This window comes from Acidobacteriota bacterium (assembly GCA_028874215.1).
Lineage (GTDB): Bacteria > Acidobacteriota > UBA6911 > RPQK01 > JAJDTT01 > JAJDTT01.
In genome coordinates this window covers 129,509-186,194 of sequence record JAPPLF010000100.1, presented here as the reverse complement: position 1 = coordinate 186,194, position 56,686 = coordinate 129,509, and the positions used below count along the sequence as shown (strand labels likewise).

The 56,686-nt window shown below is 63.4% G+C and carries 47 protein-coding genes; 19 read left to right on the top strand and 28 right to left on the bottom strand.

The window, feature by feature from the left end; genetic code table 11:
* Positions 1-31: 31 nt before the first annotated feature.
* The 3 genes from OXT71_20770 to OXT71_20760 are packed head-to-tail and all read right to left on the bottom strand — an operon-like array spanning position 32 to position 2,374.
* The gene (locus tag OXT71_20770; protein ID MDE2928825.1) at positions 32-1,051 is read right to left on the bottom strand and encodes a hypothetical protein; all 1,020 of its coding nucleotides are present in this window, start codon (positions 1,049-1,051) and stop codon (positions 32-34) included.
* The gene (locus OXT71_20765; protein ID MDE2928824.1) at positions 1,048-1,962 is read right to left on the bottom strand and encodes an ABC transporter ATP-binding protein; all 915 of its coding nucleotides are present in this window, start codon (positions 1,960-1,962) and stop codon (positions 1,048-1,050) included. Before OXT71_20765 ends, OXT71_20770 begins: the two co-directional genes overlap by 4 nt.
* A gap of 1 nt (position 1,963) precedes the next feature.
* Entirely contained in the window at positions 1,964-2,374 is a 411-nt protein-coding gene (locus OXT71_20760) for a GntR family transcriptional regulator (protein ID MDE2928823.1), read from the bottom strand.
* Between the two features lie 135 nt (positions 2,375-2,509).
* Between OXT71_20760 and OXT71_20755 the strand changes: the two genes are divergently transcribed.
* Together OXT71_20755 and OXT71_20750 are read left to right on the top strand one after the other, a co-directional pair.
* Positions 2,510-3,667, top strand: coding sequence for an ATP-binding protein (locus OXT71_20755; protein MDE2928822.1), 1,158 nt, complete (start codon positions 2,510-2,512; stop codon positions 3,665-3,667).
* 113 nt (positions 3,668-3,780) lie between these two features.
* Positions 3,781-4,176: a hypothetical protein gene (locus tag OXT71_20750; GenBank protein ID MDE2928821.1), complete on the top strand. Its 396-nt coding sequence runs from the start codon at positions 3,781-3,783 to the stop codon at positions 4,174-4,176.
* Between the two features lie 10 nt (positions 4,177-4,186).
* Here the strand turns inward: OXT71_20750 and OXT71_20745 are convergent, their stop codons facing one another.
* Together OXT71_20745 and OXT71_20740 are read right to left on the bottom strand one after the other, a co-directional pair.
* Positions 4,187-5,386: an amidohydrolase family protein gene (locus tag OXT71_20745; protein MDE2928820.1), complete on the bottom strand. Its 1,200-nt coding sequence runs from the start codon at positions 5,384-5,386 to the stop codon at positions 4,187-4,189.
* A gap of 1,175 nt (positions 5,387-6,561) precedes the next feature.
* Positions 6,562-8,073: a hypothetical protein gene (locus OXT71_20740; GenBank protein ID MDE2928819.1), complete on the bottom strand. Its 1,512-nt coding sequence runs from the start codon at positions 8,071-8,073 to the stop codon at positions 6,562-6,564.
* 101 nt (positions 8,074-8,174) lie between these two features.
* Between OXT71_20740 and OXT71_20735 the strand changes: the two genes are divergently transcribed.
* Positions 8,175-9,260, top strand: a complete 1,086-nt coding sequence (locus OXT71_20735; protein ID MDE2928818.1) for a lactonase family protein — start codon at positions 8,175-8,177, stop codon at positions 9,258-9,260.
* Between the two features lie 27 nt (positions 9,261-9,287).
* Here OXT71_20735 and OXT71_20730 read toward each other — a convergent pair whose 3' ends face one another.
* The 6 genes from OXT71_20730 to OXT71_20705 form a co-directional block, all read right to left on the bottom strand.
* Positions 9,288-10,127 carry a sugar phosphate isomerase/epimerase gene (locus OXT71_20730; GenBank protein ID MDE2928817.1) on the bottom strand — a complete coding sequence of 280 codons (840 nt, stop codon included), beginning with the start codon at positions 10,125-10,127 and terminating at the stop codon, positions 9,288-9,290.
* 9 nt (positions 10,128-10,136) lie between these two features.
* Complete coding sequence (locus OXT71_20725; GenBank protein ID MDE2928816.1) at positions 10,137-11,111, bottom strand: cysteine synthase family protein; 975 nt, start codon at positions 11,109-11,111, stop codon at positions 10,137-10,139.
* An 18-nt stretch (positions 11,112-11,129) separates the two neighbouring features.
* Positions 11,130-12,173 carry a TIM barrel protein gene (locus OXT71_20720; protein MDE2928815.1) on the bottom strand — a complete coding sequence of 348 codons (1,044 nt, stop codon included), beginning with the start codon at positions 12,171-12,173 and terminating at the stop codon, positions 11,130-11,132.
* 13 nt (positions 12,174-12,186) lie between these two features.
* A complete protein-coding gene (locus tag OXT71_20715) occupies positions 12,187-12,327 on the bottom strand; it encodes a DUF5989 family protein (GenBank protein MDE2928814.1) in 141 nt (46 codons plus the stop codon).
* An 88-nt stretch (positions 12,328-12,415) separates the two neighbouring features.
* On the bottom strand, positions 12,416-12,835 hold the full coding sequence (locus tag OXT71_20710) for an SxtJ family membrane protein (GenBank protein ID MDE2928813.1): 420 nt from the start codon (positions 12,833-12,835) through the stop codon (positions 12,416-12,418).
* Positions 12,836-12,878: 43 nt separating this feature from the next.
* Positions 12,879-16,025, bottom strand: coding sequence for a TonB-dependent receptor (locus tag OXT71_20705; GenBank protein MDE2928812.1), 3,147 nt, complete (start codon positions 16,023-16,025; stop codon positions 12,879-12,881).
* Between the two features lie 118 nt (positions 16,026-16,143).
* On the opposite strand from OXT71_20705, the gene OXT71_20700 reads away from it, so the two are divergent.
* Both OXT71_20700 and OXT71_20695 read left to right on the top strand, forming a co-directional pair.
* Positions 16,144-16,641: a VOC family protein gene (locus tag OXT71_20700; protein MDE2928811.1), complete on the top strand. Its 498-nt coding sequence runs from the start codon at positions 16,144-16,146 to the stop codon at positions 16,639-16,641.
* Positions 16,642-16,739: 98 nt separating this feature from the next.
* Positions 16,740-17,735, top strand: a complete 996-nt coding sequence (locus tag OXT71_20695) for a DUF1080 domain-containing protein (protein ID MDE2928810.1) — start codon at positions 16,740-16,742, stop codon at positions 17,733-17,735.
* 42 nt (positions 17,736-17,777) lie between these two features.
* Here OXT71_20695 and OXT71_20690 read toward each other — a convergent pair whose 3' ends face one another.
* Entirely contained in the window at positions 17,778-18,890 is a 1,113-nt protein-coding gene (locus OXT71_20690) for a mannonate dehydratase (protein MDE2928809.1), read from the bottom strand.
* Between the two features lie 505 nt (positions 18,891-19,395).
* Here OXT71_20690 and OXT71_20685 point away from each other — a divergent pair.
* Together OXT71_20685 and OXT71_20680 are read left to right on the top strand one after the other, a co-directional pair.
* The gene (locus OXT71_20685; protein ID MDE2928808.1) at positions 19,396-20,340 is read left to right on the top strand and encodes a hypothetical protein; all 945 of its coding nucleotides are present in this window, start codon (positions 19,396-19,398) and stop codon (positions 20,338-20,340) included.
* An 8-nt stretch (positions 20,341-20,348) separates the two neighbouring features.
* A complete protein-coding gene (locus OXT71_20680) occupies positions 20,349-20,816 on the top strand; it encodes a PIN domain-containing protein (GenBank protein MDE2928807.1) in 468 nt (155 codons plus the stop codon).
* Positions 20,817-20,879: 63 nt separating this feature from the next.
* Here OXT71_20680 and OXT71_20675 read toward each other — a convergent pair whose 3' ends face one another.
* Positions 20,880-22,715, bottom strand: coding sequence for a carbamoyltransferase (locus tag OXT71_20675; protein ID MDE2928806.1), 1,836 nt, complete (start codon positions 22,713-22,715; stop codon positions 20,880-20,882).
* A 156-nt stretch (positions 22,716-22,871) separates the two neighbouring features.
* Between OXT71_20675 and OXT71_20670 the strand changes: the two genes are divergently transcribed.
* On the top strand, positions 22,872-23,858 hold the full coding sequence (locus OXT71_20670; protein MDE2928805.1) for an LLM class flavin-dependent oxidoreductase: 987 nt from the start codon (positions 22,872-22,874) through the stop codon (positions 23,856-23,858).
* 21 nt (positions 23,859-23,879) lie between these two features.
* Here the strand turns inward: OXT71_20670 and OXT71_20665 are convergent, their stop codons facing one another.
* Positions 23,880-25,376 carry a sialate O-acetylesterase gene (locus tag OXT71_20665; protein MDE2928804.1) on the bottom strand — a complete coding sequence of 499 codons (1,497 nt, stop codon included), beginning with the start codon at positions 25,374-25,376 and terminating at the stop codon, positions 23,880-23,882.
* A 370-nt stretch (positions 25,377-25,746) separates the two neighbouring features.
* Here OXT71_20665 and OXT71_20660 point away from each other — a divergent pair, with 370 nt between their 5' ends.
* The 5 genes from OXT71_20660 (at position 25,747) to OXT71_20640 (ending at position 30,647) form a co-directional block, all read left to right on the top strand.
* Positions 25,747-26,994 carry a Fic family protein gene (locus OXT71_20660; protein MDE2928803.1) on the top strand — a complete coding sequence of 416 codons (1,248 nt, stop codon included), beginning with the start codon at positions 25,747-25,749 and terminating at the stop codon, positions 26,992-26,994.
* 167 nt (positions 26,995-27,161) lie between these two features.
* Entirely contained in the window at positions 27,162-28,406 is a 1,245-nt protein-coding gene (locus tag OXT71_20655; protein ID MDE2928802.1) for an Nramp family divalent metal transporter, read from the top strand.
* A 49-nt stretch (positions 28,407-28,455) separates the two neighbouring features.
* The gene (locus OXT71_20650) at positions 28,456-28,833 is read left to right on the top strand and encodes a hypothetical protein (GenBank protein ID MDE2928801.1); all 378 of its coding nucleotides are present in this window, start codon (positions 28,456-28,458) and stop codon (positions 28,831-28,833) included.
* Between the two features lie 204 nt (positions 28,834-29,037).
* Positions 29,038-30,297, top strand: coding sequence for a metallophosphoesterase (locus tag OXT71_20645; GenBank protein MDE2928800.1), 1,260 nt, complete (start codon positions 29,038-29,040; stop codon positions 30,295-30,297).
* A 131-nt stretch (positions 30,298-30,428) separates the two neighbouring features.
* On the top strand, positions 30,429-30,647 hold the full coding sequence (locus OXT71_20640; protein MDE2928799.1) for a type II toxin-antitoxin system PrlF family antitoxin: 219 nt from the start codon (positions 30,429-30,431) through the stop codon (positions 30,645-30,647).
* 68 nt (positions 30,648-30,715) lie between these two features.
* Here OXT71_20640 and OXT71_20635 read toward each other — a convergent pair whose 3' ends face one another.
* From OXT71_20635 to OXT71_20595, 9 genes are all read right to left on the bottom strand, one after another.
* The gene (locus OXT71_20635; GenBank protein MDE2928798.1) at positions 30,716-31,729 is read right to left on the bottom strand and encodes a malate dehydrogenase; all 1,014 of its coding nucleotides are present in this window, start codon (positions 31,727-31,729) and stop codon (positions 30,716-30,718) included.
* A gap of 160 nt (positions 31,730-31,889) precedes the next feature.
* Positions 31,890-33,731 carry a sulfatase-like hydrolase/transferase gene (locus OXT71_20630; protein ID MDE2928797.1) on the bottom strand — a complete coding sequence of 614 codons (1,842 nt, stop codon included), beginning with the start codon at positions 33,729-33,731 and terminating at the stop codon, positions 31,890-31,892.
* Positions 33,732-33,815: 84 nt separating this feature from the next.
* Entirely contained in the window at positions 33,816-35,441 is a 1,626-nt protein-coding gene (locus OXT71_20625; protein ID MDE2928796.1) for a GWxTD domain-containing protein, read from the bottom strand.
* A 145-nt stretch (positions 35,442-35,586) separates the two neighbouring features.
* Positions 35,587-37,431, bottom strand: coding sequence for a tetratricopeptide repeat protein (locus OXT71_20620; protein ID MDE2928795.1), 1,845 nt, complete (start codon positions 37,429-37,431; stop codon positions 35,587-35,589).
* Positions 37,428-38,555, bottom strand: coding sequence for a sialidase family protein (locus tag OXT71_20615; protein ID MDE2928794.1), 1,128 nt, complete (start codon positions 38,553-38,555; stop codon positions 37,428-37,430). The genes OXT71_20620 and OXT71_20615 overlap by 4 nt, the downstream gene beginning before the upstream one ends.
* The gene (locus tag OXT71_20610; GenBank protein MDE2928793.1) at positions 38,552-39,529 is read right to left on the bottom strand and encodes a threonine/serine dehydratase; all 978 of its coding nucleotides are present in this window, start codon (positions 39,527-39,529) and stop codon (positions 38,552-38,554) included. Before OXT71_20610 ends, OXT71_20615 begins: the two co-directional genes overlap by 4 nt.
* A 19-nt stretch (positions 39,530-39,548) precedes the next feature.
* Complete coding sequence (locus tag OXT71_20605; protein MDE2928792.1) at positions 39,549-41,300, bottom strand: hypothetical protein; 1,752 nt, start codon at positions 41,298-41,300, stop codon at positions 39,549-39,551.
* Positions 41,297-42,811, bottom strand: coding sequence for a hypothetical protein (locus tag OXT71_20600; protein MDE2928791.1), 1,515 nt, complete (start codon positions 42,809-42,811; stop codon positions 41,297-41,299). Before OXT71_20600 ends, OXT71_20605 begins: the two co-directional genes overlap by 4 nt.
* Positions 42,811-44,013, bottom strand: a complete 1,203-nt coding sequence (locus OXT71_20595) for a DHHA1 domain-containing protein (GenBank protein ID MDE2928790.1) — start codon at positions 44,011-44,013, stop codon at positions 42,811-42,813. The genes OXT71_20600 and OXT71_20595 overlap by 1 nt, the downstream gene beginning before the upstream one ends.
* Positions 44,014-44,171: 158 nt before the next feature.
* Between OXT71_20595 and OXT71_20590 the strand changes: the two genes are divergently transcribed.
* The 4 genes from OXT71_20590 (at position 44,172) to OXT71_20575 (ending at position 47,290) form a co-directional block, all read left to right on the top strand.
* Positions 44,172-44,771 (top strand): hypothetical protein, encoded by a 600-nt coding sequence (locus OXT71_20590; protein ID MDE2928789.1) that lies wholly within the window; start codon positions 44,172-44,174, stop codon positions 44,769-44,771.
* A gap of 155 nt (positions 44,772-44,926) precedes the next feature.
* Positions 44,927-45,343: a L,D-transpeptidase gene (locus OXT71_20585; protein ID MDE2928788.1), complete on the top strand. Its 417-nt coding sequence runs from the start codon at positions 44,927-44,929 to the stop codon at positions 45,341-45,343.
* Entirely contained in the window at positions 45,343-45,864 is a 522-nt protein-coding gene (locus OXT71_20580) for a hypothetical protein (protein MDE2928787.1), read from the top strand. Before OXT71_20585 ends, OXT71_20580 begins: the two co-directional genes overlap by 1 nt.
* A gap of 31 nt (positions 45,865-45,895) precedes the next feature.
* Complete coding sequence (locus OXT71_20575) at positions 45,896-47,290, top strand: DUF3179 domain-containing protein (GenBank protein MDE2928786.1); 1,395 nt, start codon at positions 45,896-45,898, stop codon at positions 47,288-47,290.
* Here the strand turns inward: OXT71_20575 and OXT71_20570 are convergent.
* Positions 47,283-47,999: a hypothetical protein gene (locus tag OXT71_20570; GenBank protein MDE2928785.1), complete on the bottom strand. Its 717-nt coding sequence runs from the start codon at positions 47,997-47,999 to the stop codon at positions 47,283-47,285. The two genes, OXT71_20575 and OXT71_20570, sit on opposite strands and share 8 nt — an antisense overlap.
* 100 nt (positions 48,000-48,099) lie before the next feature.
* Here OXT71_20570 and OXT71_20565 point away from each other — a divergent pair, with 100 nt between their 5' ends.
* A complete protein-coding gene (locus tag OXT71_20565; GenBank protein ID MDE2928784.1) occupies positions 48,100-48,873 on the top strand; it encodes a glucose 1-dehydrogenase in 774 nt (257 codons plus the stop codon).
* A gap of 22 nt (positions 48,874-48,895) precedes the next feature.
* Positions 48,896-50,674: a hypothetical protein gene (locus OXT71_20560; GenBank protein ID MDE2928783.1), complete on the top strand. Its 1,779-nt coding sequence runs from the start codon at positions 48,896-48,898 to the stop codon at positions 50,672-50,674.
* Positions 50,675-50,784: 110 nt separating this feature from the next.
* Here the strand turns inward: OXT71_20560 and OXT71_20555 are convergent, their stop codons facing one another.
* The 4 genes from OXT71_20555 to OXT71_20540 form a co-directional block, all read right to left on the bottom strand.
* Positions 50,785-53,067: an MMPL family transporter gene (locus OXT71_20555; GenBank protein ID MDE2928782.1), complete on the bottom strand. Its 2,283-nt coding sequence runs from the start codon at positions 53,065-53,067 to the stop codon at positions 50,785-50,787.
* Positions 53,064-54,440 carry an NAD(P)/FAD-dependent oxidoreductase gene (locus OXT71_20550; protein ID MDE2928781.1) on the bottom strand — a complete coding sequence of 459 codons (1,377 nt, stop codon included), beginning with the start codon at positions 54,438-54,440 and terminating at the stop codon, positions 53,064-53,066. The genes OXT71_20555 and OXT71_20550 overlap by 4 nt, the downstream gene beginning before the upstream one ends.
* 507 nt (positions 54,441-54,947) lie before the next feature.
* A complete protein-coding gene (locus OXT71_20545) occupies positions 54,948-55,478 on the bottom strand; it encodes a TerB family tellurite resistance protein (protein MDE2928780.1) in 531 nt (176 codons plus the stop codon).
* Positions 55,475-56,473 (bottom strand): Gfo/Idh/MocA family oxidoreductase, encoded by a 999-nt coding sequence (locus OXT71_20540; protein ID MDE2928779.1) that lies wholly within the window; start codon positions 56,471-56,473, stop codon positions 55,475-55,477. Before OXT71_20540 ends, OXT71_20545 begins: the two co-directional genes overlap by 4 nt.
* Positions 56,474-56,686: the final 213 nt, after the last annotated feature.

Sequence of the window (56,686 nt, the reverse complement as noted above, 5' to 3'; positions counted from 1 at the left end):
TCTCCAGCCTCCTACTATAATATACGAACAATTACATGTTATGGGGTACTAGTTGCCGGTCTTCGTACTCGTTGACATCGCGCTCCCAATGCCCACGATGCCCAGGACCTACGGGACCAAATGACACCTTGGAGCCGACCTGCAACGGCACAACCATCAGATCGTCAGGATGATTCTCGGTCACGATGGTCCCGTGGAGAACCATTCGTCTATCTCGCGAAGACATAGAGGCGTTGGAAAAAAACTTCAGACTCTGTTCGTCGATCCTGGCCACCAACTTTTCGGGGTCAACGACAGTCCGTTCTGGTCGTCGTAACGCAGCCACGAAATCCCAAGTCCACATTTCAACAGTCAGGATGCATGGAAGCAGACCTGCCAGCGCGAGGATGGCATTGAGCTTCCTCCGCCGAGTCAGATATTGGAGGCAGACCACGATTGCCGCCATTGTCAAAAGGATTAGAAAAAACCCAATCCACTTCGAACTCCTCAGGGTCATCGTGGTTAAAGGATCGATGTCCAATCGAATCCCAGGGAAAAATATTTCCGCTTTCACCAGCAGGAAAACAATCATGGAAACCGAAGAAAAGAGACCCAACGCCACCATCTGGGAAAGGCTGCGTGTCAAAACGGCTAGCATCATGAGGATTGCAACAACGAAGAGCGTGTAGATCAGTGTCTCGGGGATTGAACGGAGGGTGTCGTGCGCGGTAACTCCATTGAAGAGGAGAAACATAACCTCGACCAGAAGTGCCGGAATTATCAATGTCACCGCCAAAACGATCGACTTGGCGGCCAGCAACTGCCGACCGGAAACAGGCCGACTCAGCCAGAATGAGGTGCTTCCCACGGGAGAGTCTTCCTGAACCAGATTGGAAACGATCAACGCCAACAATGCGACCTTCAGCACTCCAATGACAGCGATCCAACCCAGACCCAGGCCCCACCCGAGACGGACGAAGAGGCACACAGATATCAACAATCCCAACCAACCGGCCAGGTAGAGACGAAGGTGACGAAAGTCCTTGCGAAAGATGTGTAGTATCAGCTTCATCCCTCCTCCTCGTAGAGCCGCCAAGATCGAGCCAATGCGAGAAAGATTTCCTTCAGAGACATGGGGCTCACGTCGAGGTCCTTGACTCCCGGAAGGACCTCCCGAATGGTTTCCGCGCCGGTTCCGTTTTGGAAACGGCTATCCACGAAACGGAGCACCTGTCCGGCCCGCTCTGCCATCAGCCATGTTTCCGGAAGGGTCTCCGGTATCTCTTGGCCTCGTTCCAAAGTCGCCTCGCACCGGCGGAAGCGGTTTCGAAGCGACGCCGCAGGCTCGGACATCTGCATCTCGCCGTTGTGGATCACCCCCACCCAGTCGGCCAGACGCTCCACTTCGTCGATATCGTGGGACGCGATGAAGATGGTCCGCTCCTCCTGACCCGTGACCTCCAGCAGACCCCGGATCAGCTCATCCCGGACCAGCGCGTCCAGGCCGGTGAAAGGTTCGTCCAGGATCATCAGTTCCGGCCGGTAGGAAAGGGACGACAACAGCGCCGCCTTGACCTTCATCCCGCGGGAAAAAGTCTTGAGCTGACGCGCCAGGGGGAGGTTGAACTGCCGGATCAGCCGGCGGCATAAGTCGTCGTCCCAAGCCGGGTAGAAGGGCCGGCAATAATCGATCAGCTCCTGGACGGTCATCCATTCCGGCAACTCCTGGTTTTCGGAGACGTAGCCGATCCTCTCCAACTGGGGCGGTCCCAGACGAAGCGAATCGGTTCCCAGAATCGTGGCCCTGCCACCGGAGGGCCGGACCATGTTCATGACCATCTTGATGAGCGTGGTCTTGCCGGCGCCGTTGGGGCCCAGCAGGGCGAAGATGCTGCCGGCCGGAACCTCCAGAGAGAGGTCATTGACGGCAACGGTTTTCCGAAATCGGCGGGTCAGTCCTTGAGTCTCGATGACGGCGTTCATGTCACCCCTCCTTCTGCTTCCTCTGATTCCCGGCATTCGAGAGCCGTTCCCACTGGTCCTCGACCGCTCGGACGAGCTGGTCCCGAGTCAGGGACAACCTTCTGGCCTCCACCACCACCTGCTCGACCTCGTCCTCCAGCAGCGCCGAGCGTTCCCGCGGGGTCGCCTCCGGCAACCGGCCGACGATGGTGCCGATGCCCGGTTGGACCTCCAGGAGCCCTTGATCCACCAGCCGCCTCACCACCTTCTGAGCCGTGTTGGGATTGATCCGGAGCTCCTGGCTCAGGTTCCGTACGGAAGGAAACCGGTCGCCGGGAAGCAACTGTCCTGAGACCACCGCCTTCTGGACCGCATAGACCAGTTGCCGGTAAACGGAGACGCCGGTGCGCAACCGGACCGTGAACGGAAGCATAGCTGTACTATTTCACATAGTACAGCTAGTGTCAAACAATAATTTCCACCTCAAGACCCCCTCATTTTCTCGTTTACACTTGCATTCCTGGAGATCAGTTCCCTAATTGCAAGTGTTGTGTCCACGATTCCGCGAGTGTTGCGACCCAAAGTCGAGTCATATCTGCGTCAGTTCCCGGCCGTTGCCCTCCTTGGGCCCAGGCAGGTCGGGAAGACGACTCTGGCCCGGGATATCGCACGCACTGCCGACAGCGTGTACCTGGATCTGGAAGACCCCGCCGATCTGGCCAAGCTGGAGGATCAGGGCGCCTACCTCCGCTCCCTGCGCGGACGGCTCGTGGTGCTCGACGAAGTGCAACGCGCGCCGGGGCTCTTCCAGCTCCTGCGCGTTCTCATCGACGAACGCATCCGGGGTGGCGAGGCCGCCGGCCAATTCCTCATTCTCGGTTCCGCCTCCATCGATCTGTTGCGGCAATCGGGCGAGAGCTTGGCTGGACGTATTGCCTGCCTGGAACTGTCGCCGCTGGACATCCGGGAGACCCGAGAAGAGACCCGGACTTCACTCTGGATCAGGGGTGGATTCCCGCCCAGTTTTCTGGCGCCAAGCGACCATCAGAGAGCGCGGTGGCGGGATCAGTTCGTCCGGAGCTATCTGGAACGGGACATCCCTCAGTTGGGGCCTCGGATCCCGGCCGAAACCTTGCGGCGGCTCTGGACCATGCTGGCCCATGGCCAGGGGGATCTACTGAACGCGGCGAATTTGGCCCGCGCTCTCGCCGTCGACGGCAAGACCGTGACCAAGTACCTCGACCTGCTGTTTGACCTGCTGTCGGTTCGCCGGCTGCCGCCGTTTTTCGCCAACGTTCGGAAGCGTCTGGTGAAATCCCCCCGGCTCTACGTCCGCGACAGCGGCATCGTCCACACGTTGCTGCGCCTCGATGATGAGGAGAGCGTCCTCGGTCACCCCGTCGCCGGCAAGAGTTGGGAAGGATTCGTCCTGGAAACCCTGATCCGGGCCGCCGCCGAGCGCACCCAAGCCAGCTTCTATCGCACCGCCACCGGCGTCGAGGTCGACCTGATACTGGAGCTTCCGAGAGGCCGCCTCTGGGCCATCGAGATCAAGCGCGGACTCGCCCCCAAAGTGGAGCGGGGCTTGCGGGTCGCGCTGACCGATCTACAGCCGGAAAAGGCGTTTCTGGTGCACTCGGGCGAGGATCGTTATCCGAGAGGGCACAACCTCGAAGCCATCGGCTTGGAGGCTCTGGCCGACGAACTCTCCAGCCGGGACCATTAGGGCACCCTCCTGGATCAGTAAGGAGCGACCGTAGTAGATTCAGAACGAAATCTTCGGATTGCACCTTGCATACCGATGCAAATTCCGACACAAGGAGAGGAGAAGAGGTGAACATGAAGCGATTCCTATTGACCGCACTGGTCGTTTTCATCGTGCACGAGGTCCTGGGATTCATCATTCATCAAGTGCTCTTGACACCCTACTACCAGGAAACCTATTCCCTGTGGCGAATGCCCGAGGAGATCAACACAGGCTTGATCGTGCTTGTCGCTGCGATCTGGTCCCTGCTCTTCACCTATATCTTCACCAAAGGCTACGAAGGCAAGGGCCCCATGGAAGGGATTCGGTACGGACTGCTGGTCGGCCTCCTGATCACCGTCCCGATGGCGTTCGCCACCTACGCCGTGCAGCCCATATCGCTCTCGCTGGCCATGGCTTGGTTCGTCTATGGAACGGTTCAGATCGTCGTCTGCGGACTCGTTGCCGCCCTGGTCTACGAGCGGGCGTAATCCGGCGGCTTCAGCTTCGCGGCGCCTCGCGCACCAGGCCGAACAACCGGGCGGCATTGCCGCCCAGGATCGACGACTTCTCCGCTGCCGTGAGGAAGTCGCAGTGGACGCGGATAAAGTCGAGCGACTGGCGGTAGGTGCACCACTGCGACATCCCGTACGGGCTGTCGCTCCCCCACAGCAGCGACCCGGCGCCGACGAGGTCGCGCAGTACCCGTAAGAGCTTCTGGCCTTCGGCGTAAGGGTAATCGGGCCACTTGGCCGGCATCAGCATCTCGGCGTGCACCTGCGGCCGTTCGAGCACCTGCAGCAGCTCCTCCGGCACGCCGATCTGGTGGATGATCGCAGCCGGCACCAGGCCGTGGGTGATCACGCACGACACGTCGGGGTGGCGCCCGGTCCACTCGTCCAGCTCCGCGACGCGGCGCATGAACAGGCCCACCCGGTCCAACGCACGGTCGTCCAGGAACCAGAACACCGGAAGCGCCCGCTCCTCCACCACCTGCCAGAGGGCGTCGAACGTGGGATCGTTCAGCGAGCGGTCGACCTGCATCACCGACAGCGGCTCGACGCTGAAGTAGAGGCCGCGCATGCCCAGCTCATCGAACCCTTCCCGCAGGCGGGACAGCCGGCCGGCGTCGTCCGCTTCCGGCTCCCAGATCTGTGCCAGCGGGATGAACCGGCCCGGATACCGCGCGGCCGCCTCTGCGTAGTACTCGTTGAGATCGCCGTAGACATGGTCCGACTGCAGCACGCCGATGTCGACGCCCGCCATGTCCATCTCCGCCACCATCCGCTCCGGGCCGGCTTCGTTGTTGGTCAGGCTGGGCGGGTAGATCTGCATCCGATAGGAGACCCCGTCGACGGTGATCTCCGCCTGCCCGTGGCCGGTCAGGTGAAACCCCACGTCCGGCATGTCGGCGATGGAGTGCGAACCGAATTCCAGCAGGCGTTCGTCGACGTGTTCGCCCGTGTCGGTCCGCCAGAAGTCGATCCACTCGCGTGAATGGTACTGCCAGAACTTCAATCGCAGAGCGGGAGGGATCCCCTGCGGCTGCGATCCGAGCCGGGGGAAGATGTGGTAGTGCGCGTCGATGACCGGAACGTCGCTCGTCCCACCAGGCAGCACCCAGCCGCCGCCGGTCCAGCGCAGCTTGCTTTCGTCACTCCTGCGAGCGTCTTTCTCCGGAGGGCTCGCGTAATCAGTCATTGACCCGATTATACGCCGAATCGGCAGTGTGGTTGGCTCCCTGTTATTGACGCGCTGAACAGGCGGCAAACAGGCTGTCAATGGCCCCGAACCCAAGGGATCCGCGTCCCTGGGAATGGCCTCGGTTCAGCAGGCGACCTGCAAAGCAAAGAACGCCGCCACGACGATCAGGAGGCTCAGCGCGACTCCGTCGATGAGGTCCTCGAGGGATGCTTCCGGATTCATGTGTGACCTTTCATGGGAACTCGTTCCGATCTACTAGTCTCACGCGGGGGCCGAGGGTCCCGCTGCCTGCGACTGGTCTTCCACGGTCTTGCGGAAGCGTTGCCCCCAGCTCGAACGTGCAGCCGCACCTGGGTCTCCACCTCGGCTTTACATCTCGCACCGAGGACCAGTCCGGCGCGTGCGGCGCTACTCAGCCCGGCAGGCTGGCCAGAAGCAACAAGGCCAGCAGCAGCAACAAGGCGATCCTGAATTCCCGGTCATCATTTTTGGTGCGTGTTCTCATACAGCCTCCTTCCGGGGAAGAATTCCGGCGCATCCGGATTCGGCGTTTCGCCAGTCGGCGGGCACAAGCGGGGCAGGTGGGGCCTGCCCTGAAGAAATCTGGAGGTCAATGCCGTCGCAAGCCAAGTGCCATGGATTGAGCATCTCATTTCCTTCGACGGAGCTCGTATTTTCGCGCTCTAGTCAATACAACGCCCGAAAACGGAATCGGTCACAAACTTTTTTCCCTTCGGGCGTAAAGGTCCTCGATCGCGATCTTCGCGACGACGGGAAAGGGACGCTTGGCTAAGCCTGGAGCCTGGCGTTTGGGAGGTTTCGGGTGGGACAGTCCAAAAGCGGGCATCGAAGGCAATCGTTCGGCCAAGCCGTAGTGGAAGGGCGAGGATCACCGGTTGAGAAACATGAGTCGAGGGAGATACCGCTCTCGAAGTACTCCACCGGATCCCTGACCGGGCTCCCCCACTACCTGAGCGCCCCTAACGTCTTCGTCAACAGACGGACAGGGATGAGGCGGGTGAATCCCGACAAGCCGATGCGCCGGGCCGCTGACAGGGTCGGGTTGAAGGTCGGTCTTCACGAACTGAGGCGATTCTGCGGCAGCCACTTGCTGGTGCAGGGGGTAAATGTGAGGACGGTACGGGCGATTGGAAAACGCCCCTCTCCTTGCCTCAAAAAATCCACGCAGGAATCGGCGGGCCGGCGGAGATGACCTCCTCCAGGTACGAACCGGTCTCGGGGGGAAGGACGGCATCATGGTCCTCCACATCCTCATGGATCCGGTAGCCCATAACGTTGTGCCAATTCCCGTCTCCCAGATGGAGGTTTGCGGCAAAGGGGTGGTCCACCCGCCACATGGAATCTCCCGGCGGCGGACCGAACTCCGCCCGGCAGTCGCGGGCCGGAATGGGCGCCTCCAACCCGGTGCGCTCCTGGTTCAGCGGCCAGAGGTAGAGCTTCTGCCGGGTCCATCCGCCTCCCCTAACTCGGCCCTGGTGGTCCCGAATGGTCCGGAAGCGCTTGTCGATGGGATGGGTCGGCACCAGGTAGATGTTCGAAGCAATGTAGGGAGTCCCGTCCACAGCCTGGTTCAGGGTGATGGGGGCGATGGAGATGCCCCCCCGGACATCGATGATCTTCTTCCAGCTCCGCCCCTCGTCCTGTGACCGCCAGACCCGGATCGAGTGGAAATCCTGCGGGCCGGGCCGGGCTGCGAAGAGAAGCGATCCATCCAGATCCCGGATCAGGCTGGCCTCGCTGGAGGAGTCGGCGCCGGTCACCATGACGAACGACTCGGGTTGCCACCGGCCTCCCTGCCGGCTCCAGCGAAGGACACCGGAGCCGCCCGGCACGCGGGGATCGTAGCCGTCACCGCCCTTGCTCGCGGCCGCGGACACGCACAGCAGAAGATCGTCGCCCGAAGGAATGGCGTTGGCGAGCCCGCCGTTGTAGATCCACCACCCCTCGACCATGGATTCCGGCCGGAACCTCTGCACATCGGTCCGCCGCATCCGTTCGCCGTCAAAGGACAGTTGGAACACCTCGAAGTACTGGTAATTTTCCTCCTGGCTGTACTCGGCTCCGTCGGGATGGTCCGGCCCCTTCTTGCGCCGCGCCAGCGCCAGGCTGACGCCGAACCCCGTCCCCGCGCCCGGGTGATCCGCTCCCGAGGCGGTTTTGGCTCCCAGGGGAACGAAGCCTCCCCGCATGGGGTACTTGACCATGATGGACGTCTGCCCCGGCGGATCGGAATGGGGATTCGGCTCGTCGTGATTGCGGTGGAGATTCAGGGTCGAGCCCGGACGAATCCCATCGACGGAATCGAAGAGCACCACGTCGTTTCCCACCTCGTAGTCGCCATGGCCGCTCTTGTGGCCCATGACCCCGTTGCGGATGCGCACGTTGACGAAGGCTCCCCCGGTGTAGGGCCCGGCCTGGAAGGGGAGAATCAGGCCGTAGCGCCAGCGCGCGCCCTCCGGCATGACCTCCGGCACCGTGAGGACGGGAGCCCCCCGGGTCACGCTCAGGATTCCGCTGCCTCCCTCGGGAATTTTGTCTCCGGACGAAACCGGAGCCTCGGAAGCCGGGCTCCGTGTCTCGCATCCCAGCGGCAGCACGGCAGTGGCGGCAAGCGCGGCCGTGAGCCGTTTCTGGAACTGGCGCCGATCGATGGTTTGAGACATGGCCACCCTCCTCTTTGGCTCTCCGGGATCTCGGAAAGGGCATGCTATCATGGGCCGCCGCAGGCACACAGATGGCTAAAAAACACCTCGGATACTGCTTCATGGTCCTTTTCTTGACTCAGACGGTGAAGGCTCGAAACCCGGACCCGATCGTCTACGTTGCCGGAGGGAGCAGCCGGATCGACATCCACACGCTGGACCTGAATCGGGGAATCCTGGAGAAGCGGGGCTCCGGGGCCCTGCGGCCCACCGACGACTCGGGCAGCTTCCCCTACGTGGCGCGCCATCCCAATGGGAAATTCCTGTATGCCCTGGACCGGTTGGAACCGCCCCACGTGGTCGCTCTGGCCATCGAGGACGGAGACCGCGGCCTGCGGCGGATTTCACGGACCCCGGTTGGTCCGGGATCGCCTCCTCACCTCCACGTGCATCCCTCGGGACGCTGGCTCCTGGTGGTTCACTATCATCCCGGAGCGGGCTACGTCTCGGTCCTGCCTCTGGGTCCCGACGGCGCTGCGAGAAACCCCGTGCAAACGAGAGAGGTCGGGAAGAAGACCCACATGGTCCAGGCGGACCCCGGCGGCAACTACTATTTCATTCCCTGCACCAACTCCGACTACATTGCCCAGTTCCGCTTCGACGCCGAATCGGGCCGGTTGGAACCGAACGATCCGGCGGTGGCTCCCACCGACGAGGGAGCCGGTCCCCGGCACATGGCGTTTCATCCCGGCGGCCGCTTCGCCTACGCCGTCAACGAGACCAACAGCACGGTCCACTCCTGGCGCTACGACGCAGCCACCGGCCGGCTCTCCGGCAGGGAGACGGTGGACTCGCTGCCCTCCGGGTTCGACCGCAGCGGAAACACCGGCGCCCACATCCTGGTCTCTCCGTCGGGAGAGTTTGTCTATGCGTCCAACCGGGGACACAACAGCATCGTCATCTTCCGGGTGGATCCCGGAACGGGGCGGCTGGAGCGGATCGGCTGGGAGCAGGGAGACGGATTGATCCGGATTCCGCGGAACTTCGACATCGATCCCGGCGGACGGCTGTTGCTGGTGGCGAATCAGGACGCCGACTCGATCCTCATCTTCCGGATCGGACCGGACGGCCGCCTGACCCGGTTCGGGGACCCGGTTCCCACGAGCGAGAAACCCACCTACGTCGGGATCTTCGGCAGGATCGACTGAACTTCCGAGATCCGGCTCAAGAGCCCGTCACGACCCGGCCAGACCGTCCAGGACTCCCCGCATATACGCAAAGGACTGCTTCATGCCCGGCAGGGGATTGTCCGGTTCGATCTCGTATTCCAGGTTGACGTGGCCCGCATAGCCCATTCGGATCAACTCCCGGAAGATGTCGGCCACCGGCATCTTGCCCTCACCGATGGCGCACTGGCTCCTGTGGTCCGTGAAATCCCGCAGGTCCTTCATGTGCATGTCCAGAATTCGGCTGCCCGCTTCGCGGACCGCATCCACCACGTCGACACCGGTGCGGGCCGTGTGGCCCACGTCGACGCACAGTCCCACCCGGGGGTCCATTCCCTTGATCACCTTGAGCCCGTCGGAGGGCGCCGGAAAATGCTGGTCCTCGGGGCCGTGATTGTGGATGGCCACGGCGATGCCGTAACGCTTGACGAATTTCTCCACCCGCGGCATGACCTGAGCCGTGGGGGCGATCGCCATCAGAGGCATGCCGCACTGTTTGGCGTACTCGAAGAAAAACTCCACGGCGTCGTCCGTGTCTTCCTTGAAGGCGACCACCCCTCCACCGACGATCTGCAGGCCGGACTTTTCGAATTGGGCCCGCGCCCGCGCCCGCTCCGCCTTAGAGGTCTCATACGGAATGTGAAACGACTTGATGTTGACGTAAGGCGTCCCCAACGCCCGCACCATTTCGATGGCCCCGGGACGGGGGATGTTCCGCAGCGAGTAGCTGGCCACTCCCAACTTCAAGGCCCGCTTCTTGGCGTGCGCCACCTGAGTCCGGCCGGCAAAAATTCCCGCTGACGCCGCCGCCACACCGAACTTGAAGAGTCCGCGCCTGGATGTTTTCATCTCCCCTCCTTATTGCTCATCTTCCCAGAGATCCGTGCTCAGGTATTTCAATCCCGAATCACAGATCATGATGGCCACCGTCCTCCCGGCGCAAGGCCCGTTCAGGAGCTGCAGCGCGCCGGCCAGGTTGGCGCCGCTGGAGAAACCGGCGAAGATGCCTTCCTCCCGGGCCAGGCGGCGAGCCATCCCGCCCGCCTCGTCGTCCGTGACCTGCAGATAACCGTCCACGTGGGCGCCATCGATGCAGGCCAGGTCGGCCATGGAGTAGCCGCCTCCCTGAATCCTGTGGCCGGGATGGGCGGCCTCCTCCCCGGCGAGGACCGCGGCCCCATGCGGCTCCACCACGTAGCACCGGATCCCGGGATCGTACTCCTTGAACGCCGCCGCACAGCCGGCAAAAGTGCCTCCGCTCCCCACGAAGTCGCAGAAGGCCTGGATCGAATGGTCCGACTGCACCAGAAACTCGGGACCGGTATGCAGGTAGTGGGCCCGGAAATTGCCCCGGTGCAGGAACTGATCGGCGCGAAACGCGCGGCGCTCCCGCACGAGTTCCCGCGTCGCCTGCTCCACCAGCTCCAGATCTCCCCCCGACACCTGTCCCGGAACCGAATCGGGAAGCTGGTCCACCAGGACCACTTCCGCCCCCAGCGACCCCATCATGCGCGCCCGCTCTCCCGAGTTGCCCTTGGACATGACCGCCACGAAGGGATAGCCCTTGAGGCCGCAGACGATGGCCAGACCGGTCCCGGTGTTCCCGCTGGTGAGCTCGATCACCGTCTGTCCCGGGCGGATCTCGCCGCCGGCTTCGGCATCTTCGATGATCTGCCGCGCGATCCGGTCCTTCTTGGAAAAACCCGGATTGAGGTGATCCAGCTTCGCCAGGATCCGGCCCTGCACGCCGCTGGCGATCCGGGAGAGCTCGACCAGCGGAGTCCGGCCGATGGCCTCTACGGCGGAGGGCAGAAGGGACTCGTTTCGAGCCATTTCAGTCCCGATGCCGGCTCACTCCTCCCAACCGTGGGCATCGCGAACCTGGATCATGCTGGAGAGAATCTGGTTCCAGGTTCCAGGGTCCGACATGATCCGATTGGGGAACATGCAGCCGTCCCAACAGATGTGCCGGCAAGCTCGTGTGACTTCCCCATCGGAGTCCCGAAGCCAGTGTCCGGCCGCCCGGACGATGTCCAGCTTGCCGCCGGGATCGGCGGGCAGACAGTGGCGGCCCGTCTTGTCGTGGGAGCCGGAACCCTTGACCGTGGCGTCGTTCTGGGCCACGTGGAAATCGATGGTCCAGGGCCTGAGGCTGTCGGTCAGGGTCCGGTAGGCCTGCCCGAACGTCTCCTGGTCCTGCCAATCGAAGTCCGCCGGCAGGATCGCGTCGCTTGCCGCGTTGACGCCCAGAAGATAGAGCAACGTGTGAGCCATGTCCGCCTGAAAGCCAAGAATTTCCGGCCGGTCGACCAGTTCCAGGAGCTTCAGCATCTCCTTCCAACTGTGCATGCCGCCCCAGCAGACCTCTCCCTCGGCCGCCAGGAGCTCGCCCTGGTCCCCGGCCCGGGAGCACGCTTCCCGAAAGGTGTCGGCGATGCGCCTGGTGTTGGCCTCCGGGTCGGCCGCCCAGGTCCCGGGGTCCACCGAGGAATCGATGCGGACCACGCCGTAGGGACGCACTTCCAACTCCCGGAGCCGCCGGGCAATGGCGCAGGCCTTTTCGACCATGCTCAGGAACCGGCCCCGGTCGGCCTCGTCTCCCATGGCCGATCCGCCGCCGGTGGGAGGCCACACGGGGGCCACCACGCTTCCGATGACCAGACCCAGCGCCTGGACCTTCTCGGCCAGTCTCTTCAGATCGTCGTCGGTGGAGTCGATGTCCACGTGGGGAGCGCTCAGGAAGAGGTCGACCCCGTCGAACCGGAGGCCGTCCACCTCGGCTGCCGCCGTCCAGTCCAGCATGGTGTCCAGATCAATGAAGGGCTCCTCGGCATCCGGTCCCTTCCCCACGACTCCCGGCCAGCCGGCATTGTGAAGCTTCGGATAGTTGTTCATGGTCTCGGCCCCGTTAGAAAAGAGTGTAGATGAATGGCGCCGCCGCCGAACCCGACAGCACGATCAGAACCCCCAACAGCAACAGCACGACGATGATTGGGGTCAGCCACCACTTCTTGTTGTGGCGCAGGAAGTCCCAGAATTCCCGGACGATTCCGGTCTGGGGCCGTTCGGCGTCCCGGCGGAATTGCGAAACCTCGGACGAGCCTTCGTCGGTCATGGGATCGCTTCCGGAACCTCCGTCAGAACTGTCGAAAGTAACGCTTCGGATCGTGGCCGGGGTCGTGGGAAACCCAATAGGTGTCCCGCTTCCGGTCCAGGTTCAACCCCAGCGGGTCGGGCCGGAACCAGCGTACCACGAGTCCGATGGGAGTGAGGACGAGGAAATAGATGACGGCCAGGATCAGGTGCGAGATGGTCCACCCGATGGGGAAGACGGCGTACATCCAGCCCACGTAGATGGGCCGCACCCAGGCCGGCTTCAGCAATCCGACGACGGCGCCCAGGACACCCAGGGCCCAGACGGCTCCAGCCAGGGTCCATTCGCCGGAACCGTAGACCCTCCAGGCTCCCAGGACGGCGCAGAAAATGGGCAATCCAATGGCGGCGAAATGGCGGAGCTCACGGTTCGAAGGCTGCTTGTTGATCTCGATGATGGCCACTTCTCTCTTCTCTATACCAATTTTCTCATTGCTTCGTTAAATCTCAAAAAGAGTACTTGAGCGCCAGTTGAAGTTGGCGTCCTGCAAGGGCGCGGCCGACGACACCGAATTCGGGAGTTCCGAACTGGGTGATCCCATCCCGTGCCCGGGGATTGAAGTTGGCGCGGTTGAGGCTGTTGAACGCCTCCAGCCTCACCTCGAGTGTCTCTTCGTCGCGAACCTGTAAGACACGGCGAAGGGATACGTCGAGATTGATGACCCCGGGGCCTTCGACGGTGTTGCGCCCCCCGTTTCCGTAGCGAAATCCTTTCGGCCGGACGAAGGCGGAGGTGTCGAACCAGCGCTGGGGGTGCCTCTGCGACGACGGCAGATTGGCTTCGCGGATGCGATCGGGCCACTGGGAGTATTGCGACCCGGTGTCGAGCGGATCGCCGGGCAGATAGACGGTGAACCAGGGCCCGTCCTGGAAGGTGGAGATGCCATGGAGCGACCAGCCGCCCAGGATTCGTCCCGCCCATCCGGTCCGCACGAATTGCCTCCTGGGACCGAAGGGGAGGTCGTAACTGCCGGATAAGAGGAGACGCTTCTTGATCTGGGAGTTCGCCACCCCTCGATTCAGTTCCGGCGACAGGTTGATGGACCGCAGCAGGAGGTTGCTCTGGTTCCCCTGGTCCCCTCCCCCCGTGTCCATCAGGCTCGACCAGGAAAATGCCCCCTGCAATCTGAGCCCGTCGGGGCCCGGCCTCTTTTCCAACTGGAGAAAGGAGCTGTGATACCAGGCGTCGGCGAAGGCTCCCGTGAACAGGACCGTTTGCAGCTCGGGAAAGGGACGCCTGGACTGCCGGTCACCGCTGCCGGGCGCCGCGTCGTTGAAGGAGACCGTTTCCAACCGGCCGCCGGTTCGCGAGTTCTGGTAGCCCACGTCCAGTATCAGCTCGGGGGTCCATCGGTGTTGCAGCGACAGTCCCCAGGTGCGGGTCCGGGGCAACGCCGTGGGTGTCTCGTGCCCCGTCAGGATGGGAACGGCTGAACTGGCCAACGCGGCGGGAAAGGGATCGGAGAAGGACAACCCGGGACTCTCCAGCGGGCCGTTGAAGATCAGAAGCCGGGATCCGGGCCGGGGGTTCTTCCCCATTCCCTGAATCATCGAGAGATCGGTCTCATTGGAATAGAGCCCGAGTCCCAGATGGAGCACCGAGGACCGTCCCAGCCGGAGAGCCATTGCCAGCCGGGGCAGCAGGCCCTCCCAGGGCCGCCATTCGACCAGCGGATAATTGGGGCGGAAACGGCCCGTTTCCCACGGCGCCAGATCCAGGTCCAGGAGAGGAGGAATCAGTTCTCCTGAGACGGGATCGAAGTTGCCCATGAATCCCCGCTTGTCCCGCCACGGGTATCTCCACTCGTGCCGGAGGCCCAGGGTCAGAGAGAGATCGGGCGTGATGCGCCAGCGGTCCTGGAGGTAGCTGTAGATGCTGTTCTGATGATAGTTGCCCCGGCGTTCCTCGCCTCCCAACAGGGTCCTGGAAGGGTAACCCAACAGGAAGTCGGCAAACCCGTTTCCGGTGTAGCGATCGTAGAAATCTATTTGGGACCGTCCCTGTAGCCCGAATAAGTTGTAATTCTGGCGAAATTCCACGCCCATCTGGATCGAGTGGTGTCCGCGCTGAAGCGTCAGATCGTCCTTCACCTGCCAGTTGCCGATGTTGACGGGTCCGATCCGCTGGAGGTCCCCGAAGCCCGTATATCCCTGGATCGACACCAGGGGAATGCCGTCCCGGTCGATCTCCGTCTCCAGCAGTTGAGGGATTCCCAACCGCCGCACGGCGTCGGTCTTGGGCCGGGCCACCACGGCCGTGTAGGGTCGCCGGTACCAGTGCAGGCCGAAATAGTTGACCGAACCTGCGGAGAGCCTCCGGGTGCTGGTGATGGCTTGGCTGTAGGTCTTGAGGGGCATCCGGGTTGAGAACACGCTGAAAACCCCGGCCCGGAAGTAGGGCCGTCGATCACCGGAGAAACGGAATGCCCAACTGCTGGATGAAGAGGTCCGCAGGTCGACGCGGGCGATGAGTTGGCGATTGTCGTGCGGCCGCTTGGAATCGGGGCTCGTGAAGTTGAGCGGCCCCGCCGTGTTGGGCAAGGGGTAGAAGCTGAGCAGTTGGCGGGCCACCGGGTCGATTCGATGGGCCGGTATCCGATTCCCGGGGAACGGTTTCCCGTTCAACGGATCCAGAATGGAGCCGGAGAACCTACCTTCACGCTCTTCCGGCGTGGGCACCACGGCCGTCAAGGGAAGGGTCTCCCGGATGGTGTAGTGCAAATAGGAGAGAAAGAACCAGGCGCGGTCCCGGTCCCGGTTCAGACCGGGCAGGATCAGGGGACCTCCCAGAGTGCCCCCCATCTGGTTCCGCTTGAATTCCGCCTTCCGCTGCTCGAAGTAGTTTCTCGCGTCCAGATTGTCGTTGCGGTGAAACCAGAAGAGGCCGCCATGGAAGCGGTTTCCGCCGTGCCGGGTCACCAGCAACACCTGCCCGCCGGAGCGAATGCCGTACTGCGCCGAATAGAGGCCGGTCTTGACGTCGAATTCCCGGATCGCTTCCGACGAGGGAGTCAGGCTGCTGGATCCGTCACCACCGGTGATCAGGGTCCCGTCGAAATAGGTCAGATTGTCCCGCCAGCTCATCCCCAGGACCTGAATGCGACGCGTCCCCTGGGAGACTGCCCCCGGAGCCAGCGAGACCAGATCCCGGAAGTTGCGTTCCTTGGTGGGCATGTTGCGCAGTTGCTTGCGATCTATGAGCTGTCCCACATCGTCCCGCTCGACGGTGAGTTGGGAGAGGTCCTCCGATACCTTGGAGTCCTCTCCCGGCTGCGTGCGGCGGAGGCGGAAGTCGAGCCGAACTCGTTGCCCGACCTGGAGTCGGACACCCACTCTGCGCTGGGAATCAAAGCCGTCCCTGGAAACCAGGACTTCGTAGTCTCCCACCGGGAGCCCATCCCAACCGTAGACGCCGGCAGTGTCGGATCCGCGGACGAAGAGCTCGTTGGTTTCGATCCTGCGGGCCTGGATCTCGACCTCCGCCAGAGGACCGCCGCCGAGTTTCCGGACGGTCCCCTCCAACACCGCAACCTGACTTTGGGATTCAGCCGATTCAGCCGTCCAGAAGGCGCAGATGAGGAGCAGCAGAATCAAACGTGGACATCTCACAGAGTCGCCGAGTATATGACGAATGCGGCGAGGTCGGGACTCAGTTGGTGAATTGTCGCAGTTGACGCTGGCGCCGGACGCAGCCTTGCCGGGAGGTCGAGGGTTGGATAACCTCGATGCCCTGTCAGCGCCCAACGACAACTGCCGTGAACAGGAGGACGCTTCCATGGCCGTGAATCCGATCCCCGATGGCTTCCACACGGTGACGCCGTACATGGTCGTCGCCGATGTCGACGAGTTTCTCGATTTCCTCAAGGCGGCTTTCGGCGCTACTGAGACGGAGAGTGTCCCCGGTCAGGACGGGAAGACGGGGCACGCGGAGGCGCGCATCGGCGATTCGTACGTGATGATGGGCCGGGCGCAGGACCAGTTCACAGCGCTTCCCTGCATGCTCTACCTCTACGTGCCCGACACCGACGCCACCTACGCCCAGGCGTTGGCGGCCGGGGCGAAGTCCAGGCAGGAGCCGGCGGACATGTTCTACGGAGACCGCAACGCCATCGTCCAGGACCCGGACGGAAACATTTGGTGCATCGCCACTCACCAGGAGGATCTGACTCCGGAGGAGTTGGCCGAGCGGGCCAAGGAGTCCATGCGGTGACGCCCGGAACGCGGGTTCTACGGGCACGGCGCCACCTCCTCCTTGCATTGGTTTTCGCGTTCGGCTGGACAACCTCCGGGAATCATTCCTCGACCGGCATGGCGTCGGAGCTCCCCTCGTTCACGGATCCGGCCGAGGCGGGACCTGACTTCCAGGTTCAGGGGGAATACGCCGGCAACGTGGGCTCCGACTTTCCCGTCGGGGTTCAGGTGATCGCCCTGGGGAACCGCGAGTTCCAGGGGGTGGTCTATACCGGGGGTCTTCCGGGGGCGGGCTGGGACGAGAGCACCGTCTCCCACATCGGGGGCAGGACCCGGGAGGACGGCCGGACCATTTTCCACGGCATTCACGGCGAACGGCTCAACTTCGGCAGTTCCAACTTCCGGGGCTTTATCCGGGACGGTGTCTTCACCGGCGAGGCCCACAACTTTCACGGCCGGGCGGACAGTGTTGGATTCCGTCTGAAGAAGGTGCTTCGCAAATCCCCGACGCTAGGCGCCGAGCCGCCCGCCGGAGCCATCGTGCTGTTCGACGGGACCGGCGTCCAGGAGTGGAAAGAGGGCCGCCTCGTCGAAAACGGCCTGCTGGACGTGGGCACCACTTCCAAGCGGAAGTTCGGAAGCGTCCGGATCCACCTGGAGTTCCGCTGCCCCTTCATGCCGACGGCGCGGGGCATGAAGCGGGGCAACAGCGGCGTCTACGTCAAGCGGGAATGGGAGGTGCAGATCGTCGATTCCTTCGGCTGGCACCACGAAAACCGCAAGTTCGAGCGCCTGTCCAAATTCGGAAGGGCCGGAGGCATCCACGAAATGGTGGGGCCCCGGATCAACATGTCGTTCCCGCCGCTCTCGTGGCAGACCTACGACATCGAATTCACCCTGGCCAGGTTCGACACAGCGGGGGAAAAGGTCTCCCCGGCGACGATGACGGTCCGGCACAACGGAGTGTTGATCCACGACCAGGTCGTCCTGCCGCGGCTGCCACCCGAATCGGACGGACTCAAATTCAAGGAAGGCGAACCGGGCCCCATCTATTTGCAGGACCACGGCAACCCGGTGCGTTATCGAAACATCTGGGTCGTGGAAAAGGATTGACCTCCCGCCGTCGGGTCGAAGTCCCAAACACAGATCCGGATCTCACACCCTCTCGCCGTAGGCGGCGGCGATCAGAGCCTTGATGTAGGCGATGGCCCAGGCATAGGAGATCAGGTCGCCCTTCTTTTCGGCCGTGAAACCGGGGACGTGGTCCGGCTCCAGCGTCCACTCGTAGCCCACGTCCCGGAGCACCTGGACCACCTTCCACATGTCCAGATCCCCTTCGTCCAGGAAGACCTCGTCGTAGTTGGGTACGGTCCCGCGGACGGCTCGGAAATCGATGTCGAAGATCTTCTTCTGGCCCCCGAAATAGCGGATCAGGTCGATGACGTCGGCTCCGGACTCCTGCATCGTCCCCAGGCAGAGGAGGATGCCGTTGTATCTGCTGGGAACGATGTTGATGAGCCGGTCCAGGCCCTCCTTGCTGTTGAGGACCTGGGAGACTCCCCAGTAGCGGGCCGACGGCGGGTCGTCGGGATGGCAGGCCACGTGGACCCGGGCTTCGGACGCCACCGGGATGCAGTGTTCCTGAAAGCGGGTGATCCGCTCCCACAACTGGTCGGAGGAGATGGAGCCGGCCGGCCGGCCGTGCTCCTCGGTTCCCGTCCCGTCGAACCGGTACATCCGGTACCCGCCCCGGCCCTCAAGAACGTGCCGGTAACCGGGCAGCGGAAGCTTGAAGACGTCCCGGGTGACCCGGGAGAGCAGGAGGCTGTGTTCCAGAATCGGAATCCCCGCTTTCCCCATGTTCTCGATGGTCCGGGAGATCTTCTCCAGTTCCTGCTTCCATCCGGGACGGCCCAGGAGCAGGTTGGCGGTGTCCACCTTGCGGAGATAGATGGCGTTGATCTTGATTCCCACACCCTCGGCGCGCCGCTTGACCCGCAGCAGCTCGTCCAAGTCTATTTCACCGTCCCGCACGTAGCCGGGCAGCCACCTGGAGGCGATTCGGATATCCCGGATTCCCATCTGCCGCATGTGGCGCAGGGCCGCCTTGGACAGAGGCGAAGGGTCCCTCCCGACGGCGCGCGGAAAGGCGGTGACCCGCATGCGCCGGGTCTCAGAACCGGCGGACACGGTTCGCTCCATTCCCGCTTTATGAATTACCCCCGCAGCCGCAGCCGTTCGGACGAAGTTCCTTCTGTTGACTTTCATGATTCTCCCTTCCGAATGATCCTCTCCAAGTCCGATTCACTCCCGAACGAAGCCTCAAACGGGAGTCGGTTGCAAGAGAAACGAGCGATGCCGTCAACCACCTTTGAGTTCTTCTCCCGCGTTGTGTCTTACAATGTAACGCATGCAGCAACGACTGACCGTGCGTATTCCCGACGATCTGAGTGAAGGAATAGCACTTGCTTCCCGGAACCTGGGTCTCAGCCCCTCGGAAATAATAAGGACAGCGTTACGCCAATTCCTCCATATCAGCCCCGGAGCCCTCGATTCGGCCCAACAGGTCAGCGACCTCTTGGGTTCTCTCGACTCCGGAATCCCCGATTTGGCGACACGACACCGAGAGTACATCTTGGAATCTCTTCGGATTCGCGTGTGATTCGCTGCTGGATTCGGTAGTCCTGGCTCCCTGCCTGACCACCGGCAGCAGTGCCACATGAGGGTTATACTGACCCAAAAAACCGGTTCACCGGGGAAAGGAGAGCTTGCAGTGAACACGCAACGGTATCAATTGCGCCTCAGCGGCCTCCCGGAACCTACCGGGCAGATCAAGGCGGCAAGCCTATGCCGTATTCTGGATGCTCTACTGCAAACGGGGGAACGAGCCACGCGTTTGATCGTAACCGGGCAGAGCAGTGGGAGGGGGCGAAAACCCAAATGGCTTCGGGCAAGCGCCAATTTTACGGTTACCGGATTGAACTCCGGCTCGACGATTCTCGAAATCGAGGCGCCTCGATTTCGTGAGACGGCCTATGGCGAGCTTTCCCAACAGGAATTGTGGCATGACAAGCCGAGTCTCGATGACACTTCGCTCGACATGGCGGCACGCGCAATCGAAGAAGCTACGTCTGCCGAATCCCCGGGTGACCATTTCGACTCGGACGTCCTGAAAGCAATTCTCAAATTCAACTCAGCCGCAGGCACTCCTGGTATTCGCTACGAGTTGATTCCACAGGGTTCGACAGGCTCGGGATTCGTGCTGGATGAGCATGTCTGCACGCAGGTATCCGAGCGGTTAAGGAGTATTCCACCACCCAGGTCGTTCATCGTGACCGGCAGACTGGACGAAATTAGATATGGTGGTGGCCGTTTTCGCCTGTTGCTCGGCCGGAACGGCCAACTCCTTGGAAAGTTGCACCCAGACTTGCTGGACACAGAGGTCCTGCGTCCGCTTTGGGGAAATCCGACTACCGTGGAGGGGCTTGTTCACTTTAAAGCGAACGGAGAGGCGCGATGGATCGAGGCGCGTCGGATGAGTGGCCGTGCTGAAGGAGACAGAGTGTTCGAAGAGAGCCCTTCGGGTAAAGGTGGCGAGTCGCTGGGCCCGGTTACGGCTCAGCGAAAACGCAATGTTCGATCCACCGATCCCATGATCCTCGCGGGAGCGTGGCCGGGCGACGAGCCCATCGATGAACTCCTGTCCCAACTCGATTGATCCGTTCAATGAATCGACGGTACCTGTTGGATACGGGCACGTTGCTGGGTTTCGTTCGAGAAGCGCCATGGGCAATCCGGGCTCGTCAGATATTCGATCTGGGGAACAGGGAGACGATGGTTTTTACTTCCATCATCTGTCGGGGCGAGCTTCTTGCGCTGGCCGAAAAGAATGGCTGGGGCAAGAACAAACGGCTTCGACTGGAGCAAGTTTTGGAGGCTTTTCCTACGGTCGACATTAGCAACAGGCGAATTTTGAGTGCGTATGCCCTGATTGACGCCTGGACCCATGGGAAATCTGTGGCCGCTCCCGCGCAGACCCCTCCTCCACGACCGGCTATCCCATTGACACAAAACGATCTCTGGATTGCAGCGACTGCGCACGAAACCGGGGCGACGCTCCTGTCAACCGACAAAGACTTCGACCACCTGAACCGAATTTGGATTAGATTCGCCTACGTCGATCAGCGCCAATAAGGTCCGTGGGTTTCATGGAGAGGACACGGTTCAGCGTAAGGCCCGCCCACACGGCGGGAATGTCTAGTCCAGTTCGAACTGGGCCAAGTAGGCGCCGACTTCGTATTCGCGCGCCCGAGGCTGCCGGTCCTTGAGCAGGATGAAATTCTCCATGACCAGCACGTCCATGTTGGTGGACATGAAACAGCGGTAGGCCTGCTCCGGCGAACAGACGATGGGCTCGCCCCGGACGTTGAAACTGGTGTTGATGACCACGGGACATCCGGTCAGCCGGTCGAATTCCCGCAGCAGCCGGTAGTAGGCTCCGTGCCTCTCCGAGTCGACGGTCTGAACACGGGCCGAGTGGTCCACGTGGGTGATGGCCGGGACGACGGAGCGGGCGGCGCTGAGCTTGTCCAATCCGGTCAACTGCGCCTTTCCGTCCGAGGCCACTCTCTTGGAATCCTGCACCGGAGCCACCAATAGCATGTAGGGACTGTCTTCTTCGGGCCGCATCTGGAAATACTCGTCCACATGCTCCCGCATGACCGACGGCGCAAAGGGCCGGAAGGACTCCCGAAACTTGATCTTGAGGTTCATCACCGACTGCATTCGGCTGCTTCTGGCGTCTCCCAGGATGCTCCGGCATCCCAGGGCCCGGGGCCCGAATTCCATGCGCCCCTGCATCCACCCCACAACCTTCTGGTCAGCCATGACCCGGGCCACCCGCCGCACCAGCTCTTCGGGATCGTCGATCTGCTCGTAGTCGGCGCCCGCCGAGTCCAGGAAGGATCGGATCTCCGTCTCTGCATATGAGGGGCCCAGAAGCGAGCCTTCCTGGCCGTCGGGCGTCTGCGCACGGCGACGGTTGCCCAGCAACTGGTGCCAGATGAAGAGGGCCGTTCCCAGGGCGCCGCCGGCGTCTCCGGCCGCGGGCTGGACCCAGATCTCCCGGAAGGGTCCTTCCCGCAGTATCCGTCCGTTCGCCACGCAATTGAGGGCGACTCCGCCGGCCAGACAGAGGTTCGGCTGCCCGGTCCGGGCGTGGACGTGCCGGGCCATTCGCAGCAGGATCTCCTCCATGACCCGCTGGATGGAGGCGGCCAGGTCCATCTCCCGCTGCGTCAGCGGCGTCTCGGGCTGACGGGGCGCTCCGCCGAAGAGCCGCTCGAACTTGCGGGAGGTCATGGTCAGGCCCTGGCAGTAATTGAAATAGGACATGTCCATGCGGAAGGAGCCGTCCTCCTTCAGGTCGATGATCCGCCGGAGAATCAGGTCCATGTACCGGGGCTCGCCGTAGGGCGCCAACCCCATGAGCTTGTACTCCCCCGAGTTCACCCGGAACCCGCAAAAATAGGTGAAAGCGGAATAGAGAAGACCCGGAGAATGGGGAAAGCGAAGCTCGTGGGTCAGCCGGATCCGGTTATCCTTTCCGGTGCCGTAGGCGGCGGTGGCCCACTCCCCCACCCCGTCCACGGTCAGGATTGCGGCGTTCCGGAAGGGTGAGGGAAAGAAGGCGCTGGCCGCGTGGGACTCGTGATGCTCGGTGAAGACGAACCGCTTGCGGTAGGCCCCGCCGAGCCCCCGGGTCATCTGTCCCGGGAGATGAAGCTTCTCCCGGAGCCAGACCGGCATCGCCTTCACGAACGAGGAGAATCCCCTGGGCGCATAGGCGAGGTAGGTCTCCAGCAGCCTTTCGAACTTCATCAAGGGCTTGTCGTAGAAGCCCACGTAATCAAGCTCGCCCGGCGTGAGACCGGCTTCCTCCAGACAGTACTCGATGGCCTGCGCGGGGAAGGAGGCGTCATGCTTCTTCCGGCTGAAACGCTCCTCCTGGGCCGCCGCCACGATCTCGCCGTCCCGGACCAGAGCCGCGGCCGAGTCGTGATAAAACGCCGAGATTCCCAATATCGCCGTCACTGTCTGCCTCGTGGCCCTCGGATGGGAGCCCGGACCAAAGGAGTCCCAAGCCGTCAGGATACCCTCCTGATCTCCCCTTCAGTAGAATAGCGGCCCATTGCTTCCCCGGCATCCCCGATGCCGGTGCGGAGAGCGCAGACTGCGAACAGGGCGTGTATGAACTTCGGAATCATTCTCGGACAGACCTTCACCGACTCCGGACAGGCCAGCTTCGACCAACTCCGGGAAAGGGTCCAGGTGGCCGAGGAGTTGGGATTCGACTTGGTCTGCCTGGGCGACCGGCATCTCTGGCCCTCCGGCTTCCATGAGATGCTCACGACCCTGGCCGCGCTGGCTCCGGTCACCCGCCGGATTCAGCTCTGCTCCAGCGGATTCATCCTTCCCATCTACAACCCGATCCTGCTGGCCGAGCAGGCGGCGCACGTGGACGTGATCTCGGGCGGCCGTCTCATCTTCGGTCTGGTTCTGGGTTACCGGGAGGAGGAACTGGCCATCTCAGAGGTCCTGCTGCGCCAACGGCGGGGCCGGTTCCTGGAGAACCTGGAGGTGATCTCCCGGCTCTGGGCCGGCGAGTCGGTCACCTTCCAGGGCAAATACTTCCGCTGTCGAGACGTCCGCATCGGTCCGCTGCCGGTCCGGAAACCCCGGCCTCCCATCTGGATCGGCGGGACGGCCGATGTGGTGGTCCGCCGCTCGGCCCGGCTGGCGGACGGCTGGTTGCCCAGCGCCAGTCTCGGCCGGCGGGAACTGAGGGAAAAGATCCGGGTCTATCGAAACGCCCTGGATGAGTTCCGCAAGCAGGGAACGCTGGTGGTGGCCCGCCTGGGATTCGTGGCCAAGACGCGGGCCCGGGCACGAGCGTTGGTGGAGAAACCGCTGCTCGAGCAATACCGGCGCTATTCCGGCTGGATGAAGGACACTCCGGAGGGAAGGCGATACAAGTACGGCCAACTGGACGATTTCCGGGACCGGCTCATCCTGGGGACACCCGGAGAGTGCATCGACCAGGTGGCCGCCTATCGTGACATGGGCGCCGACACCCTTGTCTACCATTGCCAGCACCAAGGCATCTCGCAGCGGGACATGCTGGAGTCCATGGAGCTCTTCGCGACCCGGGTCATGCCGGCCTTCTCAAGCGGTTGATCCGCGTTTGTCCGGACCGGACTATTCCCAATCGTCGCTGCGGAAGGGCGAGGCGGGAAGTCCCTCGGCGTTGTAGAGATTGCAGACGGGGCTGTCGCTCCAGCCGTAGCGGACGGCAACGGCCCGCTCCACTTCCGGGCTGGAAACCAAGACGGTCCCGGCATCGATCCGGGCGGACGCCGGCACGAAGCGCCGGTCGGCTCCGGCCACCTCGAAGCCGGTCAAATCGCCCCCCCGGCTCTCGAGCCCGCCTCCCACGTGATCGAACCAGATTCGCAGTCCGGTTTCCTCCGGGTTGACCCGGCGAAAGACGGGCCCCGAGTAGACCAGGTCCTCGCCGTGGGCCAACGCGCGCGCCGCCAGAGCCAGGCGCTTGCCCACGTCCTGCTTGTTCTTGGGATGGATGTCTTCCGGGTTGCCGATATCGATGGTGACCGCCATGCCCGTGTTCCTGACGCTCAGCGTCATGAGCTGGGCTTCCCTGAGCTCGGGCCATTCGCTGCCTTCGGGCGTTTTGCGGTAGTTGGCCAACTGGACGAAGAGGAAGGGGAACGGACCTGTTTTCCAGTGTGTTCTCCAGTTTTGGATCAACGCCGGGAAAAGAGAGCGATAGAGATGGGCCTCCGCGAAATGACCATTGTTCTCCCCCTGGTACCAAATGGCGCCGCGGACGGCATAGGGCACGAGTGGCGAGATCATGGCGTTGAAGAGACCTCCAGGCGTCCACGGATGGCCGGGGCCCAGGGGGCGGCGCGGCCGGCGAGGCACAGGTTCGCCTTTTTTCTTTGCGGCCGCGGCCTTCCGTTCCCAGCGGGCGACCTCCGCCAGATGCTCCTTCTGACGTTCCGGATATTCGGCCAGCACTTGTTCCCACTTCTCCAAAGCCAGGGTCAGAGCGGGATCGGACTCGAGGTGAGGCCGGCTGACCCAGGCCTGTGCCGGGGTCCCTCCCCACGCCGTCTGGATCACGCCGACGGGGTGACCCAGCTTCCGGTGAAGATGGCGGGCGAAGTAGTAACCGACGGCCGAAAAATGCTCGACCGACTCTGGAGAACAGGGATGCCATGCGCCCTCCACGTCCTCCAGCGGCTCGTCGGCCACGTTGCGGGCAACCTTGAAGAGGCGGATCCTGGGAAAGTTGGCCTGGGCGATCTCCTGATCCGGATTCCTGGAACGCCGGACCGACCAGTCCATGTTGGACTGCCCCGAAGCCACCCAGACGTCCCCCACCAGGACATCTTCGATTACGATGGCATTGGTCCCCCGGACCTCCAGACGAAAGGGGCCACCGGCTTCCGAGGGGGCCAGGAACACTTCCCAGTCTCCCGATTCCCCCGGCAACGGCGGATTCGCCGCGTAACTCCGGCCCCGGAAGCGGACGTGGACGGTTTCATCGGGACCAGCCCAACCCCAGATCCGTACCGGAACCTTCTGCTGCAGGAGCATGTGGTCCGAGATCACGGCCGGCAACCGAACCTCGGCCTGAACCGGCCCGGCGGAAGCCAGCAACGACGCCACTGCAATTCCGACAAGTCTCCATGAGTGCGGGAGTACCACTTCACACCTCCTGACACGTCAGGTTACTGGTCGAGACGGTAAACGTCGAGGGTCTCCAACCTCGGCCTAAGGCAGGGAGGCTGAGCACAAGTTGGGATTGAATGGGGACATTTCAACTGCTGAGTCTTCCCGCGATGCCGCGAGGGTCTCAGAACGGTCATCAGGAAGGTATTGCTCGGTATGCGGACTCGATTCCGAAGAGACCGTGGAAACGAGAGCGAAATGAACTGGAAATGAGACGGAAATGAATGTACGATTTAAAGGTATAAATCACTCATAATATTCATGATCCAAATAAATGCATTTGAAATGAACTGGAAATGAGACGGAAATGACTGCCGATAATGTCAGTCGCTATGTGGTCCCCCAGCGATGGGTGCACTACGATCCCCCTGCCGTCTTCCACCGGCTGGTCGAGGCCAAGACCGGCGGCGGCGTCCTAAATCAGATGCCATATCTACCTCAGTGGATTGAGGAGGCGCACGCGGAGCAGTTGCGATTGGAAGCGGCCGGCACATCGCGCATTGAAGGCGCCGAGTTCACGCAACGCGAACAGGACGAAGCTCTCGCCGCCACCCTGACTGCGACGACTAGATTGACCCGTTCCCAGCGTCAACTTCGCGCCGCTGACGCCACCTACCGCTGGCTGCGTTCAAGACCTGCCGAACAGCCGGTCAGCGCCGATTTCATCCGGGAAATCCAGCGGCGCATCGTGACCGGATGCGACGATGATCATTGCGAACCGGGCCGGACACGTCCTGACGCGTGGAACGTCACCTTCGGGACGCCACGCTGCCGGGGTGCCGAGGGCGGCCGTGAATGCAGCGAGGCCTTCGAAGGCCTCGCTGCCGCCATCGCCGGAGAGTTCCAGCGTCACGACCGTCTCATTCAGGCTATTGCCGCTCACTACCACATCGGCGCCATGCACCCCTTCGGCGACGGAAACGGCCGCACCGCCCGCGCCTTGGAAGCATTCATGCTGCGGCGGGCCGGGGTCAACGACGTGATCATGGTCAGCCTGTCCAACTACTACTACGAACACAAAGACGAGTACTTGACCGCTCTGTACGAAACCCGCGAAAACGGACACGATCTGACGCCGTTTCTGAAGTTTGCGCTGCCGGCGGTGGCCGAGAGATGCAACGTGGTTGCCGAGGCCATCGCCACCAATCATCGCCGAGTGCTGTTCCGGGAATTCGCCAGATCGTTGTTTGGGAAACTACGAAGTCCCCGCCGGCGCGTGCTGGCCCAGAGGCAACTGCAGATCCTGGAGATTCTATTGGACGTTGGGCCCTCCACTGGGTATGAGCTAGGACAGCGTATTGGAGGGCTCTACAAAGATCTTAAACATCCCCGTCGTGCGGCGACGCGGGACCTGATCGGTCTACTTGAAATGTCCGCCGTCGCGATAGAAGACAAACATATCTCGCCCAACCTCGATTGGCCGCGAGAATCTTCGGAATCGGAATTGCTGGACAGATATGAGAATCTCCCGTCTGCCGTAACGGCTTCTCATCCAGCGATGGCCCAATTGTCTCAGCTCTTTGGCCGACGTGGAATGCGAAAGCGATATTCGTAAACTTCGTGTCGGTTTCTCCCCCCTCTTCGGAGCTCAGTCCGAGTCCGACCGGAAGGAGTAGAGGTCGGCGCCGGTGAGGTGATAGCCCAGACGGCCCCCTTCTGATTGGTTGGAGATCCAAGGTAGCGAACGGCGGCTGGCTCCAGCAGACTAGTGTGGGACACAAGATGAGAAATCCGCTTGCCATATTGGGACCCGGATTGCTGGTGGCGGCCACCGGCGTGGGCGCCGGAGACTTGGCCACCGCCGGTTTCGCCGGATCGAAGCTGGGGGTCGCTATCCTCTGGGCTGTCCTGGCCGGCAGTTTCTTCAAGTTCGTCCTCAGCGAGGGGATCACGCGCTGGCAACTGGCCACCGGACACACCCTCCTGGAAGGCGCCGTGGATCGCCTGGGCCGGCCCGTCCAATACCTCTTCCTGGGATACCTGGTGGTCTGGAGTTTCCTGGTGGCGGCGGCGCTGATGAGCGCCTGCGGCGTGGCTTCCCATGCCCTCCTGCCCCTTCATTCCGATCCGGCCACGGGCAAGATCTTCCACGGGATCGTGTGGAGCCTGGTCGGAGTCCTGATGGTCCGCTTGGGAGGCTACCGGCTCTTCGAAAAGGTCATGCGGGTCTGCATCGGCCTGATGTTCTGCACGGTCGTGGTTTCCGCCGGCCGCCTGGCACCGGATTGGGGGGACGTCATCGCCGGCCTGGTGTGGCCCGCTATCCCCGAATCGAGCGGCCAGGGCCTGGGATGGACGCTGGCCCTCATGGGGGGCGTGGGCGGTACGGTCACCATTCTCTGCTACGGCTACTGGATCCAGGAGGAGGGGCGGCGCGGCGTGAAGGATCTCACAATCTGCCGGCTCGATCTGGCCGCCGCCTACGTCGTAACGGCCCTGTTCGGCTTGGCCATGGTGATCATCGGCAGCCAGGTCGAGGTACAGGGCGGCGGCGCCACGCTGCTGATTCGCCTGGCTGAGCGTCTGTCGGAGTCTCTGGGTCCATTGGGGGGCTGGGCGTTCCTGTTGGGAGCCTGGGGAGCCATCTTCAGCAGTCTCCTGGGGGCGTGGCAGAGCATTCCCTACTTGTTCACCGACCTGACCTCGCTGATGGGTAACCGGGGATCAGGCAAGAGCCGGCGTGTGGACCCCGACTCCAGGATCTACCGGGGTTTCATGTACGCCATGGCCACGATTCCGATGGTGGGCCTGTGGGTCGGGTTCGCCCGGATGCAGAAAACCTATGCCATCGTCGGCGTGCTCTTCGTCCCCATGCTGGCGGCCGCGTTGCTGCGCATGAACGGCAAGTCCGGATGGATCGGCAGCCGTTACCGGAACCGGCCCTGGACCTCAATAGTGCTGGCCTCGATCCTCGTTTTCTTCCTGCTGGCAGGATTCTTGGGCGTCGAAGCGGCCCTCAGGCGGTAGCCGGAGACCGGGCCGAATGCCGTGACGACTTCCGCTGCGGACTGTTACCATGAGCCGCATGGAAGCTCCTTTCACGATGACGTTCGACGCTTTCTGGAGATGGCTCAACGCCCATCCCAACTGCATCTTGAGGGCGGGAACGATGAACGCCGTCCTCTACGACGACGAGGACCTCCACTGGCATTTCGCCAGCGAGCCGGACGGCACTCTGCTGGTTCAGGTCCTCCGGGGCAAGCTCCTATTGGGAGAACTCTTCATCAAGTCCGAGGAGATTGGCTACGTCCAAGCGGTGGCCAGTGAGAGCAACGAGGAAAACCTCTTCGAGTTGGTCATCGAGTCGGACCTGGGCCAGAGCCCTTCGTATTTCTTCGTCCTGACCCATGGGTTCGAGGAGGAGAAAGCCTTCTCACCCGGCCGGGTCCACTGAACCTGGCCACTCACGCCTTATTTCTGGAGCGTTTTCGAGTCCACGTCCGAACTGTTCCTCAACCCATGAGATAACCCTGTGGATTTGCTTTCTCCCACAATCGCTGCCCTCACCCCGCGCGACGGAGCTGGCCATCAGTTCGTCTGCTACGCGGACAGCTGCTCCGGCGTGGCGGGAAAACCGGAGGAGGCCAACTTTGCAAGGGTGAACGCCGTCCTTGCTCGCCTTCGCCCCCAGCCTCAATTCATCTGCTTTCCGGGTGACGAGATCATCGGTCTCTCCACTGATGAAGAGACTTTGAGAAACCAATGGCGGCACTGGTTCGAGCGGGAAATGCACTGGCTGGACAGGACCAGGATCCCGCTCTTTCACACCACGGGAAACCATACGGCCTACGATTCGGCAAGTGAGCGCGTGTTCAGGGAAATTCTGGCGCACCTGCCCCGCAACGGGCCACCGGGCCAGGAGGGACTGACCTATTTCGTACGCCGCGACGATCTGCTTCTCGTCTTCGTCAACACCCTCTGGTCCGGACACGGAGGCGAAGGGCGTGTGGAAACCACGTGGCTCGATCAAACCCTGTCGGACCATGCCGATGCACGGTACCGACTCGTGTTCGGCCATCATCCTGCCCATCCCGTCAAAGGGCATTTCGGTCCCCATGAGTTGGGAATCGTGCCAGAAGACGGCCGTGAATTCTGGGATGTACTGGTCCGACACCGAGTGTTTGCGTATGTATGCAGTCACCTTCTGACCTTCGACGTACAGGTTCACCAAGGTGTGCTTCAGGTATTGACCGGTGGAGCCGGCAGGACACGTGGGACCCTGCACTGCGTGCAGGCCACACTCGATTCAGACGGACTGCGCTACCAAGTCCTGGAAACTTCAGGCGAGATCAGAGCATGGTTGGAGTGGCCGCCACACCTGCCCCCTTCTGAGAGTTGGACGCCGTTCGGTCCTTCCAACGAAATTCAAGAACTACCCTGCGAAATTGAGGGCTCCGACTCAGCCGAGTTTATGATCGCGTGGCGCTTTTCGGGGATCATTGGCCCCTCCCGGGACGGGGAAGCGCAAACTCTGCTCAGTGGTTGGGATGACTGCCGGGTGCTGGCGCCGGTCTGGATTGGACTGCTTGGACACAAACGCCGTGTCGCCGTCCTTCTGAGCAAAGCTCCCGGCCGCAGTCCCAGCTACTGGCTTGGCCCGCCGCTTCCACCCAATGAACCTTTCACGGTTCAACTCGCCTTCCACACCGGCATGGGACCTGGTGGCGTTCTCTGGCGGAGAGACGACCGAGACTCATGGTCGACGCTGCCATCCGCTTCCTCACACGGACTGGAACGACTCCGGTGGCCGAACTGCTGGAGTACTGGCCACGGCCAGCGGGGCACTATGGATCGGCCTTTCCTCGGACGTGAGCTGCAAGTCACCTGGCACGCGCAAGCCCAGCAGCTTGCTCTGTGATTGACTTCCGATCTCCTCTCTTCCGCCCTGGGTCCGGTTCGCGGTGAGAGATAATGTCGTGGAGGGGTGACAGCAAGTAAGGAAGTTCCTTGCAATGGGAAAGTCCGACAGACCGGGCGGAGGTGCATTCCATGATCATCAGCAAGCTGACTTCCAAGGCCCAGACAACCATCCCGCTTCCGATCCGCACTTTGCTCGGGTTGCAGCCCGGGGACGAACTCCTGTACGAGATCATTGACGGACAAGTAATCCTCACCAAAGCGAGCCGGGACGCCACCACGGATGACCCGTTCCGGACCTTCGAGGAATGGCGATCCGAAGAGGACACCAAGGCCTATTCAGACCTTTGAGCAAGGTGACATCGTCAACGTTTCGTTCCCGTACACGGACGGCGCGACGCGTCAGTGCCGACAACTCTTCACACCAGATTCGGATTCACGTCCTTCCATTCGTCCAACGGCGGTAGCAGGCCGTCGGCGATGGTCTGGTCCCGGAGGTTCGTCAGGTGCTGGTAGGAATTCCTGAGCGCGGCCATGTCCGCGGCATCGCCCTCCGGCATCGAGTACTCCAGACCGTCGGGACCGAAGCGCGTGTCCATGGCCATCATGATGTGGCGGAATTCGCCCCGGTTGACGTAGGTGCCGCAGGGCCACGGGAACTCGTCGGCGCCCAGGCGGCCCCGGAGCATGGAGGTGCTCAGGTGGGCCGGAGACTGGAAGGAGGAGCGACCTCGCAGCTTGATGATGGCGGCGCCGCCCCCGCGGACCTGCTGCTGCAGATCGGTCCACTGGCCCGGGGTCAGGCCCTGCCCCTCGACGGTGGCGCCACCGAGGATCTCACCGAGCGGCGTCCCGGCGACGGCGATGCTGCCTTTGAACACGGCCATCTGCTCGCCGTGGCCACCGTAGGTGGCGCACCCGGTCACCTGGTCCTGGGCGACGGAGAAATGTTGGGCCAGCGCGCTCTGGAGACGCGTGCTGTCCAGCGCGGCCAGGGTGGAGACCGCCGATCCCGGCAGTCCCGAGTGAACCAGCGTGGTGAGACCGGTGATGTCGGCGGGATTGAAGATGACGACGGCCAGCTTGCAGGCCGGGCAATGGCGCTTGATCTGTTGGCCCAGGTTCCTGGCGATCTTGCAGTTGTCCTTGCGCAGGTCCTCCCGGGTCATCCCCTGCCGGCGGGGAGCGCCTCCCGCGGTGACGATGTAGGCGGCGTCCGCAAGAGCCTCCGCCTCGTCGATGGTCCAGGTCACCTGGGCTCCCGGGAACGAGCAGTGGTAGATCTCTTCGGCCGACCCCTTGAGCGGACCCTCCAAGGGGTCGTACATGGAGATCCGATTGGCGGTCCCGGTCTGCAGCAGCGACTGAACCAGGTTGGAGCCAATGGCGCCGGCGGCGCCCAGAACGGCGACTTTCTCGTTGGTCAGATACATTCGATTCCTACCTCCTCATGCACAGGGTGAAAGCTCGCGGTCGGACCGGCCGCGGCCACGATTTCAACGCGCAAAGGGTAGCCGCCGGAGGATTGCCGGTCAAGAACTTGATGATGTGGATTGAGAGAAAATCAGATTGCGGAATTGCCGCTGTCAGGGCTCAGCGTTTTCGCGCCGCTTCGGCGCGGCGGCGGGCCGATTCGGCTTTGGCGGTCCATCCTTTCTGGCCATACGCCTGGCTCAGGAAGTCGAGGGCGTCGGCAAAGTCGGGCCGGCGGGCGACCGCCTTCTCCAGTGCATTGATGGCGTCATCGATACGGCCGGTCAACTGGTAAGCCTTTCCCAGGGCGACCCGGGCCGTCACGTCGTCCGGGTCCAATTCCAGGGTCCGTTCCAAACCCGGAACGGCCGCCTCTGGGCGGCCTTGATTGAGGTAGGAGAGGGCGAGGTTATAGAGGGCCATGAGGTTGCCCGAGTCACGGCGGAGCACGGCCTGGAAGGCCTCGATGGCATCGCTGAACTGCCCCATCTGCACCGAGTTCAGGCCCAGGTAAAGGTGAGCGTCGATGAGGCCCTCCTCCTGGGCCACGACCTTCCTCAATTTGCTGTTGGATTCGATGAGCCGGCCTTCCTCGGAATCCTGGAACGCCTGCTGCAACAGCTCGTAGAGCGCGATCCGGTCCTTGGGGTCCGCCAGTCCCTCGGTGGACGGGAGCTTCGCCGTGCCCGAGGCGAAACCCAGGTACCCCAGACTCTTGAGGCGCTCGATGGTGGCCCGGTCCATCTGCTCCGGCTCGGGAGGCTCGTCGCGTCCGGCGGAGAACTTCTGGTACTCCCCTTCCAACGTCTCCTGCAGGTAAGCCGCCATGGAGGGCCGGTTCCCGATGATGTTCCGCCGCTCTCCCGTGTCGCTTGCCAAGTCGTAGAGCTCGGGCTTGGGCGCATCGATGTACTTGAAGCCGTTGGCCCGCATGGAGAAGAGCGGGCTCCACTGGAAATGGTAGTACGGATAGTAGGTCTCGCTGTAGGCGGCCAACTCCGGCTGGTTCCAACGCCCGCGGATCAGGGAGAGCAGACCCCTTCCCTGAATCTGGTCATCCACCCGCAGACCGGCCAGTTGGAGGATGGTCGGGACAATGTCCACGCCCCTGACCTGTTCCGGGATCACCTTGCCTTTCCAGGTCGAGCCGGCGACCTTGATGATGAGCGGAATGCGCACGGTGGCGTCGTAGAGGAACATGCCATGGCTCGACTCCCCGTGCTCCCCCAGACTTTCTCCGTGATCGCTGGTGAATACGAGGAGCGTCCGATCGTAGAGGCGAAGCTGTTTCAGATGCCGGATCAGATCGCCCATCAGCGAGTCGACGTAGGCGACCTCGCCGTCGTAGGGGCGAGTCCGGTAACGGTTTCCGAAGGGCTCGGGAGCCGAATACGGGGCGTGGGGATCGAAGAGGTGAATCCAGGCGAAGAACTTGCCGTCACCCCTGGCGGACAGCCAGTCCAGCGCCCGGTTCATCACTTCCCCGCCCCGCCGCTCTGGAAGACCCTGCTCCGGAAGATCCCAGTAGAGGTCGAATCCCTGATCGAGCCCCGTGCCGGCGTTGAGAACCGAGGAGCCGATGAAGGCCGCCGTCCCATAGCCCTCGGCACGCAGCCGCTCAGCCAAGGTCAGATGATGCGGCTTCAGGCTGAACCCGGCCTGGTCCCGGACCCCCGTGTGGTAGGGAAACGATCCGGTCAGGATGGAGCAGTGGGACGGGAGCGTGAGCGGCGACTGGGCGATGACCTGCTCGAACAGAAGGCCGTCCTCAGCGAGGGCGTTGACCGCCGGATTGGGAGTCCCGGCGTAGCCGTAGGATTCGAGCCGGTCGGCCCGAAGCGTGTCCACCGTGATCAAAATGATACCCGCGGGAGCGGCAGGGCGGCCCTGACCGGCAGAGAGCCTGGGCCACGGCACCAGCGCCGCCAGAGCGGCCGCGCTCGCCAGCAGCAGCGTCAGCACCCACGCTTGGGGTCGGGAAATCCGCTCCGGCAAACTGTTGATGAACGGGCGCATGCTTGAGCGGGGGACCAGTCGACCGCCCGGTCAGTTGGCCTCGACGCGGAAGTTGTCCTTGAGCAGCAGGCGGTTTTCCGAGATCAGGTCCGTCACCTCCATCTGGAACGAGTACTCCCCGGCCGCCAACGTCTGAAGGGGAAAGGCGAAGAAGGCATTGACCATCGAGTTGTTCTCGACCCGCCTCGGCTCCAGCTCCTTGGCCAGATCGTCGACCAGCGTTCCATCCTTGGAGACCACGCTGTAACGGAACCTTACATCCGCCGTCTGGGTCGCCATGTCCTGGGACAGATTGTGAACCTCGAGATAGACCCCCAGCCGGTCGGACGGAGTGAACCGGCCGTCGATGCTGGGGTAGACCTTCAATTCCTCGGTGACGACGAAGGGATCGACCAGCGATTCACCCGGCCGGACCGGCGCCGCCCGGTCCGCCAACACGATGGTTCCCCGGAGCTTCTCCGTCGGACCCGGCACCACGACCACGGTGTCCAAGGTTCCGGTCTTTTCCGATTTCACCTCCCGCACCACGAACTGGAGCTTGAAGCGGCCCCGCTTGACGGGAATCTTCCTTTGATAAAGGCGTTGGGCCATCCCGAGACCCGACGGTGCGGTGCGGAGCGTGGTGACCACATCGTCGTCGAACTCGTAGACCACCTTCCCGGTGAGGTCGGTCAGCCGCCCGTAGATGTGGGTTTCGGAACGCCAGATCTCTCCGGTCTCGGCGTAGTTTTCCGGGCTGACCTGGATCTTGGCCGTCACCAGCGCCAGGTTCAGGCTCTCGTGAACCGGGGTGATGTGAGCCACCACAGATACCGGAATCTGCTGGAACCGGACCCGGGTCTCCACCACCGTCCTCAGGTCGTCGAACCGGATCGTGGGCGGTTTCATGAGTTGGCTGTAACGGCTCAGGCGCTCCAGCGGCTGGTCCTGGATGCGCGTGCTGTGGATGTAAGGGTTGCCCGGATTGCCCAGGAAGCGCGCCCGGTTCATTTCCGCCCGGCTCACCAGCCCGAGTTGCTCGAAGGTGGTGGGGCCGATCCCCATCTCGAAGCCGACCTCCTTTTCCCACTGGTCCATGGCCAGCCGGAACTCGCCGCTGTTGAGACGGTCCACGAACTCCATCTCGATGTCCTGTCCCATCCCCTCGATATACCGGTACCACCAGATCTCGAAGGGAAAGGTGACCGCCGTGCCGCCTCCCTCGTAGAACTCCCGGGTATGGATCCCGCCGCTGGGGTTGCTCCGGATCTCGTCGGGGGGACCGAACTTGATGTAGATCTTCCCCCGATCCGACATCCAGCCGGGGAAACCCGCGGCAAAACGCTCGTTGGAGTACTTGATTCGCCGGTAATGCTCTTCCTTGAAGTCGTTGTAGGAAGTCCCCGGGGAGGGATCGCGCCGGACCCAGAACTGCTCGATGAACCGCTCCTTCTCCTCAGGCGTGACCAGCTTCTCGAAGACGGAACGCTCCTCCTTGGTGATGATGTAGACCACGTCTTCGTCGAGCCACTTCCTGAAGTAGTCCTGCTCCTCCTGCGCCTGTTTCGCCCGCTGATCGGCGTCCTCTTGCGACCCGGTCCGGAAACCGCCGGCCGCCAGACCCAGAAGGACCAAGACCGCTACGGGACCGCCTCTCCCTCTCAAGCTCGATGGCATCTGTCTCTTCCCCTCCGATCGGGCCTTTTTTGTGAACCCCCTGAATTCGTTCCCCTATGATATCAGCCCGCGGCAAGAATCGTCTCGGTGTCCGCCCGCCCCGCATCACGCCGAGCCGCCCGGACCCGGACGCGCCGCGGCGGTTTCAACCTCCCCTTCTCGTCAACTCCATCAGGACCAGTTCCCGGTTGCGCCGGGCATCGGGATAGTCGGGCCGGATCCGAATGGCCTCCGAGTAGTGGGAGATCGCTTCCCGAAGCCGTCCCAACGCCACCAGCGCATTGGCCAGGTTGTTGTGAGCTTCGGCGTACCCGGGCTTCAACTCCAAAGCCGAACGGTAGTGGGAGACCCCCTCCGCGGCGTCTCCTCTTCGGGTGAGTAGGTTTCCCAGGTTGTTTTGGGCCTCGGCGAAGTCGGGCCGCAGCCGCACGGCCTCCCGCGCATGCTCCAACGCTTCTTCGAGCCGGTTCTCCTCCACCAGGACGTTGGTCAGGTTGTGGTGCGCCTCGGAATAGGCCGGATCGAGTTCCAAGGCCTTTCGGAAGTGCCCGATCGCCTCCTCATGTCTTCCCACCTTGTCCAGGGCGTTCCCCAGGTTGTTGTGTGCGAAACCGTAGTCCGGTTCGATCTCCAGAGCCCGCTCATAGGCCTCCACCGCCTCCTGATGACGCCCCTGTTGGGCGAGACCGAAGCCCAGGTTGTAGTGGGCGTTGACCGATTGGGGATCGGTCCGGAGCCACTGGCGGCTGAAGGCCAGATTGTCGTGGAAGTAGGCGGACCGGTGGAAGCTGATGAATCCGGCGGCGCCGACCAGCAGGAGTCCCACTGCGGCAACGGTCCCGCCGGCCCGGCCGGACCGATCTCCCCGGGAAACCACCGCCGCGGCGACGGCGATGAGCGCCAGGGATGCCAGGAACAGGTAACGCTCGTCGTACTTGGCCTCCTGTTGGATGATGTTGGCGGTGGGCGCCAGGGTCACCAGGAACCAGCCCGACCAGAAGAGCAGAACGGGACGGCGCCGGGGCTCCAGGCGCAGGGCCAGGACCAGCAACCCGGCAACAGCAAGGCAAGACACGATCAAGCGGGGCCACGAGAGCCAGATCGGCAGAGTCGGTTCGTAGACCAGCTCGACGGAGGGAAGAAAGATCGTCTGAAAGGCGTAGCCCAGGCTGAACAGCGGACCGGTGATCTCGCCGAACGCGTATTCGGTTCCGCCAAAGAGCAGGTGGCGAATCCAGAAGTACCCCGCCAGGATCGGAAGCAGCGGCAGGTAACGGACGACCCACCGGCGGATATTCCAGCGGGGCGGGTCCGGCGTCATTCCGGCGAGGTCCGCCAGCACGAAGAGAGCGGGAATGACCACCGCCTGCTCCTTGCTGAAAAGGGCGCCGGTGAAAGCCACCAGCGAGAGTACCCGCCAGCCCCTGCCTCGCCGCAGATACGCGTAAACCGACAAGAGGGTCCAGAGCGAGGGCAACAGTGTCTCCCGGCCGGAGGCCGTGGGGTAGACACAGGAGGAGGCGATGGGATGCAGCGCGAAGAGCGCCGCTCCCAGGAGCGCCAGGGTCCTGGAAACCCCGAATACGGGGAGCCGAAGCAGGAAATAGACCACCACGGCGGCCAGGGCCATGAATGCGGCGTTCAGGAGGTGAAACGGCGCCGGATTGTCCCCGTGGAAGGTCTTCTGCAGCAGCAGAGTGGTCCGGGTGACGGGCCGGTAGTAGGGGAGGTTGGGGAAATGGCGTTCGCCGAAGATCCCGGCCACGTCGGCGAACGAGGCGGGCGCTTTCTGGTTGACGATCACCTCGTTGTCGTCGTAGACGAAATCGTTGGCCGCCGATGGGGCGTAGATCCCCAGCACCACCAGGAAGAGAAGCAGGGGGAACAGCCGGGAGGCGTCGAATCGGCTCGCCGGACGTGGCGGTTTCCGCCGCCGGGCGGCTCGGGACCGGGTTCGCCTGGATCGCCGGGCTCGCCGGGCCCGCCTCATCGGGGCGGGGACCAGATGACCGCTTTGGTGAAGGAGTTCTTCATGGCGACCCCTTTGTCTCCATAGGAGTCCCGTTCACCGTAGACGATGTAGTAGGCGGTGACGATCCTGCCGTCGGGCCTCTGGATGGAGACCGGATAGCCCAGGTCGCCGTGGTCGCCGTCCCACGCCAACAGGATCCTCTTCTTCGTGGACCAGGTCTCGCCCTCGTCCCGGCTGAACATGGCCTGGACCCCGTAGGGTTGATGGCGCACTCCGAAGGTCGCGAGAAGCCGCCCGTCGGCCAGCACCAGGAGATCCCCCGGATGTTCCGCCTTTTCGGTCAGACGGCGCGTTTCGCTCCAGGTCCGGCCTCCATCGGAGGAGAAGGAGAGGGAGGTCGAACCGCCCGTCGCGCGGAGGACTGCGACCAGCTTCCCGGAGGGCAGACGGGCGATGCAGAGCTCGTCGAAACGGGTGGCCACCGGGGCGTACTCGCCCCACGTCTTGCCGCCGTCCCGGGACCGCACCACCCAGGAGGTCGTTGGCGTCTTCCGGTCCCTGGGAAGCGCCGAACCGTATCCGGACAGGAGAACCGTCCCGTCCTCCAGCTCCACGGGCCGCCCGAAAGGGTAGAGCCAGTCGTGGGGCGTGGCTTCCAGCTTGACCGGTTCGGTCCAGGTGTGCCCGTTGTCGGAGGAGCGGATCACCCAGGTGTCGGCGCTCCATCCCTTTCCGGTGTAGCGCTCACCGGCCCAGGAATAGGAGACGATGCCGGCGATGACGGTGCCGTCCGAGAGGCGTCCCATGGCGTCGATGGCGTCGTCCCGTCCGGGAAGGTCGAACACGGTCACCGGCTTGCCCCAGGTGCGGCCGCCGTCGGTGGAGCGGACGAGGTCCACCCGGCCGGTCTTGCCCACGTGCGCGGCTCCCGCCTTCACCGAGACCAGCAGGTCGCCGTTCTTCAGGATCTCCATGCGCGGGAAATAGCCGCCCGGAGCCACCACCACCCGTTCCGCCTGCAACTCGTCCATGACGAAGGCCTCCTGGGCGAAGACCCCTCCCGCCAGGCACCCGGCGACTCCCAGGCAGACACCTCCCGCGCGCAGCCAGGCGCTTGGCGTTCGAACGGACCTGAACTTCATTTTGGACTCCTTCCATCCGAGAAAAGGCCGAGAGACCGGTTCATGATCTCCTGCCCCATGTTTCCCCCGCTCAAAACCAGGACCGTATTTCTCGGGGGAACCTTGCCTTCCAGAACCGCCGCCAGGGGAACGGCGCCGGAGGGTTCCACCACCAGTTTCTCCTCTCCCATGAGGTGGCCCACACTGTATAGGATCGAGTCTTCCTCCACTATCTCCACTTCGTCCACGTAGCGGAGAATCAGGGGGAAGGTCAGGCTTCCGGGCCGGGTGACGGTGAGGCCGTCCGCCACGGTTTCGGCCTGGTCCAGGGCCACCGGTTCCTTCTTCCGAAAGGAGAGGTACGTGGCGTTGGAGCCCCGGGGTTGAATCCCCCACACCTTGACCGCGGGTTTCCGTTCCTTGACGGCCATGGCGATTCCGCTGATGAGTCCTCCCCCGCTGATGGGAACCACGACGTTCTCCACCTGGTCCAGTTGCTCCAGTATCTCCAGTCCGGCGGTGCCGTTTCCGGCCACCGCGGCGGCGTGGTCGTAAGGATGGACCGTGCTTCGGTTCTCCTCCTCCCGGATCTGCCGGACGGTGCGGTCCCGGGCCTCGAAGCGGCTCTCGCAGAACACCACCTCTCCACCCCAACGGCGAGTACCCGCCACCTTGAGAGGGCTGGAACTCTCCATCATCACGATCTTGGCCGAGAGACCCAGCATCTTGGCGGCGTAGGCCACCGCCTGGGCGAAGTTCCCGGAGCTGGAGGTGACGATGCCCCGTTCCCGCTGTTCCTGGTCCAGTTGGACCATCTGGTTGTAGGCGGCCCGGATCTTGAAGGAGCCGGTCACCTGCAGGTTCTCGGCCTTGAAGTGGAGCCCGGGATCGAGCTTGGACTGCACCAGCGGAGTCACCCGGGCCACCTTCGCCAAGCGTCGCCGGGCCTCCAGGAACCGGGCCGGAAAGTCGGAACGCAGATTCTCACAAGTCATGTTCCCCGGCCCTTTCCCGTCATGGCGTCAGAAACGACCGGGTCTCGCTCCGGGCCACGGCGTCGCCGTTGATGCCCACCAGACGATAGTGGTAGCGGGTCGCCGGCTCCAGGCCGTCCAGATCGGCGAAAACGGAGCGGGGGGTGATTTCGGCGCCGGCGTAGGCCAACGGGGTTTTCATCCCCCAACCGGAATCGGCGCCGTATTCGAAGTGATAGTAGGTGACCATGCCCATGGGGGAGAGCCTTCCCTGCAGTCGGGCGGTGGTCCCGGTCAGGCGAAGAGGCTCCAGCGCTCGCAGGTGGGGGCGGCGGTCCGGGGAGAGGACGAAACTTCTGGTTTCGCCGCGCGTCACGCCTTCATCGCCAGTGGCCACCAGCCGGTAGTAAATGGTGTCGCCCGGCCGCAGGTCCCAGACATCCTGGTTCACGTTGTAGACGTCGTCGTCGGGAAGCATCCTGGCGCCGCTGCCGAAGACCTCGATCTCCCCCAGGCCCCAGCGCCGGGAACCGTAACCCGACAGCACGCGGACCTTCAGAAAGGAGGCCTCGACCGACAGCCCGGTCTTGGTGTCGAGGGCGAAATTGTCGTTGGGATGCCCCTTTTCGGGCAGTGTCATCCGGCAGACGGGCGTGAACGCCTCTCCGTCGGTGGACACCGAGATCTCAAGTTCCCGGCTGGGCCACTCGGGATTCTGGTGCGCCTGAATCGTCTCGACGGTCACCGGATCCTGGAAACCGTAGACGAAGTCCAGCGGTGCGGACGGACCCTCCGCGCTGCGCCAGGTCTTCCCTTCCCCGTGCCGCCACCCGTCCGTCAGGTTCGCGGGATCGCCGTGGCCGCCTTGCGGCCAACGAATCAAGCGGCCGCCGTTGCTGTCCAAGAGGAGGGACTCGTTGCGGTAGGTCAGCTCGAACTCGTCGAAATGGAGGGCGCCCACGGGAGGATTCTGGGGATCCACGAACGCCAGCAGGTGAAAGAAGTTGTTGTTGTTGTGCCCCAGGGCCTGGTCGATGGACCAGTATTCGTAGCGCTCCGAGGCCCGGCCCTGACCGATGTTCTTTCCGCCGTAGGTCCACTTCTCGGTGTCGTTCTCGAGACGGTAGGCGACCTGGTGCCAGTTCCCGTCCAGGAGCTGACCGGTGAGGCTGACGCCGCTGTAGGCCCAGTTGGCGCGGCGCCATCCGACCTGGTTTCCCCACCAGGAATTGCTCTGGCTCTGAAGCCACCAGATCAACTCCGATCCCCGGGGGTCCCAACCGTCTCCCCGGACCCAGATGGAGACTCGGGCGTCCCGCAGATCGGGGTCCGCCCCCCCCAGAACCGTGTTTCCCTCCTGCCGCCACTGGGCCAGCAGGCCGGTCCGGAGATATTTGACCAGGTGCAGAACGTCGGCGGCCATGTGGTTGAAATCGTTGTTGGTCGCCGGCTGCCGCCATTCGATATACCCCCCGGAGGCCCCTCCCTCCGGATGATGAATATGCTCCTGAGCCCAGCTATCCCAGGCTCCGGCACCCTCATCCCAGGTCTCCCGGTAATGGGCCGCCAGACGGGGCGGCAGCGGTCGTTCCCGGGTCCTGAACCCGAACGACGGAGTGGGTCCGTACTCGAAATGCCAGGTGGTGTAGATCCCCTTGGGGTGGATCTCGCCGTTGAGGCTCAGGGCGCCCAGGCCCAGGGGCGTGGCGCTTCCGGTGGTGGCGGTTGGAGCCTCGCCGCAGGAGGCGAGAAGGAGCGCGCCCGGGACGTAAAGCAGAAGGAAACGTCTCATTTCGAACTCCCGGCTTCGGCGCAGGTGAAGGAATAGAGCTTGGAATTGGTGGCGTAGATCCGGAGCCGGACGGCCCGGCCCTTCAGGGAGGAGAGATCCCGGCCCCCTTTCCACTCGGCCGTGTGACGAGTGGAATTTCCACGAATCCGGACCGCGTCCGCCTCGCCGAAACCCTCCAGCGGCCGCCCCTCAGGATCCAGGATCTCCACCCAGAATTCTCCTCGAGTGGCGTCCGCGTTGATCAGAACGCGACCTCCGCGGAAGGTGAACGGACGGGTCAGCAGGGACCCGAGCGAGGAACCGCTGTCCAGGGAGACGAATCCGTCCCGGCGGCATCGGGCCAGGGCCCCGAATCCGGTCCCGTTCCGGAGCCAGCCCTGTTCGGCCGCGGTCTCCGGGACGGCCTCCACCGCATGGGTCAGGAGCGTCGCATCCTGCGATGTGAGGACATGCGGACGGTTCCCGGCCGCGTAATAGACCCGGATCTCGTCGCCCACCAGAAGCGGCGTGAGCGCCCTCACCTGATGGGAGTCGAACCGGTCCGGAAGCCCGTACGTGAGAATGGGATGCCGCCTCCCCGCGCGCCGCCAGCCGACCCCGTCGCGGCTGAAGGCCAACTGGACGTCGATCATGAGGGAATCGGGATGATAGACGGAGAGAAGACCCCAGTAGACGCCCCGATCCCGGAACACAGCCATTTTGTAGAACTGGGTCCCGGGTGGATCGCTCGGATCCGGCGTGAGCACCGGAGTGGGGATTCGCCAGTCGACGAAGTCGGTGCTGTGTGAGAGCCCGATGTCCGAGAATCGGTCGCTGGGCCGCATGAAGGCCACGTACCTGTCCCATCGTTCGTCCCACCCCAATAGAGTATGAGTGTCCCCAATTCCATCGTGAGTCCCCTGGCCCCGGGTCTGGGAGAGGAGCGGACTCGACGGCTGAAGACTCCACCGAAGGCCGTCGGGAGAAAATCCCACCAGTAGGCCGGCTCGTCCTTTCTCTTCGATTCTGCCGTGTCCCAAGGCCTTGAAACGGCGCCCGGGATCGGTCTCATTGGCGTCCAGCAGCACCCGGCTGACGGGATAGGGAATCAGGTTGTTGCGGCGGGACCCGGCGAAGGAGGCCAGTCCCAGGTCGGGCTTCTCCCATGCGATGCCGTCGCGGGAAACGGCGTAGGCCCAGCGGTCGGTTCCGCGGCGGGGACTCGAAAGCTCGTCCCGGCACCGGTACCACATCTTGAAGCGCCGGTCCGCGTCATCGAAAAGGACGGTGGCCGGCAAGGTGGACCGTCCTTCCCAGGGCCGCTGAGGACTCAACACCGGGTTGGCCGCATGCTTTTCCAGTGGATTGAGCCGTCGCTCGAGGGCCTCGGTTCTCTCCAGAACGAAGTTGTCCACCAAGACCTGGGTCTCGTGGCCGATTTCCAGAACCGGAGGAACTACGGGAACGGGCTGTGTGCAAGCCCAGAGCAGTCCCGGGAGAATCAGTCCGGCGGAAAGACGCAGTCGAAGCATCAATCGACCTCCTCGATCCGTTTCATGGCGGCGTCGAGAGCCTCCGCCAAACCTTCAGGCCGCGACCCGCGGGCCTGCGCATGGCGGGGACTGCCCCCTCCCCGGCCGGCGATGAGAGGGGCGGCCTTCCGGATCCAGTTGCCCATGTGCCAGGGCAGGTCCTCCGAACGGGCGAAGACCAGAGCCGGAGATTCGCCTTCCAGTCCCAACAGCGCCAACCGCTTTTCTCCGTCCTGGACCAGTTTACGGCCCAGTTCCCGCGCGGCCTTCATGTCCATCCCGGCCAGCACGCGCCGGACCACTCGAATGCCCTCCACCTCCGCTGCACCGCCCAGCAGCCGGGCCGCCTCCGAATCCAGGTAACGGTCCTGCACCTCCGCCAACTTTTTGCGCAGCCCTTCTTCCCGCTCCAAACGCTCCATGGCGGCCTCCACCACTTCCCGGTCGGGACGGGAATAGAGGCGGGAGAGCCGATAGACGGCCCGGTTCTTCCAGCGGTAGTCCCGGAGCGCTCTCCATCCGCAGTAGAACTCGACCCGGACCCGCTTCTTGGCCCGCTCCCAGCGCCGGATCTTGATGAGGCCCACTTCCCCCGCCGAGCGGCAATGGGTTCCCCCGCAGGCGGAAAAATCGAAGTCCGAGACCTCTACGATCCGCAGCGTACCCTTCCGCCCGGACGGCTTTCGAAGGGGAAACTCGCTCTGGCGGCCGGCGTCGACCAGGTGGACCCGGATGGGCCGGCACTCGACGATGATCCGGTTGGCCGCGTCTTCCACCTCGTAGATCAGCTCCGGGGTCAGCGCATCTCCCGTCAGATCGATGGTGCACAGCTCCCGGCCGAGGTGGAAAGAGACGGTGTCCCAATCCAAGACCCGGATAAAGGCCTGCGACAGTATGTGCTGGCCGGTGTGCTGCTGCATGTGGTCGAAGCGCCGCTCCCAGTCGAGCCTGCCATCCACCACCTGACCTTCCGCCAGGCCCTCCTGCTCCAGCAGGTGCAGCAGCCGGCCGCCTGAGTCCGCCAGACCCACTACCGGCAACCCCTCCAAGAGGCCCCGGTCCGACGGCTGCCCTCCTGAGGCGGGATAGAAGCAGCTCCGGTCCAGCACTACGGCCGGATTCCCCTTCCAGCGGTCCACACCGGTGACTCGCGCGCGGAAGTCCTTGAGATAAGAATCCTGGTGATAGAGTCGCTGGGTCATGGAACGACTGCTCCGGCCGATTCCGGCCAAGCTCCGGAAATCACGAAGAACTCCCCGGTTCCTGGACCGGAGGCAAACATGCTAACATGGACCAATTATTGGCCAATGCGTATGTTCCATTCTCACGAACAGACTCGGGAAGGTCTGAAGGAGGTCACATGAGAAGAGTTCTCCTGTTCTCGTCTTGCGCCGCATTGCTGGTGCTTCTCACGGGTTGCGACAGCCCGCCGGCGTCGGAACTCGACGCGGCGCGCCAAGCTGTGGACGCGGCCCGGGCCGCGGAGGCCGAAACCTATGCGCCGGATGAGATCGGCAAGGCGTCGGCGACGGTGAACGAGGCCGAAGCCGAGATCGCCGTGCAGGATGACAGCTTCGCCCTGACCCGAAGCTACGATCAGGCCAGGGAGCTCTTGAGCCGCGCCACTTCCGAGGCTGAAGCCGCAACCGCGGCGGCCGGTGAGAACAAGATCAAGGTCAAGGGTCAGTCGGAGGCGGCCAACGAAGCGGCTCAGGCCGCCATCGAAAACGCCCAGGGCATGTTGCGCAAGGCGCCGCGGCGGGGCAAGGCAGCTCGCGAGAGCGTGGCCGCCCTGGAGGCCGACGTGGCCTCGGCCGAGGCCACGCTGGCTGGCGCACAGCAGGCCTACGATGCGGGCAAGTACATGGACGCCTTGAATCAATTCGGCGCAGTCAAGCGGAAGGCGGACGGCGTCAGCTCCGAGATTGAGCAGGCCATTCAGCAAAGAAGGCGACGCTGACCCGAGCCCTTCTCCTGCTTGGCGCCGTCATACTGGGGGCTTCCGCCTTTTCCAGCCCCGAGAGCCGGTTTGAAGCGTACGGCGCCAGCCCCGCCCCGGCGGCGCGGGATTCTGCCAAACCCGAGGTCCGTCCGCCGCGGGGGCGCATTATTCTCATCGACACGGCGGAGAACCGCCTCTACGTCCGTCACGGGCGGCGGGTCCTCCTGGATGCCCTGTGCGCGACGGGAAGCGGACACCGTCTGATCTCCGGCGACCGGGAGTGGACCTTCGAGACTCCCCGGGGTGAATTCCAGATCACGTACGTGACCGAATTCCCGGTCTGGCGCAAACCGGACTGGGCATACGTGGAAGAGGGCGAACCCCTTCCCGAGCGGGACGGCGACCGGATGGAATACGGCGTATTGGGAAGTTTCGCCATGGGAATCGGAGACGGCTACTACATCCACGGGACTCTTTACACGCGGCTTCTGGGACAGAACGTGACCCACGGATGCATCCGGTTGTCCGAACCCGACCTGAACAAGTTCGTGGACCTGGCTCCGTTGGGGACTCCGGTTTTCATCTTCTGATGGGGAGGCGGCACCGGCTCCTCTCCACGGTCCTGTTCCTGGGGCTGTCTTCAGCCGCATGGTTCTACTCCGCACAGAGCGGCCCGCGAGTGGAAATCTCAGTCGACACAGCGCGGATCGTGCAACGGGGACTCGTGCTCAAAGAGATTCCCATACGGCGGTCCAACCGCGGCTCCGGCCCCGTTCGTTCCTCCCGGGTTTCCAAGCTGGACCCTCCCCGTCCCGTGGAGGAAATTCGGGTTGCCCGGGGAAGACCTGCTCCGCTGATCTCCCGCCGCGGCGTCGACACCATGCCCGGCACCTATGCCGTGGAGTTGGAGAACGGATCGGTCCTGTTCGTTGCACCTCCGGATCTGACCGGATTGACCTGGCAGAAGCGCTCCCAACGGCGGCTGCGCCTGATCCTGGCGCAGTTTCAATCCCTGGTGCGCGAGGTCTCGGTCCTGCAACTGGAGATGGAGGAACCGGCCGCGCGACGACTCTACTGGGTCCTGCGGGAGGGGACGGAAGTTTCGTATTGAACCGGGTATGACCACTTTTCGAAAGGGATCAATGCGGGACGGAAATGGAAGGCGAATTGGAACCGGGACGAGGATCCCGGCACTGGCGATCCTGATCCTGTTGGCCTGCGTCCCTGCTGACGGCTTGGCCCAAGCCGCCGAGACCAAGGACCCTTCCCCCACCGCCGCCATCGGCGATCTGGCCAGCCCCGACCGCAAGGTGCACCGGGCCGCCGCCCGCAAGCTGGAAGCCAACTGGCATCCGGGATTCGCCCCCATGCTGGTGGAGATTCTCATGCTGATACCCCCCGGTGACGCCCGCGGCAACAACGTCCTGAAGCTCCTGCGCAAAGGGACGGGTCAGAATCTGCCGGCGGACACCGACCGCTGGTGGCGCTGGATCTGGAGCCGGGAGGAGCAGGAACATCCCGAATACGCAACTTTCAAGGCCACTATCTACTCCTTCAGGGACAAACGCTTCGCCCGCTACTTCGTCCCCGGAACCCCGCGCACGATTCGTCTCGACGAGGTGGTCTGGGGCGGCGTGAAGAAGGACGGCATTCCGCCGTTGGAATATCCCAAGATGATTCCCGCCGCGGAGGCGGACTACCTGAAAAACAACCACATCGTCTTCGGCGTCTACCTGAACGGCGAGGCCAAGGCCTATCCCAAGCGGATTTTGGCCTGGCACGAACTCTTCAACGACCGTGTCGGTGGCATCGACGTCACCTGCGCCTACTGCACCCTGTGCGGCGCCGCCGTCCTCTACGACCAGAAGGTGGGAGACCAACAGTTCAGCTTCGGGACCAGCGGCTTCCTCTACCGTTCCAACAAGCTGATGTACGACCGCCAGACCAACACCCTCTGGTCGGCCCTGGAGGGGGTTCCCGTCATGGGCTCCCTGGTGGGCTCGGAACTGCAGTTGAAACGCCTGCCCATCGTCACCACCCGCTGGAAGGAATGGCGGCGGCGGCACCCGGAGACAAAGGTCCTGTCGCTGGACACGGGCCATCGGCGGGACTACGGGGAGGGGGTCGCCTACCGGGAGTATTTCGCCACCGACCGGCTCATGTTCCCCACCCCCTTTCAGGACAAGCGCCTGAAGAACAAGCAGCAGGTCCTGGCCATGCTCATGGACGGCGAGGCGGTCGCCTGGGACACCCGGTTCCTGCGCAAGCGCCGGGTGCACCAGGATCGGGTGGCCGGGCAGGAGCTGGTCATCCTCACCGACAAGTCGGGGGCCAACCGGGTTTACGACGCCACTGGTGTCACGTTCACCAAGTGGGACCGGGATTCCAGGGTCAGGGACAAATCGGGACGGCAGTGGGAGGCGACGGAGACCGCCCTGCTGGGACCGGACGGCGAGAAACTCATCCGCTTGGCCGCGCACCGCGCCTTCTGGTTCGGCTGGCGCGCCCAGTTTCCCAACACCCGGCTGGTCAAGTAACCGGGCCGGGCGCCGCGCGCAACGTGACGGCGTCCTCAAGGCAGAGGTTCATCACCGGCGTCAGCTCCCGGAAGACGGCCAGCATGCCGGCCGCCAGGTCGGGTCCCGCCGAGCCTTCGACCTCTTCCGGCGTCATGGGATAGTGCAACTGGAATACGAACCACTGGTCCGGCGGCGCTTTCGCAATGATTTCTCGAAGGTCCGATGCCGGAGGCAGGCGTCCGGAGAAGGATTGGAGACCGGTTCCGAACGACCCCAGAGTCACCTGGAAACCGTCTTCTTCGACGGGTCGGCGGACCTCCCGTTCCCACCATCCGTTCGGCGCCAGACCCTGCCGGAGCCGATGCCAGTCCCAGTCCGGCCGCAGCCGGTAGTCTTCCTGCGAGTCCGGCGCCTGGATCAACCCTCGTTCCACATGAAGCCCGGTCTTGAACAGTTCCTCCTCCCGGTCGACCATGATGAAGAACTTGGCGCTGGAGAAGTTGCGGCCACCCGAGATGGGCTTGGCGCGCCGGTTGGCCCGCGGCAGGAAACAGATCCATTGCCAGTAGACGCCGCGGCCCCAGCGGTCGATGATGAAGTCCTGCCCGTAAAGCTGCTGCAGGGACAGCTTCAGGATCTGCGTGATGCGGGCCCGGGGCTCCAGGTGCCCCACCCGGATGCCTTTTCGGAAATCCAGAAACTCGGCCTTGAACGCATTTCCCAGCATCTGGCGCCCCTTCCCGCACCGCGCTTGAAGCGGTACGGTCCCGCCTGGGAGTCTGGTATCATTCCTCCACTTCGCGGTCAATTTCCCCAGGTGACATCCTATGCGGTTGCAGCGCAGAGTGGCCATTGTGACCGGAGGAAGTTCGGGAATCGGCCGGGGCATCGCCCTGGAGCTGGCCCGGGAGGGCGCCGCGGTGGCGGTCGCCGACATCCGGGAGACGCCCAAGGTCGGCCGTTACTACGAGACCGAGCCCCGCAAGCCCACCGTGGATGAGATCCGGGGGCACGGCGGCCGGGGGATCTTCCTCCAGGGCGACATCGCCTGCGAGGATTTCGTCCGACAACTCGTGGACACGACGGTTGAGGAATTCGGGGCGTTGGACATCCTGGTCAACAACGCCGGCGTCCACATCCCGGGAACGTCCCAGACCCTGGCCGTGGCCGACTGGGACCGGGTCCTGTCGATCAATCTCCGGGCGCTCTTCCTGACCACGAAGGTGGCGGTTCCTCATTTGAAGCGCTCCTCTCACGGGCGGATTATCCATATCTCTTCGGTGAACTACAGAGGCGGAGGAGCGGGTCCGGTCTATGCTCCCACCAAGGCCGCAGTGGTGAACCTGGCCCGCGACACGGCCGTGGAGTTGGGTCCTTTGGGCATAACCGTCAACGCCGTCTGTCCCGGCTTCATTGAAACGGCCAACCAGGACTACCTGACTCCGGAACAGATCGAGGACGGACGCCGGCGGACGCTCCTGCCCCGATTCGGAACTCCCCGGGACATCGCCCGGGCCTGCGTCTTCCTCGCCTCCGACGACGCGTCCTGGATCACCGGCTCGGCGCTGGTGGTGGACGGCGGCTGGATGGCGACGGTATGAGCATCCTCGCGAGGTCCGCTGCTTGAGTTCCCGTCCGTTCCTGCTCTCGGCCACCGTCGATTTTCCGGACGATGTCCGCTACGGGCCCTACAGCCTGGAGCTCCTGGAGGAAATGGTCCTCCAGATCAAGAGCCTGGGGGTCCGCAGAATCTACTGGCTCTACTACGGCGACGAGGAGGCCGACTCGTACTGGGCGGGCAACACCTTCGACTACATGCGGTACGGCCGGGCCACCGTGGATCGAATCGGCGAGCCTCTGAAGGCGGTGACCCCCATCGCCCACCGTCACGGACTGGAAATTTACGCGGTCCTGAAGCCCTTCAACACCGGCTTGTCGGGCACCTATCCCCAAGGGTCCCCCCAGGGTAACCACACCCGTGTCAACCGAATCGGGGGTTGCCTCCAACAGGTGTTCCCCTTCGTGGAGCGGTTTCCCCACACTCGAGTCGCGAGACGTCCATGGGACGCCCCGCCGAATCTCGATGCCGTTCCGATCCGGAAGATCCGGCTTCTGAAAGCGGACGACTCGCCCACCCGCATCCGCAAGGAGCATCTCCAGATCTGGACCAGCGCCGACAACCACCGCTACCGGCGGCAACCGGTGGACTTCTCCCTGGCGGACCGGGTGGAGCCGTCTCCCCGGGAGGTCCGGGAGTTCTTCGGCGGCCTGTTGACCGCTTCCGGCGCACCCGTGCGGACCCTGACGCTGGAGGGACTCGACCTCACCGAGCGCTACATCCTGGTCACCACCGACTTCCAGGACCGGGAGGGAGACTTCGGCAACGCCCCCTCGGCCATGATCGAAGCCTACGGCCCGGGTCCGGATCCGCTGCCCATCGTCATCGCCACCCGAAGCGCCATGTGGATCCGCCCCCGGGATTTCCGCACCGGAGGATTGGAATTCGACTCGGGGATGGGACCGTTCCCGGTCCAGTTGGACACCGACAACGCCTCCACCGACGGCACCATGTTCGGCATCGTCACCAAGTCGAAATGGAACTGGGGCGGTTGCATCGCCTTCGCCCGGGGACGAAACGGCACGCTGGCCTGCACTCCCTGCGCCGTCTACCCCGAGGTGGAGAAGCTCTGGACCGGCTGGGTGGACCGGCTCCTCGAAGCGGGCGTGGACGGAGTGGACGTCCGGGTCTCCGCCCACGGGTCGCTGACGGACGAACCCCTGGAATATGGCTTCAACCCCCCGCTGTTGGAAGAGTACCGGGAGAGATTCGGACGCGAGGTCGGAAATACGGATGGGGATCGCGCACGGCTCGCCCGGCTCCGGGGCCGCCACTACACCCGGTTCATCCGCGAGGCCAGCCGCCGGGTCCGGAGCGCCGGCAAGAAGTTCCAGGTCCACGTCCACGCCGAAGCCTTCGGGCCCGACCCATGTCACGGTCAGCTCATGGGCTTCCCCGCCAACCTGGAATTCGACTGGCGGACCTGGCTCCTGGAAGGACTGGCCGATGGCATCACGCTCCGAACCACCTGGTTCGAGGCGCCGGAGGCGGACCGGGGCCTGCTCCACAACGCCCTGGACGATTCCGTAGTGGAGGAAGCCCTGGCGCTCTGCAATCGCAGCGGAATCCCCGTCTACCTCAACCGCTACCTGAAACGGACCGTCTCCATGCAGGAATACATCTCCGACCTGGAGCAGATCTACCACGACCCCCGATTCGCCGGCTTCGACATCTACGAGTACGCCCACCTCTCCAGGCCGAATCCGAAAGGCACGAAGATCGTCCCCGTTGAGGATCGGATGGAGAAAATCCGGAACACCGTCAGGCGCCTGGGAATTCTGTAGCTGGGGACGGCGACATCCTTGTCGCCGGGGTAGTGCACGACGGGCGGAGCTTCCACGCCGACCAGGCAGGACTCAAACAGCAGGAGCCCCACTCGGGCTGGATTGACAGATCATGTTTTTCGCCGATCGAGGGTCATCAGAATCGGTGGGAGGAGCAGGAGATCCGCAAGCAGCGCGAAGGTGATGGCGAGCGCGACCATGAAGCCGAGCTGCGCACCGGGCTCGTATCCGGACGTGGAGAACACGAGGAAGCCCGCCACCAGAATGGCCGTGGTCGTGCCCAACGCTCGACCCACTGCGCCAAACGTGGTGCGAACCGCCTCGGATGCCGAACGCCCTTTTTGCCGGTCTCTCATGTAGTGGGTCATAAAATGAATGGTGTCGTCCACGATGACGCCGATGGCGACCGCGACCACCACGGAGCCGCCGAGTCCGACATTGCCATGGAGATATCCCCACAAACCGAACAACAGCACCGCCGGGATGAAGTTCGGCACAAGACAAACCATTCCGATGAGCACGTTTCGGAAGACCAGGAGCAGGATCACTGAAATCAGTCCAGCCGCAAGGATCGTCCCCTCCAGCATGCTCCAGGTGTTATCGCTCGACATGTGGGCGGCGATCATGGTGAAGCCCGAAGCCGGCCCGGAGAGCCCGGGTGCGTTGGCCTCCAGCCAGTTCCGGGCGCGCGCGTCGAGGTCGAGATGCTCCACCGTGGATGTTTCCTTGAGCACCACGGTCATCCGTGTCGCGGATTTGGCGATGTCCACCCGATCATTGAGATCAGCGCCGAAGGGCAGCGAGAACTCGTAGAGCAGCAGGAACTGTGCCGCGAGTTCGGCATCGTCCGGTATCCGGTAGAACGCGGGATCGTCCCCGTGCAGGTTCCGGTTCACGCGCTTCATGATGTCCGTGAACGCCTGCACGTGATGCACTTCGGGCTGGTCGCGGCACCATTCGGCGAACGCATCGACCGTACGCAGATATTCAGGATCCGTGATGCCGCCCTCGCGCTCCGAGTTCAACGAGTATTCGAGCCGGTCGATCCCCGTCAGATTCGCGGTGACAAAATCCGTATCGGTGCGGAAAGCATAGTGATCATCGAAATGGTGCGCCCAGTTGTCGCTCAACTCGTTGCGGGGAATACCGGTCGCCAGCGCAACAACCACGAAGATGGAGGACCAGAGAACCAGTGCCCGGTGCGCGACCACGAAATCTCCCAGACGGTCGAAGAAAGGCGACCTCCCGGGACGGGCGGGCCTCGCCCGCAGGGGCAGGATCGAGAACAGCGCGGGCAGAAGCGTTACCGAGTAGACGAAACCGAACAGCACACCCAGTGCCACCAAATTGCCAAGGACATGGAACGGCGGCGAATCCGACATGTTCAGGCTGAGGAATCCTATCGCCGTGGTGGCGGATGTCAGAAACACCGGATACAGATTGTCACTAAGGGATGCCCTGATCGCCGCGTTGCGTCCCTGCCACCGGCGGAGGCCGGCCAGCACCATGGTCGCGATATGAATCGCATGGGCGACGCCGACCGTCACGATGATGATCGGCACGCTTGCGCTGATCGGCGTCAGCAGGACGCGCGACCAGCCCGCCACTCCGAGGGTGCTGAGCACAACGAACAAGAGCAAAACGGCGATGGCAAGGGTAGCGTACACCGAGCGCAGGATGAGGACGGTAATGGCGAGGATGACCAGGAATGCGATGGGAATCTTCTTTGCGTCATCCTGCGCCGCCTCGGTGAAGGTCTGGTTCAGGATCACATTCCCGGTCAGGAAGTAGCGTAGATCCGGATGGGTCGCCCTGGCGTTGTCGAGCAAGTCTCGGAGATGGCTCGAAATCTCTGCCCAAGCCGCTTCCTTCGGCTCGGGCAGAGCGAAGCTGATGGCCAGTCCGGTCGTGCGGCCATCACCGGAAATCAGTTGCCCGACGAGTTCGGACTCGTTCAGAGCGATGGTCCGGACCCGCTTGAGGTCATCATTGCTGAAGGACTTGGCGTCCGCTACGAGTGGGGCAATGGTGAGTTCGTCCCCCTCCGCCTCGCTGTGGAAATAGTTGGTGAGCGAATTGACTCGGACGGAGTACGGCGTCTGCCACGCAGTCTCAGTCAGCTCTTCGATCGCGGCGAGGGTATCGCGGGTGAACACCGTCCCCCCACGCGGGGAAATCGCGATCAGCGCCGACCTCGACGCGACGTAGGTGTCCTGCAGCTCGTCGAACGCAAGGAGGTCAGGATTGTCCTCGCCGAACAGCACGCGATAGCTGCTGGAAACGGTAAGACCAGACATGCCCGCTGCCGTCGCAAGCATGACCAGCGCCGCGAGCACGATAACCAGCCACCGACCGCGAAGAACAAAATCGATATAGCGGTCCATCGGTGTCATCGACCGGCTTCACTTTCTTGGGACGCCAACATGTCCGCAACCTCCGTCGCCGCGTTGACGCCACTGGCCAGGGCCCCGCTCACCGACGGCACTCGCATGTAGTCACCCGCCAGGAAAAGGTTTTTCACCTCCCCGCCGAGTTGACGGCGCATCTCCGTGACCGCCTTGAACATGCCGGGCGGCATCATGCATACGGCCTCCCTCCAACGGTAAACACGCGTGAACACCCCCTCGTCGTCGCCGGGAAGTGCGGAACCGGGAGGGGGATTGCGTCGCGCGTCGCCGAGCATCCGGCGCTTGATCTCCTCATCGTCCAGCGGAAACAGCTCCTCCGCGCGGTCGCGACCGACGAGCAGGTCGAGCGTGCTCTTGCCCCGCGGTGCGATGCCCGGAAGGTTGATGGACCGGTCCAGCAAGAGCGGGGTATCGTCTTCGGGGTACAGCGCGCCGTGCCAGCCCGGAGGAAGGGGCGCGTGGTCGAGTCCGATCACCACTCGACACCCGCGCGAGTAGGGGATCCCGTCGAGTGTGCGGCGAATCCCGGCCGGCAGGCCGGGGATGACGTCTGCCACCTTTGTGGCAGGAAGGGCGCAGATGACCGCGTCCGCCTCGATGGGGCCATCGTCGACCATCACGCTCGCCACGGCGCCGTCCCGGATAACCACGCGGCGGACGGGGGTCGAAACGCGAACGGCATCTCCACACGCGGCGGCCAGCGCGTGGGACAGAGCGCCTGCGCCCTTCTCCGGCACGTAGATCTGATCGGCCTTCAACAGCATTTCCGCCAGATAGGTCCGCATATACGCCGCGCCGGCATCTTCGGTGCGACCCATCGTCATCTCAAGGAATCCGGCCAGCGTGGTCTTCAGATAATCGGGCACGCCGATCCTCGCCAGGTAGTCGCCGAAGGTCTCCTCTCCGTCGATCTCGACGATCCTGCACTCGCTGGAGAAATTCAGGTACTCGGATTGCCGGTTGATCTCCCTGACCAGTTTCAGGATCGGCCGGACGACCCCGGGCGAGAGGAATCCCAGCGTCCAGAACGCCGGCAGGTTTCTGACGAGGGCGCCAACAGACTGGACCGGCGTCGTGAGCACCCACCGGCCGTTTCTGCGCCAGCCCAAGTTCATCTCCGAACCAACCAGGCGCAATCCCAACTCCTCGCACATGCGAAAGGCAACGTCGTATGAGGAGCAGAAGAAGTCCGCGCCTTCGTCCAGACAGAAACCGTCCACCCGGTCGCCGCCCAAGCGTCCACCCACACGGTCGTTGGCCTCGAACAGGATGGGGTCGATGCCGCGTTTCTTGAGGGTCCATGCAGCGCTCAGCCCGGAGGCTCCTCCACCGATGATGATGACCCTTTTCTCCCCCACGACAGTCTCCAAGTCGGTCGAACCTCCCGTGGCCCGCCGGACCATGCTTTTGCCGGTCCTTCTCTTGCGCCTTTGACGTTGCGGAGTTACTCGGACGACGGACACATGTGATCGGGCCTATCGATCAACAACTTGTTAAATTTATCACGAGACGGTTAACAATCGCAGCAGATGTGTCGTTATTAGGTGAAATTTCCGTTTCCATTAGCACCGATTATTAATAAAACTGACAAAGCGCCTCGATTTTTTGCCGGGATCGCAGGTCTTGGTGCGTGGGTTCAGGGGGTCAGCCTTCCGCTCGGCTCCAGAGTGGCCGGTGAACGTCCAAGAGACCGTTTTCCGGAGGCACCCCCTCCTTTGAGAGTTCGAAAACAGGGTTGTTGTGGCGACAGATGGCGACTACGTCGGATGTAATCGACCCAGGACCCGCCAGAAGACCCCCTGCTCGCGGCAGGCCGAGGTCAAGTGGATCCAGATAAGGAATCGGCGGTTGGGAAATCGCCCCTCCTATTCCTCGATCCTCCTGAGGACGTTCAGGTGGTCCCGGAAGCGGGACCTGAGGGCGATGAAATCCCGGTGCGAGAGCTGCAGTTCTTTGGTGATCTGGCGCATTTCGGCGTCCTCGGCCGTTGAGATCCCTTCATGGGAGGCCGACACCGCCAAGAGGCAACCCATCAGTTCCAGCTTCTGACTGCGGGTGGCGATGCGATTGAACTCGCGGGTCACGAGATAGTTGTCCGTGGCGCCGAAGAGCCGATTGTGGGTCTTTGCCATCTGAACCACCAGAACCGATTGCGACTCCGGCAGGCCCCCCTGCTCCCGGACGATCGTCTCCATCTGGACGACTTCCTCCGGACTGATCTCCAGATCGGCATGGGCCACGCGGTTCAGTATGTAGGAGAAGCAGGCGATGTATCGGGCTTCCGAGGCTTCCAGTTGATCCAGCTTGGCGGCGATCTCAAGGACGATGTGTCCCTCTTCGGCGGGCTCCTGGCGCGGTTCCAACTTGTTCAGGCCCAGAAGACGCCAGAGGCTCATTCCAGATCCGCCAAACCTTCGACCTCGGCCCAGGTCCCGGTGTCGATGGAGCGCTCACCCGCCAGTCCCACCAGATGGCTGCGGGCGACGGCCCGGACTCCGGCGCGCTGGGGGGCTTGACCGGAGACGGCATCCAGAAAGGCCGCGACGCATTCGCACATTCCGGGCCAGCCGGCGTAGGGCTCCAGTGCCGGGACCCGTTCGATATCCGGTTCCGGCCGGGTCAGGGTCCGCAACCGGATTTCGGCGGTGAAGAGATCCGCTTGCAGGTCACCTTCGGTGCCGGTGACCTCGAGGCTGGTGGTCATGCCAGGAACCGCCGAGATGTTGGCGTCGAAGCTGCCCCAGACCCCGTCGTAGTCGAGCTGGGTCAAGGAATAGGATTGCATCCGTCCCGGAAACCCGTGGCCGTCCTGCACCAGCACGCGCTTGGGGGAGGCTCCCAGCACTTGATCCAATGCGTCGACGTACCAGGGCGAGAGGGAGTGCATAAGACTGATCCCCGCCGACGGATCGGGGCTCCACGAGCCGCGCATCCGGATCATGGCGGTGCGGGGCTCGCCGATGGCGCCCTCCGCCACACGCCGGGCGGCGCGATGGATGACCGGAATGAACCGTAGCTCCATGTCGGCGTGGGTCACCTGACGGGCGCCCAGGAGACGCCGCAGGACGGGACGGACCCGATCCCGGTGATTGGCCACGGGAGGCTCGTGGAAGAAGGGGAGGCCCGATTCAACGGCGGCCAGCACCCCTTCCTCGTGCAAGGACGAGGGAAGAGCCAGGATGAGGGCGTCCACTTCCTCGTCGAAAAGGCCGGCGAAGCCGGAGTGGAGCGCGACGTGTGAGCCCAGTTCCGCCCGGATGCGGGCGCGAGTCGCCGGGGTGCGCGCCGCCGCGGCCACGATTCTCGCCCGGCCGTCCCGTTCCAGCGAAGGGATCAAGGCTTCGCGGGTCCATTCGCCGTAACCGGCGAGGGCGATTCGTATCAAGTCCAAGGACACCTCCTTTTTGGAGGTCACTCTAACACGGCCCCTTCACTTTCCCCATTTTGCCGGAGTGTCGCAGGAGGGGACGTTCTTGCCCCTCGTTCCCGGAATCGGCGGTTGGAAACCGCCGCTCCGCGGGGGTTGGAAATCCCCCCAACCGCGCCGGGGAGAAAAACCCCCAACCAAACCAAATTTACTAGGTCGCCGGCGTAAAAGGGAAGA

Bases quoted from the DNA above. Each gene is read 5' to 3' on its own strand.
- OXT71_20765 (MDE2928824.1), bottom strand. From the start codon at position 1,962: ATGAACGCCGTCATCGAGACTCAAGGACTGACCCGCCGATTTCGGAAA.
- OXT71_20725 (MDE2928816.1), bottom strand. From the start codon at position 11,111: ATGGCTCGAAACGAGTCCCTTCTGCCCTCCGCCGTAGAGGCCATCGGC.
- OXT71_20660 (MDE2928803.1), top strand. From the start codon at position 25,747: ATGACTGCCGATAATGTCAGTCGCTATGTGGTCCCCCAGCGATGGGTG.
- OXT71_20575 (MDE2928786.1), top strand. From the start codon at position 45,896: ATGCGGGACGGAAATGGAAGGCGAATTGGAACCGGGACGAGGATCCCG.
- OXT71_20590 (MDE2928789.1), top strand. From the start codon at position 44,172: ATGAGAAGAGTTCTCCTGTTCTCGTCTTGCGCCGCATTGCTGGTGCTT.
- OXT71_20555 (MDE2928782.1), bottom strand. From the start codon at position 53,067: ATGACACCGATGGACCGCTATATCGATTTTGTTCTTCGCGGTCGGTGG.
- OXT71_20595 (MDE2928790.1), bottom strand. From the start codon at position 44,013: ATGACCCAGCGACTCTATCACCAGGATTCTTATCTCAAGGACTTCCGC.
- OXT71_20650 (MDE2928801.1), top strand. From the start codon at position 28,456: ATGAGCCGCATGGAAGCTCCTTTCACGATGACGTTCGACGCTTTCTGG.
- OXT71_20640 (MDE2928799.1), top strand. From the start codon at position 30,429: ATGATCATCAGCAAGCTGACTTCCAAGGCCCAGACAACCATCCCGCTT.
- OXT71_20750 (MDE2928821.1), top strand. From the start codon at position 3,781: ATGAAGCGATTCCTATTGACCGCACTGGTCGTTTTCATCGTGCACGAG.
- OXT71_20565 (MDE2928784.1), top strand. From the start codon at position 48,100: ATGCGGTTGCAGCGCAGAGTGGCCATTGTGACCGGAGGAAGTTCGGGA.
- OXT71_20745 (MDE2928820.1), bottom strand. From the start codon at position 5,386: ATGACTGATTACGCGAGCCCTCCGGAGAAAGACGCTCGCAGGAGTGAC.
- OXT71_20690 (MDE2928809.1), bottom strand. From the start codon at position 18,890: ATGAAAGTCAACAGAAGGAACTTCGTCCGAACGGCTGCGGCTGCGGGG.
- OXT71_20720 (MDE2928815.1), bottom strand. From the start codon at position 12,173: ATGAACAACTATCCGAAGCTTCACAATGCCGGCTGGCCGGGAGTCGTG.
- OXT71_20670 (MDE2928805.1), top strand. From the start codon at position 22,872: ATGAACTTCGGAATCATTCTCGGACAGACCTTCACCGACTCCGGACAG.
- OXT71_20735 (MDE2928818.1), top strand. From the start codon at position 8,175: ATGGTCCTTTTCTTGACTCAGACGGTGAAGGCTCGAAACCCGGACCCG.
- OXT71_20655 (MDE2928802.1), top strand. From the start codon at position 27,162: ATGAGAAATCCGCTTGCCATATTGGGACCCGGATTGCTGGTGGCGGCC.
- OXT71_20570 (MDE2928785.1), bottom strand. From the start codon at position 47,999: ATGCTGGGAAATGCGTTCAAGGCCGAGTTTCTGGATTTCCGAAAAGGC.
- OXT71_20620 (MDE2928795.1), bottom strand. From the start codon at position 37,431: ATGAGGCGGGCCCGGCGAGCCCGGCGATCCAGGCGAACCCGGTCCCGA.
- OXT71_20615 (MDE2928794.1), bottom strand. From the start codon at position 38,555: ATGAAGTTCAGGTCCGTTCGAACGCCAAGCGCCTGGCTGCGCGCGGGA.
- OXT71_20610 (MDE2928793.1), bottom strand. From the start codon at position 39,529: ATGACTTGTGAGAATCTGCGTTCCGACTTTCCGGCCCGGTTCCTGGAG.
- OXT71_20600 (MDE2928791.1), bottom strand. From the start codon at position 42,811: ATGCTTCGACTGCGTCTTTCCGCCGGACTGATTCTCCCGGGACTGCTC.
- OXT71_20760 (MDE2928823.1), bottom strand. From the start codon at position 2,374: ATGCTTCCGTTCACGGTCCGGTTGCGCACCGGCGTCTCCGTTTACCGG.
- OXT71_20680 (MDE2928807.1), top strand. From the start codon at position 20,349: ATGAATCGACGGTACCTGTTGGATACGGGCACGTTGCTGGGTTTCGTT.
- OXT71_20695 (MDE2928810.1), top strand. From the start codon at position 16,740: ATGGCGTCGGAGCTCCCCTCGTTCACGGATCCGGCCGAGGCGGGACCT.
- OXT71_20580 (MDE2928787.1), top strand. From the start codon at position 45,343: ATGGGGAGGCGGCACCGGCTCCTCTCCACGGTCCTGTTCCTGGGGCTG.
- OXT71_20740 (MDE2928819.1), bottom strand. From the start codon at position 8,073: ATGTCTCAAACCATCGATCGGCGCCAGTTCCAGAAACGGCTCACGGCC.
- OXT71_20625 (MDE2928796.1), bottom strand. From the start codon at position 35,441: ATGCCATCGAGCTTGAGAGGGAGAGGCGGTCCCGTAGCGGTCTTGGTC.
- OXT71_20545 (MDE2928780.1), bottom strand. From the start codon at position 55,478: ATGAGCCTCTGGCGTCTTCTGGGCCTGAACAAGTTGGAACCGCGCCAG.
- OXT71_20770 (MDE2928825.1), bottom strand. From the start codon at position 1,051: ATGAAGCTGATACTACACATCTTTCGCAAGGACTTTCGTCACCTTCGT.
- OXT71_20635 (MDE2928798.1), bottom strand. From the start codon at position 31,729: ATGTATCTGACCAACGAGAAAGTCGCCGTTCTGGGCGCCGCCGGCGCC.
- OXT71_20730 (MDE2928817.1), bottom strand. From the start codon at position 10,127: ATGAAAACATCCAGGCGCGGACTCTTCAAGTTCGGTGTGGCGGCGGCG.
- OXT71_20605 (MDE2928792.1), bottom strand. From the start codon at position 41,300: ATGAGACGTTTCCTTCTGCTTTACGTCCCGGGCGCGCTCCTTCTCGCC.